The organism is Rhizobium mayense, from assembly GCF_030272705.1.
Classification (GTDB): Bacteria; Pseudomonadota; Alphaproteobacteria; order Rhizobiales; family Rhizobiaceae; genus Rhizobium; species Rhizobium mayense.
The window spans coordinates 1-57,447 of sequence record NZ_JARFYM010000029.1; the positions used below are offsets into that span (position 1 = coordinate 1).

General features: G+C 57.0%; 47 protein-coding genes and 11 pseudogenes. 21 read left to right on the forward strand and 37 right to left on the reverse strand.

Annotation, left to right across the window (positions count from 1 at the left end):
• Positions 1-162: 162 nt before the first annotated feature.
• Positions 163-888, reverse strand: coding sequence for a winged helix-turn-helix domain-containing protein (locus tag PY649_RS26060; RefSeq protein ID WP_285871765.1), 726 nt, complete (start codon positions 886-888; stop codon positions 163-165).
• Positions 889-1,015: 127 nt separating this feature from the next.
• A complete protein-coding gene (locus tag PY649_RS26065; RefSeq protein WP_285871766.1) occupies positions 1,016-1,336 on the reverse strand; it encodes a hypothetical protein in 321 nt (106 codons plus the stop codon).
• A gap of 374 nt (positions 1,337-1,710) precedes the next feature.
• Here PY649_RS26065 and PY649_RS26070 point away from each other — a divergent pair.
• The 3 genes and pseudogenes from PY649_RS26070 to PY649_RS26080 all read left to right on the forward strand — a co-directional run.
• Positions 1,711-2,021: pseudogene (locus PY649_RS26070) on the forward strand (transposase); the annotation flags it as partial.
• Positions 2,022-2,406: 385 nt separating this feature from the next.
• Positions 2,407-3,438, forward strand: coding sequence for an aspartate-semialdehyde dehydrogenase (locus PY649_RS26075; RefSeq protein WP_285871767.1), 1,032 nt, complete (start codon positions 2,407-2,409; stop codon positions 3,436-3,438).
• Entirely contained in the window at positions 3,435-4,601 is a 1,167-nt protein-coding gene (locus PY649_RS26080) for an aspartate kinase (protein ID WP_285871768.1), read from the forward strand. The genes PY649_RS26075 and PY649_RS26080 overlap by 4 nt, the downstream gene beginning before the upstream one ends.
• Positions 4,602-4,972: 371 nt before the next feature.
• On the opposite strand, the gene PY649_RS26085 is transcribed toward PY649_RS26080, so the two are convergent.
• Complete coding sequence (locus PY649_RS26085) at positions 4,973-5,098, reverse strand: transposase domain-containing protein (RefSeq protein WP_432761411.1); 126 nt, start codon at positions 5,096-5,098, stop codon at positions 4,973-4,975.
• A gap of 130 nt (positions 5,099-5,228) precedes the next feature.
• Here PY649_RS26085 and PY649_RS26090 point away from each other — a divergent pair, with 130 nt between their 5' ends.
• On the forward strand, positions 5,229-5,414 hold the full coding sequence (locus PY649_RS26090) for a hypothetical protein (protein WP_285871769.1): 186 nt from the start codon (positions 5,229-5,231) through the stop codon (positions 5,412-5,414).
• Positions 5,411-6,376: a transposase gene (locus PY649_RS35190; RefSeq protein ID WP_432761412.1), complete on the forward strand. Its 966-nt coding sequence runs from the start codon at positions 5,411-5,413 to the stop codon at positions 6,374-6,376. Before PY649_RS26090 ends, PY649_RS35190 begins: the two co-directional genes overlap by 4 nt.
• A 36-nt stretch (positions 6,377-6,412) precedes the next feature.
• Here the strand turns inward: PY649_RS35190 and PY649_RS26100 are convergent.
• Positions 6,413-6,966 (reverse strand): annotated as a pseudogene (locus PY649_RS26100) (IS701 family transposase); the annotation flags it as partial.
• 154 nt (positions 6,967-7,120) lie between these two features.
• Here PY649_RS26100 and PY649_RS26105 point away from each other — a divergent pair.
• Positions 7,121-8,149, forward strand: a complete 1,029-nt coding sequence (locus PY649_RS26105) for an IS110 family RNA-guided transposase (protein WP_285871831.1) — start codon at positions 7,121-7,123, stop codon at positions 8,147-8,149.
• A 771-nt stretch (positions 8,150-8,920) separates the two neighbouring features.
• Positions 8,921-9,124, forward strand: a pseudogene (locus tag PY649_RS26110) (helix-turn-helix domain-containing protein); the annotation flags it as partial.
• A gap of 251 nt (positions 9,125-9,375) precedes the next feature.
• Here PY649_RS26110 and PY649_RS26115 read toward each other — a convergent pair.
• A pseudogene (locus tag PY649_RS26115) lies at positions 9,376-9,548 on the reverse strand (IS5/IS1182 family transposase); the annotation flags it as partial.
• Positions 9,549-9,768: 220 nt separating this feature from the next.
• Between PY649_RS26115 and PY649_RS26120 the strand changes: the two are divergent.
• From PY649_RS26120 to PY649_RS26130, 3 genes and pseudogenes are all read left to right on the forward strand, one after another.
• A pseudogene (locus tag PY649_RS26120) lies at positions 9,769-10,602 on the forward strand (IS5 family transposase).
• Between the two features lie 164 nt (positions 10,603-10,766).
• On the forward strand, positions 10,767-11,006 hold the full coding sequence (locus PY649_RS26125; protein ID WP_285871770.1) for a transposase: 240 nt from the start codon (positions 10,767-10,769) through the stop codon (positions 11,004-11,006).
• An 88-nt stretch (positions 11,007-11,094) separates the two neighbouring features.
• Positions 11,095-11,244 (forward strand): IS66 family insertion sequence element accessory protein TnpB, encoded by a 150-nt coding sequence (locus PY649_RS26130; protein ID WP_285871771.1) that lies wholly within the window; start codon positions 11,095-11,097, stop codon positions 11,242-11,244.
• A gap of 52 nt (positions 11,245-11,296) precedes the next feature.
• On the opposite strand, the gene PY649_RS26135 is transcribed toward PY649_RS26130, so the two are convergent.
• The 5 genes and pseudogenes from PY649_RS26135 to PY649_RS26155 all read right to left on the reverse strand — a co-directional run.
• Positions 11,297-13,414 carry a recombinase family protein gene (locus tag PY649_RS26135; RefSeq protein ID WP_285871772.1) on the reverse strand — a complete coding sequence of 706 codons (2,118 nt, stop codon included), beginning with the start codon at positions 13,412-13,414 and terminating at the stop codon, positions 11,297-11,299.
• Positions 13,415-13,679: 265 nt separating this feature from the next.
• Positions 13,680-13,910 (reverse strand): annotated as a pseudogene (locus tag PY649_RS26140) (IS66 family transposase); the annotation flags it as partial.
• 54 nt (positions 13,911-13,964) lie between these two features.
• Positions 13,965-14,289, reverse strand: a pseudogene (tnpB, locus tag PY649_RS26145) (IS66 family insertion sequence element accessory protein TnpB).
• A complete protein-coding gene (gene tnpA / locus PY649_RS26150; RefSeq protein WP_285871773.1) occupies positions 14,270-14,719 on the reverse strand; it encodes an IS66-like element accessory protein TnpA in 450 nt (149 codons plus the stop codon). Before tnpA ends, tnpB begins: the two are co-directional and overlap by 20 nt.
• Before the next feature lie 180 nt (positions 14,720-14,899).
• Positions 14,900-15,360, reverse strand: a pseudogene (locus tag PY649_RS26155) (transposase); the annotation flags it as partial.
• 540 nt (positions 15,361-15,900) lie between these two features.
• Between PY649_RS26155 and ectB the strand changes: the two are divergent.
• Both ectB and PY649_RS26170 read left to right on the forward strand, forming a co-directional pair.
• A complete protein-coding gene (gene ectB, locus PY649_RS26165) occupies positions 15,901-17,172 on the forward strand; it encodes a diaminobutyrate--2-oxoglutarate transaminase (protein ID WP_285871774.1) in 1,272 nt (423 codons plus the stop codon).
• A gap of 428 nt (positions 17,173-17,600) precedes the next feature.
• Positions 17,601-18,560: a cupin-like domain-containing protein gene (locus PY649_RS26170; protein ID WP_285871775.1), complete on the forward strand. Its 960-nt coding sequence runs from the start codon at positions 17,601-17,603 to the stop codon at positions 18,558-18,560.
• A gap of 108 nt (positions 18,561-18,668) precedes the next feature.
• Here the strand turns inward: PY649_RS26170 and PY649_RS26175 are convergent.
• Positions 18,669-18,945 (reverse strand): annotated as a pseudogene (locus tag PY649_RS26175) (type IV secretory system conjugative DNA transfer family protein); the annotation flags it as partial.
• 64 nt (positions 18,946-19,009) lie between these two features.
• Here PY649_RS26175 and PY649_RS26180 point away from each other — a divergent pair.
• Together PY649_RS26180 and PY649_RS26185 are read left to right on the forward strand one after the other, a co-directional pair.
• A pseudogene (locus PY649_RS26180) lies at positions 19,010-20,105 on the forward strand (IS630 family transposase).
• 45 nt (positions 20,106-20,150) lie between these two features.
• Positions 20,151-21,248, forward strand: coding sequence for an IS630 family transposase (locus PY649_RS26185; RefSeq protein ID WP_285871776.1), 1,098 nt, complete (start codon positions 20,151-20,153; stop codon positions 21,246-21,248).
• A 61-nt stretch (positions 21,249-21,309) separates the two neighbouring features.
• Here PY649_RS26185 and PY649_RS26190 read toward each other — a convergent pair whose 3' ends face one another.
• The 12 genes from PY649_RS26190 to nodD2 form a co-directional block, all read right to left on the reverse strand.
• Positions 21,310-22,323, reverse strand: a complete 1,014-nt coding sequence (locus tag PY649_RS26190) for a 1-aminocyclopropane-1-carboxylate deaminase (RefSeq protein WP_285871777.1) — start codon at positions 22,321-22,323, stop codon at positions 21,310-21,312.
• A 371-nt stretch (positions 22,324-22,694) separates the two neighbouring features.
• Entirely contained in the window at positions 22,695-22,991 is a 297-nt protein-coding gene (locus PY649_RS26195; RefSeq protein WP_349644447.1) for an exopolysaccharide production repressor protein, read from the reverse strand.
• The gene (fdxB, locus tag PY649_RS26200; protein ID WP_285871778.1) at positions 22,976-23,305 is read right to left on the reverse strand and encodes a ferredoxin III, nif-specific; all 330 of its coding nucleotides are present in this window, start codon (positions 23,303-23,305) and stop codon (positions 22,976-22,978) included. The genes PY649_RS26195 and fdxB overlap by 16 nt, the downstream gene beginning before the upstream one ends.
• Complete coding sequence (locus PY649_RS26205; protein WP_285871779.1) at positions 23,302-23,505, reverse strand: CCE_0567 family metalloprotein; 204 nt, start codon at positions 23,503-23,505, stop codon at positions 23,302-23,304. The genes fdxB and PY649_RS26205 overlap by 4 nt, the downstream gene beginning before the upstream one ends.
• Positions 23,506-23,529: 24 nt before the next feature.
• Positions 23,530-24,018: a NifX-associated nitrogen fixation protein gene (locus tag PY649_RS26210; RefSeq protein ID WP_285871780.1), complete on the reverse strand. Its 489-nt coding sequence runs from the start codon at positions 24,016-24,018 to the stop codon at positions 23,530-23,532.
• Between the two features lie 12 nt (positions 24,019-24,030).
• Positions 24,031-24,528: a nitrogen fixation protein NifX gene (gene nifX / locus PY649_RS26215; protein WP_285871781.1), complete on the reverse strand. Its 498-nt coding sequence runs from the start codon at positions 24,526-24,528 to the stop codon at positions 24,031-24,033.
• The gene (gene nifN, locus PY649_RS26220) at positions 24,494-25,885 is read right to left on the reverse strand and encodes a nitrogenase iron-molybdenum cofactor biosynthesis protein NifN (RefSeq protein WP_285871782.1); all 1,392 of its coding nucleotides are present in this window, start codon (positions 25,883-25,885) and stop codon (positions 24,494-24,496) included. Before nifN ends, nifX begins: the two co-directional genes overlap by 35 nt.
• Positions 25,885-27,330: a nitrogenase iron-molybdenum cofactor biosynthesis protein NifE gene (nifE, locus tag PY649_RS26225; RefSeq protein WP_285871833.1), complete on the reverse strand. Its 1,446-nt coding sequence runs from the start codon at positions 27,328-27,330 to the stop codon at positions 25,885-25,887. The genes nifN and nifE overlap by 1 nt, the downstream gene beginning before the upstream one ends.
• A 112-nt stretch (positions 27,331-27,442) precedes the next feature.
• Entirely contained in the window at positions 27,443-28,984 is a 1,542-nt protein-coding gene (gene nifK / locus PY649_RS26230; RefSeq protein WP_285871834.1) for a nitrogenase molybdenum-iron protein subunit beta, read from the reverse strand.
• Positions 28,985-29,107: 123 nt separating this feature from the next.
• Positions 29,108-30,610 carry a nitrogenase molybdenum-iron protein alpha chain gene (nifD, locus tag PY649_RS26235; RefSeq protein ID WP_285871783.1) on the reverse strand — a complete coding sequence of 501 codons (1,503 nt, stop codon included), beginning with the start codon at positions 30,608-30,610 and terminating at the stop codon, positions 29,108-29,110.
• A gap of 106 nt (positions 30,611-30,716) precedes the next feature.
• Positions 30,717-31,610, reverse strand: coding sequence for a nitrogenase iron protein (gene nifH / locus PY649_RS26240; protein ID WP_120708977.1), 894 nt, complete (start codon positions 31,608-31,610; stop codon positions 30,717-30,719).
• A 474-nt stretch (positions 31,611-32,084) separates the two neighbouring features.
• Positions 32,085-33,059, reverse strand: coding sequence for a transcriptional regulator NodD2 (gene nodD2, locus PY649_RS26245; RefSeq protein WP_285871835.1), 975 nt, complete (start codon positions 33,057-33,059; stop codon positions 32,085-32,087).
• Positions 33,060-34,158: 1,099 nt separating this feature from the next.
• Here nodD2 and PY649_RS26250 point away from each other — a divergent pair.
• Positions 34,159-35,124 (forward strand): phytanoyl-CoA dioxygenase family protein, encoded by a 966-nt coding sequence (locus PY649_RS26250; protein WP_285871784.1) that lies wholly within the window; start codon positions 34,159-34,161, stop codon positions 35,122-35,124.
• Positions 35,125-35,469: 345 nt separating this feature from the next.
• Here PY649_RS26250 and PY649_RS26255 read toward each other — a convergent pair whose 3' ends face one another.
• Together PY649_RS26255 and PY649_RS26260 are read right to left on the reverse strand one after the other, a co-directional pair.
• Positions 35,470-35,742 (reverse strand): hypothetical protein, encoded by a 273-nt coding sequence (locus PY649_RS26255; protein ID WP_285871785.1) that lies wholly within the window; start codon positions 35,740-35,742, stop codon positions 35,470-35,472.
• 348 nt (positions 35,743-36,090) lie between these two features.
• Positions 36,091-38,166, reverse strand: coding sequence for a prolyl oligopeptidase family serine peptidase (locus PY649_RS26260; RefSeq protein WP_285871786.1), 2,076 nt, complete (start codon positions 38,164-38,166; stop codon positions 36,091-36,093).
• Between the two features lie 1,111 nt (positions 38,167-39,277).
• Between PY649_RS26260 and PY649_RS26265 the strand changes: the two genes are divergently transcribed.
• Positions 39,278-39,760: a hypothetical protein gene (locus tag PY649_RS26265; RefSeq protein ID WP_285871788.1), complete on the forward strand. Its 483-nt coding sequence runs from the start codon at positions 39,278-39,280 to the stop codon at positions 39,758-39,760.
• 183 nt (positions 39,761-39,943) lie between these two features.
• On the opposite strand, the gene PY649_RS26270 is transcribed toward PY649_RS26265, so the two are convergent.
• The 3 genes from PY649_RS26270 to PY649_RS26280 form a co-directional block, all read right to left on the reverse strand.
• Positions 39,944-41,008, reverse strand: a complete 1,065-nt coding sequence (locus tag PY649_RS26270; protein WP_285871789.1) for an LLM class flavin-dependent oxidoreductase — start codon at positions 41,006-41,008, stop codon at positions 39,944-39,946.
• Positions 41,009-41,269: 261 nt separating this feature from the next.
• Positions 41,270-42,778, reverse strand: coding sequence for an SDR family oxidoreductase (locus PY649_RS26275; RefSeq protein ID WP_285871790.1), 1,509 nt, complete (start codon positions 42,776-42,778; stop codon positions 41,270-41,272).
• A gap of 149 nt (positions 42,779-42,927) precedes the next feature.
• Positions 42,928-43,461: a nuclear transport factor 2 family protein gene (locus tag PY649_RS26280; RefSeq protein WP_285871836.1), complete on the reverse strand. Its 534-nt coding sequence runs from the start codon at positions 43,459-43,461 to the stop codon at positions 42,928-42,930.
• A gap of 1,045 nt (positions 43,462-44,506) precedes the next feature.
• Here PY649_RS26280 and PY649_RS26285 point away from each other — a divergent pair.
• Positions 44,507-45,217 carry an amino acid kinase family protein gene (locus PY649_RS26285; RefSeq protein ID WP_285871791.1) on the forward strand — a complete coding sequence of 237 codons (711 nt, stop codon included), beginning with the start codon at positions 44,507-44,509 and terminating at the stop codon, positions 45,215-45,217.
• Between the two features lie 107 nt (positions 45,218-45,324).
• On the opposite strand, the pseudogene PY649_RS26290 reads toward PY649_RS26285, so the two are convergent.
• Positions 45,325-46,042: pseudogene (locus PY649_RS26290) on the reverse strand (SOS response-associated peptidase).
• A gap of 772 nt (positions 46,043-46,814) precedes the next feature.
• On the opposite strand from PY649_RS26290, the gene aepX reads away from it, so the two are divergent.
• The 3 genes from aepX to PY649_RS26305 all read left to right on the forward strand — a co-directional run bounded on the left by aepX (position 46,815) and on the right by PY649_RS26305 (position 49,462).
• Positions 46,815-47,726 (forward strand): phosphoenolpyruvate mutase, encoded by a 912-nt coding sequence (gene aepX, locus PY649_RS26295; protein ID WP_285871792.1) that lies wholly within the window; start codon positions 46,815-46,817, stop codon positions 47,724-47,726.
• A gap of 161 nt (positions 47,727-47,887) precedes the next feature.
• A complete protein-coding gene (locus tag PY649_RS26300; RefSeq protein ID WP_285871793.1) occupies positions 47,888-48,694 on the forward strand; it encodes a phosphocholine cytidylyltransferase family protein in 807 nt (268 codons plus the stop codon).
• A 414-nt stretch (positions 48,695-49,108) separates the two neighbouring features.
• A complete protein-coding gene (locus tag PY649_RS26305) occupies positions 49,109-49,462 on the forward strand; it encodes a hypothetical protein (protein ID WP_285871794.1) in 354 nt (117 codons plus the stop codon).
• Positions 49,463-49,519: 57 nt separating this feature from the next.
• Here PY649_RS26305 and PY649_RS35195 read toward each other — a convergent pair whose 3' ends face one another.
• Positions 49,520-50,167: a transposase gene (locus PY649_RS35195; protein WP_432761413.1), complete on the reverse strand. Its 648-nt coding sequence runs from the start codon at positions 50,165-50,167 to the stop codon at positions 49,520-49,522.
• Here PY649_RS35195 and PY649_RS26310 point away from each other — a divergent pair.
• Complete coding sequence (locus tag PY649_RS26310; protein WP_285871795.1) at positions 50,128-52,035, forward strand: DUF4236 domain-containing protein; 1,908 nt, start codon at positions 50,128-50,130, stop codon at positions 52,033-52,035. The two genes, PY649_RS35195 and PY649_RS26310, sit on opposite strands and share 40 nt — an antisense overlap.
• Position 52,036: 1 nt before the next feature.
• Here the strand turns inward: PY649_RS26310 and PY649_RS26315 are convergent, their stop codons facing one another.
• From PY649_RS26315 to PY649_RS26345, 7 genes are all read right to left on the reverse strand, one after another.
• On the reverse strand, positions 52,037-53,197 hold the full coding sequence (locus PY649_RS26315) for a COG3904 family protein (protein ID WP_285871796.1): 1,161 nt from the start codon (positions 53,195-53,197) through the stop codon (positions 52,037-52,039).
• A 24-nt stretch (positions 53,198-53,221) separates the two neighbouring features.
• Positions 53,222-53,845, reverse strand: a complete 624-nt coding sequence (gene hxsA / locus PY649_RS26320) for a His-Xaa-Ser repeat protein HxsA (protein ID WP_285871797.1) — start codon at positions 53,843-53,845, stop codon at positions 53,222-53,224.
• Positions 53,842-54,924, reverse strand: coding sequence for a His-Xaa-Ser system radical SAM maturase HxsC (gene hxsC / locus PY649_RS26325; protein WP_285871798.1), 1,083 nt, complete (start codon positions 54,922-54,924; stop codon positions 53,842-53,844). Before hxsC ends, hxsA begins: the two co-directional genes overlap by 4 nt.
• Positions 54,921-56,327, reverse strand: a complete 1,407-nt coding sequence (gene hxsB / locus PY649_RS26330; RefSeq protein WP_285871799.1) for a His-Xaa-Ser system radical SAM maturase HxsB — start codon at positions 56,325-56,327, stop codon at positions 54,921-54,923. The genes hxsC and hxsB overlap by 4 nt, the downstream gene beginning before the upstream one ends.
• Positions 56,324-56,611, reverse strand: a complete 288-nt coding sequence (locus PY649_RS26335; protein ID WP_285871800.1) for a hypothetical protein — start codon at positions 56,609-56,611, stop codon at positions 56,324-56,326. Before PY649_RS26335 ends, hxsB begins: the two co-directional genes overlap by 4 nt.
• 171 nt (positions 56,612-56,782) lie before the next feature.
• Positions 56,783-56,986, reverse strand: coding sequence for a hypothetical protein (locus PY649_RS26340; protein ID WP_285871801.1), 204 nt, complete (start codon positions 56,984-56,986; stop codon positions 56,783-56,785).
• Positions 56,987-57,113: 127 nt separating this feature from the next.
• Positions 57,114-57,344: a hypothetical protein gene (locus tag PY649_RS26345; protein ID WP_285871802.1), complete on the reverse strand. Its 231-nt coding sequence runs from the start codon at positions 57,342-57,344 to the stop codon at positions 57,114-57,116.
• Positions 57,345-57,447 lie beyond the last annotated feature (103 nt).

Sequence of the window (57,447 nt, forward strand, 5' to 3'; positions counted from 1 at the left end):
AAGCCCTCGGTGAAATTGTCAGCCTCTTCTCGGTCGACGAATGCCTGAATTTCTTCAGAGCAGCCGGATATGAGGCTGAATAAGTGCGACACGCTTTAGTTTGATACCTAGTTTGAGAGCACGAGAGAGACGCTAGGTGCTGTCAAAATACCTGGCGCGTGCCTACTCGGAAAGCGCATAGCCGACAGACCGTACGGTCCGTATGAGATCCTCTCCGCCGGCCTTTTTGAGAGCCGCTCGCAAGCAGCCGATGTGAACATCGATGGTGCGGGGGCCAAGATGAACAGCGCGCGGCCAAGCTGCGTCCTGCAGTTCATCCCTGGAGTACACTTTGTGTGGGTTCTTCATGAGATGGTGCAGCAGGCGGAACTCGGTCGGAGTCAAATGAATCGTGCGACCGTTCCGCCGTACGCGATAACTGTTCACATCCAGTTCGAGATCGAGGAAAGTCAAGAGTTCTCGTGAGCTGAACGCGGGATCCCGATTTGCGTTGTGACAGTTCGCGCCAATACTTGTCATGAGTGTCTCGCGCGAGAATGGTCTGCTGAGATACTGATCGGCGCCAGTCTCGAGCATTGCTTGCTGACGTTCTTGCTCACCGCCGGCCGCGAGCGCGATAATCAACATCGACCGCGTCCGGTGGATCAGGAGGAGGCGTTCACATAGCGTCTGAGTCTCGACTGCGGATATACGTGATTCGAGAAGCAGCACACCCGGCGCCATTGCCTCAGGGCGCTTGGCCAGCGTCTCGCCATCGCTCACCCCCACAAGAACAAGGCCATTGCTTTTAATGGTATATTCCAAAAGCGACCGAAAGTTATCGTCTGCCGCAGCGATAAGCACAATCGGCGGCAGCGGGGAACCCGGGGTAGTTGCGTCATTCGACATCGCGTCAACCTTTCAGATGTGTATTCGAGCGGCCCCTAGATTTATGGTTCTGTCGCGGAATTTGAATCTGACGCGAGAACAGGTTTGCGGCTGATGGTGCGACGGAAATTTCAGTTAGCTCGAAATGCTAGACAAGGATTGTAGACGGGCTAGTTGCTGTCGGCTCCGCCTTCAAGCCAGCATGAATCGGATTGGACCACGGACTTTGATGTAGTCTCGTCAATATGCCAGTTTCCGGCAGCGGCACCGTTGAAACGCTCCAGCAGTTGAGTAGGAACACGAACACTGCAGCGGTTGATTGTTGGATGATCGACCCGCAGATGTCGCTCGGCAATCGTATGTTCCAGATCGCCCACCGGAAATCATTGGTCAGGGACCAGACCTTCGGCTGCTCGGCGGCTTGCGAGGCGATTCGGACGGCTACAGCATTGTCGATGGGTGTTACCATAGGACGATTCTCCCCGGTCCGGTGACGTGTTTTGCGGATTACGATGCAAGCGCCGTGCCGAGAGAAGAAATGTTTCGCAAAACAATAGGATGTCTCCGCTACGATTAATGCTGCATCTCCGACATCGGCCGACTTGGACAATGCGGGCGACATGACGCGTGAATGCCGCTCGAAGGAATCCCTTGTTTCGTACCGGGGGCGAGGTCGTAATTCCGCGGGATGGAAGTTCGTGGCAGGTGACTGCGAAACGCCGGAAACGATTGTGTCCCGTCAGGTGGTGGAGGTCCTGAGGATTAGGTGGCCATCAGTGTTTTTCCGGTAGAGGTCGGGTTGTTCAAGACCAACCTGATGGAAAGACCACCGATGCCGGCGAGATGATGAACGTGCGCTCGCTTGTTGAGAAGAGCGCCTACGCGGATTTGTTGCGCGAGATGATTGGCTTTGCGGCCGAGCGGCTGATGGAGCTGGAGATCGGCAGCGCGACCGGTGCTGGCTACGGCGAGAAGAACCCGATGCGGCTCGCCCAACGCAACGGCTACTGTGGCCGGGACTGGGAGACACGGTCTGGAACGGTCGAGCTTCGCATTCCGAAGCTGCGCAAAGGCAGCTATTTCCCGAGCTTCTGAAGCCGCGTCGCATGGCGGAGAAGGCTCTGACGTCTGTTATCCAGGAAGCTTACATCCATCCGTCGACGATCTCGTCAAGGCGATGGACCCCTCTCCGCTCGATGACGTGCACCGAAAAGGCGCGCGCTTGCCAACATACAGAACCGCATGTTTCTGCTGTGAGGAAGATGCGCGTACCCCATCTTCCCACCTCTTCTGGTAGTTTCTTAGAACTCTATCATCGCATAGCATCTTAGGCGCTCATCATCGACGGTACTTCATCGGAGCCTGATGCGATCTCTATTGAAGCAGTGTACGTGTCCGTCAACCAGCGAGTTGCCCAGAACTCCCGTCGGAGATTGAGTAATTGTTTCGGCATTGCCGAGAGGCTCCCGTGGAGTTCCGAACCGTTGCACGACTTCTAACGACGAAACTCGTTATCGCTGTTCCCTGATGATGGACCGCATGAGAGCCTTAGATATTACAATTGTTGGTGCCACCGGTGCTGTTGGAGCAGAACTGATAAAACTGCTCGAAACAAGTCAAATTCCGGTCTCTCAGTTGCGGCTGCTTGCGTCCCGCACTTCGGGTGGCCGTCGCTTGAGGTTCCGAGATGAAATCTGCATCGTAGAGCCACTCGACAATATCGTCGATACAAAAGCGGATATCGCATTCTTTTCCGCAGGAGGCGCGGTAAGCACCGAGTATGGACCTCTGTTTGCAGCGCAAGGCACCCTCGTCATTGATAATTCGAATGCCTTCCGAATGAACCCTGACGTACCACTCCTGGTACCGCAAGTTAATCCGAATGCGCTCGCTAGCCGTCCCCACTCGAGCATTGTGGCAAACCCAAATTGCTCCACAATTCAGCTGGTCCGAGCTCTGAGACCGCTGGTCACCACATTTGCTGTCCGTCAAATCATTTTGACCACCTATCAGCCCGCCTCGGGAAAAGGCCTGAAAGGGATTGACGAGCTGCTGCAAGGGGCGAGAAGCGCACTGCGTGGACGCGCGTCGCCAAGCGCCGAGCGTTTTCCTCTCCCCCTCGCGTTTAACGTAATACCGCAAGTCGGTAAGATCGCCTCGAACGGGATAACCCTCGAAGAAATCAAGCTGGTTAACGAGTCTCGAAAAATCTTTGGCTTGCCTCATCTGCGGCTAACCGCAACCTGCGTTCGAGTGCCCGTAATAAACGGACATTCAGCGGCGGTATATCTTGAATTCGAAGAGCCAGTTCGCCTCGAACGGGTTCATGAGTTGCTCGCGACAGAGCCAGGCGTTCGGCTCTATGCAAGCGGGATTCGGGAAGCATATCCAACGCCGCGCCTTCTCCAAGACCGGGCGGTCGTTCACGTCGGGCGCGTTAGAGTCAACTCCGAGAACCCGTGCGGGCTCTGGATCTGGGTCGTCGCGGATAATCTTCAAGTTGGGGCGGCGCTTAATGCACTCCTCATCGCGAAGCTTGCAATTGCCAATAACGTGATTTGTGGACCATGAACGTGACCGTTCTGAAATTCGGAGGCTCCAATTTTCTGAATCCTGAAGATTTTGGTCGCGTCGCTCGGCATCTAGCCGAGCGACTAGCGGCAGGCGAAAACAAAATCGTTGCCGTGGTCAGCGCGATGTCAGGAACTACCGACGAGCTCAAAGCAGTCATGCTCGACGTCAACAAGCAACCAAAACCATCGAACCTCGATGCGGCACTCGCAACCGGAGAGATGCTCAGTGCCTGCCTGTTGGAGGCGGCCGTCAGTGGGCTAGGAATTCGCGCTCTCTCTTTAAACGGTTATTCCCTTGGAATACGTTCGAATTCAGAGTTCGGCCGCGCTTCAGTAGAAAGCGTGGATGCGAGTCCAGTTATTGCAGCATTACAGGAGAATGACGTTGTCATTGCCGCTGGTGGCCAGGCGATTGACCAGTCCGGTAAGGTAACCTTTCTCGGCAGAAACAGCTCTGATCTGACTGCTATCGTAATTGCGTCCATGCTGGGGGAGCACGCTTGCGAAATATACTCCGATGTTCCTGGCGTCTATACGGCAGACCCTTATCTTGTTCCGGGAGCACGGCTGATCCCGGAGATTGCGTACACCACAATCGCACGGATGTCCCAACATGGCGCAAAAGTACTGCACCACAGGGCGGTGGCCTATGCCGAAAAGCACGCAATCACCATTGCTTGCAAATCGCTCACGAGCGAGGGAGCTGTTACGGGTACCATTGTCACAGGTCATGGAAATGCCAGTTCCGTGACAGTGGCCCGCGGTACAGCGGTGTTATCGTGCCGCAGCCTTGCCGAACGAAACAAGCTTCGCGCGCTTCTTGATCAGCACGACGTCAGTGCCATCTGTATTGAGGACAATTGCGGGGCCCGCATATGCATCTTGTGCGACGTCGATTTTGGCATTCGGCTTGTCGCGCTGAAGAGCATTCGCTTGGTCTCCATTGAATCAAGAACCGCGGTGACAGAGCTCGATTCTTCAGGATTGCGCGTTCACTTGGAATCCGATTATGAGCAGGCCATTTCCCGGGCGTGCCAGATCCATCAACGAATGTATCCTGCAACGGATGCCGAGATATCTGGGCGGAGAACAACGAAGCAGCGCTCCACTTATAGTTCGCTGCTCATCCGAGCAAATAAAGCGCCGGAAAATACGCAATGAGTTTATTGCCGGTGAATCACAGGAGGCTGCCCCTTCGCTCCGAGGCACCAAAAGCCCACCATATCGGGAAAATCGACGGGCGCACGCTCCGCCGTTCGTGCTACGGTTGAGGACGTGCTGCCATTATGCTTCACCCAGCGCTGGTCGGACGCCAGTCTGCTATGGATTTCGCCAATCGATCCCTTCCAGCAGATAGGACATCTGACCGGCGTCAGCGCGATTGCTCCACTATACCAAAGGCTGGCACTTAAATGATCGCGGCCGGGGCCCTCCTGCGCCAGCGGCGCCAGACCCTTCATGCCCTTGCCCATGTCGCAGTGACCGCTTGCGATCGGCGATGGGGCACTCGTCGATCAAGGAGGCGGACGCGGTTAGCTGACAGCGTCTGACCTGAAGTTCCAGCGCATGAGCAGCAACTCGATATCTTGAGCGGGCCATCGATTTGCGATGCGCGTTAGTGTCTGGGCTAGCCAAGCGAGCGGATCGACGTTTTTCATTTTGGCCGTTTATGCCCGTCGAACTATGCCGATTAAGCAAGTTTTTGCCAACGTTTTCGGTAGCATAGCGGTGGCCCAGTCGGCATAGCGTAGGGTCTCTCCGTCGCAATTGACGCGAAGGAGAGGACGCATGAACGCAAGTGACTATTTGAAGCGCAGCGCGCTGTATCGGACGCTGATCCACGGTCCGTATCGGGGATTTGCGCGGGTTTACGTCGCCAAAATGCCGAGCGAAGGCTTGGGTCGGCAATGCACCTGGCGCTCGCTGAGCATGTTTCGAGACCTGATGGACTGGCCACGTCGGCAACGGACATGATCCACAGGATTTCAGCGAAGTTCATGTCGACCGTTTTTTTGAGCATCGTTTTAAACATCGGAGTCCCGACTCGGGCGACCGATCGGCACTCCGACGCTTGCTTTCAGCGCTGGCAAGAGGGTTTTATACCGGACGCCCTGCCGGTTGAGCGCACGGAGCACGAACAGATTGTCGATGTATTCGCGACATATCTATCGAATGAGAGAGGGCTTGACGGTGGGAAGCCACAAGCTTCTGTCACATTGATTTCTGCTGGAGGTCTGCCTGCCGGCGCAGATGGATTTGCAGCGCTCACCCCGGAGATAGTCATGGGCTATGTCGAGCGACATGCGCTCGATGGCTCCGCCCACAGTGGCAAAGCGATGTGCGGAGTGGTGCGTGCCTTCCTGCGCTACTTGCATTTGAAGGGCTTTATTTCCACGGCGTTGGCCGATTGCGTGCCGGCAATTTCGGTTCCAACGCGGATATCGGGACTATGCGGTTCTGATGATCCTTGGCCAAGCTCTGTTTGCGCGCCAGCGAAGTTGCCACCCTCAATCTTGACGATATCGACTGGCGGTCGTGCACGGTCATGGCACACGCCTTCATCCCGGCAAACCGTTCGCCTCTTGACGGCTGATGTCGATACTCTCCCGCGGAACGAGCGCGCCTTTGTGAATGCCATTTCCTCGGCCTCACCGGACGTTGCTGCTGCCGCGGGTCTGGCACGACGCTTCCAGTCCATGATCTGCAATCGGGAAACCGCCGCGCTGAAGCCGAGGCTACATTATGCCGTAACCGGGCCGATGTCTTCGTTCGCGCGTGGGATTCGCCGCGACATAGATGCGGTTTACGCTGCATTGACGATGCCTTGGAGTACCGGCCCGGTTGAGGGAAAGATTAACAAGCTGAAGCTCATCAAGCGTTCCATGTACGGAAGAGCTGGGATGGGCCTCCTGCGTTCACGTATAATCGGAACCTAATTTGCACCGAAATTGCGGAAGAGCCCACTTCTGGGGAAAATTCACGCGGCATTGACACAGCCGATCGATCTCGGCGAGCGCGATCTCCGGTTTAGTGCGCGATAAGCGCATCTTCTCGGGAACGCCAGCCTTAGCCATCCGATCCTGATCGCTGGTCCAACGCTCGGGCAGGAATAGCCGTAAGCCCACTGGGACGGGAACCTCGTCGCGGGCCAGCGTCAACGACACCAGCGTCTGGCAATTGACGCGCGTGCCCAGCGGCGCGACCCCAACAGAATGGTCGCCCTTCTTCGGCAGGCCTGTGTCGTCGATCACCAGAAAAGCATCTGAGGCCCCGACAATTTTGTCGGACTGCACCGCCAGTTCCGCCTCAAGGGACCGGCATCCCAAATCCCATCCGGGATGAAATGATGCAGGCGGTCGTAGTGATCAAGCGCAAGCCGTTCCGCCATCGAGTCGATGCTCTTGCGATCTCCAGGTCCGATGAGGCCCGAAATATACACCGGGCACATCTGCCGCCGCTTCTTGTGACCAAGCTTCTCAATAAACGGCTTCAGCCAATCCGCCAGTGCAACATCCAACTCCGCCATCTCGCGCGCCCCTGTGAAAGCACACAAGATGGCCCATCATCGTAAATCGCCGGTTAGTCTGCCAAAGTAGATGGGATGGTTGCCGCCCTCCCCAAACGGCATCGCAATGTGCCAAAAAGGTGGTGTTGAGGCCACGAAACGGAGAGAGCGGCAAATGAAGGATACAATGATCGGCGTTGACTTGGCAAAGAATATCATCGTGCTTCATGGGACATCGATGACGGGCGAGCTGCGCTTTCGGAAGAAGCTGTCACGTCGCCAGTTCATGCAATTCATGCAATGCCAACCGGCCACGGTCGTTGTCCTGGAAGCCTGCGGCAGTGCTCACTATTGGGCACGCGAGTTGACGACCTATGGCCACGAGGTGAAGCTGATCGCGCCCCAATACGTCCGCCCGTTTGTGAAACGCCAGAAAAATGACATGGCCGATGCCGAAGCGATTGCGATTGCAGCGCGTCAGCCAGAAATGCGGTTTGTAGAACCCAAAACGCAGGATCAGCAAGCCAGAGCCGTGCTCTTCCGGGGACGGGAACGTCTTGTTCATCAGCGCACGGAACTGGTGAATGCGTTGCGAGCCGTGCTCTACGAATTTGGACAGATCATTCCGCAAGGTATCGCCCATATTAAGCGTATTGATGCAATCATCCGCGATGACGCGATAGACTTGCCGGATGTCGTGCGGGAGGAATGCCGGGATTTGCTCGCGCAGATCGACGAAAAGACGATCCGCATCAAGGAAAAGACGGTACAACTCACCAATGCCTCCAGGGATAGCGCCGCTGCGCAGCATCTTCAGACTATGCCCGGCGTCGGTCCAATGATCGCGCTGGCGATTGAGGCATTTGCACCGGCAATGACGGCATTCCGGTCCGGTCGCGATTTTGCAGCCTGGCTCGGACTTGTGCCACGGCAATTCTCTTCTGGCGGAAAGGAGCGGCTCGGCCGCGTGTCGAAGGCCGGGCAGGCTGACATACGCAGGCTTTTGATCATCGGCGCAATGTCGCATGTGAGAGTAGCAGACCGCAAGCCGGCCGCCCCAGGTTCATGGCTTGCCCGGATGCTGATGCGCAAGCCGAAAATGCTTGTGGCTGTCGCGCTGGCAAACAAGATGGCGCGGAGAATCTGGGCCATGCTGACGAAACAGGAAGATTACCGGGAACAAGTGTTATCGGCGGCGGCATGATCCCGCGCTGAATACGCTGATGCTGGTGAAAGAGGTGTGAGAAGTCGATGACCTGAATGGGCGTAATGATCGAACCGATCTGGATCAGGAAAACCAGTTAGCACTATGAGCTTCATAGCTCGGAAAGTAGATTTGGACCCGATCCGCAGATCACCATACCGGCCAGCGGTCTTTCGAAATGCCGCAACCAAAGGCCTGACAGAAGACCGCACTCGATCACACGTTCAGACAGACAAAAACTTCTTGCATTACGGGCGGCAACCACAGAAGTGCTAGGAGCATCAGACCCACCGCCAAGAAATGCAGTTGTCTGGCGTGGCCTCAGGAGGCCCGATATCCGCGTTGGAACCGAAATTGCCGGCACGCTCAGATGTGGGTAATCACAAGTCCCGACGGAAGGTTACCGACAACTGGACGTAGAAGGAACACCTACTGTCAGGTTTGTCGAGTCCGCGACGGTGAATGTTGACCTAGCTCCTGTCGCACCACAGACTAAGTCATTGATAAACATGTAAAACATGTTTGCTGAGGCTATTTGTTGACGTTGGCACGCCTTTTGAAGGTCTTTCATCGGCAACCGTCAGGAACTCCCGTCGGGCCAGGTCCGATCAGATCTGCAGTGATAGCGCTTTAGCGATCCCGTCGTGCCGACAAAGGGACGCACAGCCGCGTCTCCTACAGCCGAAGCCTTGTGCACCCGTGGCAACGCGTGGCTCACTTGAGGAGAGAGGACCGGTGATGGGCAAATTCGAAACTTCGAGGGGACCTGATAAAATTACTGACCTTTCTCTACGAGAAAAGGAGTGTCTTCTGTGGGTCGCGAGAGGCAAATCTTCGTGGGATATAGGCGTTATTCTTGGAATATCTGAAAATACTGTCAATTTCCATATAAAAAATGTATTGCGAAAGTTGGATGTTACTAGCCGAACGGTGGCTGCAATGAAAGCAGTTAAGTTCGGTATAATTGAATTGTAAGGAACTGCATTTACAAATTACGCACTTCCCGCAAATCTGACCAATAAATCTGTCACCTACAGGATTGGAGCTTGCAAGAACAAGAACCAAAGCGGCCGTCGAGAGAAATCGCCGCTAAAGCGCCGAAATATCCTGCAGGGTACTGCCGCGCCGCGATAGGTTTCGATCTCTGTGCCGGCCGTGAGTCACGGAGGACTGTCCACCCAGGCAAGTAGATTCGTTTGAAATTGCCGGGCGTCGACTCATAAACTTTAACACCATGTCCTCGCGGCGACGAGCTTTACGGCGGCGAGGTAGTTTCCGGGTGCTTATCCTGTCGGGACCTGTCGGGTTGCCGTGTCTCGGAACTGTTTGATCCTGTTGAAGAACCGCTCCACGAGGTCCGCCGCCGATAGACCCATCGCGAGAAAACGAACGAACCCTTCCCAACAGCTACCACCGAATGCTTCGACATCTTCTCGCCATTCCCCGGCAATAGGAAGATCCATGTCGAACGAGACAGTTCCGAAGACAGAAATGTTGCGGCAAGATTGGTTTGGATGGCGGTCGCCGGGAATAGGTCTTAGAGGCTGCCTCAAAAAGATGTGAGTGATTTCAGTCAGTTGTGATTCCTTCGGATTTGCGAAGATTCGATGGAGAGCACGATGGCCTGGACTGAAACCACCCGGCTAAGTTGTGTCCGTCGGACGCTGCGATATGCAAGCGACGTTACGGATCGCGAATGGGAATTTGTTGCGGCGTCATGCCCGCGCCACGGCGTTTGGGTCGGCCGCGCAAGACCGATTTGCGGGAGATTGTGAACGCCCTTCTCTATATCGCCTCGACAGGTTGCCAGTGGCCGGATGCTGCCCAAGGACTTTCCGCCCTGTTCGACGGTTCAGCGGTATTTCTATGAATGGCGGGCCATGTGCCTTTGGTCACGCATCAACCATCACCTCGTCATGGAGGCGCGGGAACTGGAGGGGAAAGAAGCCTCACCGACGGCCGGTGCCATCGATAGCCAAAGCGTCAAAACAACCGAAAGCGGTGGTATCCGGGGCTTTGATGCGGGCAAGAAAATTAAGGGCCGCAAGCGCCACATCATCGTCGATACACTCGGGCTGATGGTCGGCCTCATGGTGCACGGTGCCGATATTCAGGATCGCGACGGCGCCCCCGATCTCCTGAAATCCATCAGGAACCGATGGCCATGGCTGCTTCATGTCTTCGCCGATGGCGGCTATGCGGGCGACAAGCTGAAAAAGCGGCTGCAGAAAATCGGGAAATGGACACTCGAAATCATCAAACGTTCCGACAAGGCCAAGGGTTTTGAAATCCTGCCGCGCCGCTGGGTCGTCGAGCGGACCTTCGCATGGCTTGGTCGATGCCGCAGGTTGGCCAAGGACTTCGAAAAATCCGTCGCTTCAGCAGAAGCGTGGATCACAATCGCCCACATCCGCATGCTCACAAGACGCCTCGCAGGATATGGATATCGTTGAACCCTTTTCGAGTCCGACTCTTAAGCATCGCAGTCTCTTCAGATTAAGTGGTTGGTAGTGCGAGCACTCATTCTGGAAAAACGGCGGCCGTCATACAGCCCTTGGGATCTATGAGCGACAGTGTGTATCATCATCGAACATTCGAGATTTTGACAGCGGAGCCGATGCAGTCTCGACGCAAGCCGCGTCATTGGTCGGATGAAGAGAAGGCATGGATTGTCGTGGAGGCGCTCTCGCTGGGGGCCAATGTATCGGCGATTGCGCGGTCTCAGGGACTGGACCCGTCGCAGCTCTATGCGTGCCGTCGTAAGGCGCTTTCGTCGGGAATGGTCGCCTCATTGACGGAGGGAGCAAGGCGCCAGTCAAGGTCACGCACTTTGAAGCGGTGGGCAGTTCCATGGTAGAAATCGTCGTGGGCGATGTCGTGGTGTGCGCCGGCGCCGATGTCAATCCCGATCGCCTGGCCAATAATCTCCGGGTGGTCCGCAAGGCATGATCGCTTCCGGAGTTGTGGTCTACGTGTCGTGCCAGCCGGTCGACGTCCGCAAGGGAGCCGCGTCTTTGATGGCGCTGGTGAGGGATGGCGGCCTCGATCCGTTCAATGGTTCGGCGTTTTCGGTCGAAGCGAGCGGACAGAATTAAGATCGCCTGGCGGGACGGCAGCGGGGTTTGCCTCTATTCGAACGATCGGCGTTCACACTACACCTCTTTCCGTGTCAGTTGATGTTCTTAGCTCGGTTTGCATTTGTCGGTGCGCAGCAGCGCGATCTTCGAGTTGGTTCCAACGGCTGCATTGCTTCAGCGGCAGGTCTCCATCGGGCATTTCGTATAGGCTGTAGTGCCCGTTGTAGGCATGTCTGGTGATGAGGCCATACTTGGCCCATCTGGCGACGGTTTGCTCGCTGATCTTGAGGTGCACTGCCACTTCCTGTCTTGTCAGCATTCCCCGCTGTCGCAGTCGATCATATCGTGATCGCAGCTTATATTCGTGGATGAGATAGGCGACTTTGAGAGGTGTAAAGCGGGCATTATGGCAGCCGCGACGTGCCGTTCCACCTGGGCGAAGACCCTGCTCGTTCAGAATCTCGGCGATCTCGGGATAAATGTAATCATCGAGAAGCTTATCGATCAATTCAACGATACTGGGTTTTGTCTTGACCTGCTGAGCGGAGGATTTTGGGTTCATGATGGTGAGCGTCTGGATTTTGCCGCCCTTGAAGCGAACGTGAAGCTTGGTGGTTCCTTCCGCCGGCAGCTTTAAGAGAGTGACGTCCTCGATGATGTGGGCCATCAATCGCTTGCGTTCACGGCTTGGGGTATCCGGATCTTTCCAGAGCTTGTTGAAGTCGGTCGTCATTGCGACCAACAGCTGGTGGACGGCTTTATCGAGGATGAATCGATCGTGCTCTCGGCCACGTTCGCGCTCTTCGCGGGCACTGACCAGTGTGCGAAGCTTCTCGTTCCATTCACCTTCGAGCGTGTCGGCGACGAGGCGGTTACTAGGATCGACAAGCATGAAACGGCGCTGAGCGAGCTCGGCTTCCGTTTGGGCGCGTTCGATTGCGCGACAGCGTAGCCGGTCTGCTTCTTCATGCCGGGCTTGGATCTCCTTGCGGACTTCGAGAGCGAGTTCGACGGCCGCCGGCGTCATCTGCTCAGCAATCAGCATACCGATGGCTCCATCGACGGGAGGCCCGGCGATCGACTGACACATAGGCTCCCCACGATAAATGCGGGCACGATTACAAATGTACCAGGCTTCCTGCCGGCCACGCCGGGCTGCATAGCGAACCCTAAGATGGCTGCCGCATTGCCCACACACGGCCCGGCCTTGCAGCAGTGCCGGTCCCTCCCTTGGGATTGAAGCTCGTGCCGCTTCAAATCCACGGCCATTCGCCTTGAGGATCTTCAGATTCTCCTGATGTCGCTCCCAGCTGATATAGCCGGGATGAGCATCGGGAATGCAGGCCTGCCAGTCATCAATGTCGCGCGCACGCAAAGTCCTCTTGCCGTCGATGGTGCGTCGAAACTGTCGTCGGCCATAGGTATAGGCGCCAGCGTAGCGAGGATTGTTCAGGACACGCATCGCCGTCGACGCGGTGAGCGGCCGAAACAGCGTGTCGCCGTTGTGTAGGCGCGACGGAAACAATAGGCCTTCATTGCGAAAGACCTTGACGGTCTGGGAGGCGGACCCGAGGCGAGAGAACATCTCAAAGAAATGAATGATCGTTTCTCTGACTTGCATGTCTGGATCAAGAGTCACATTGCCTAAATGGTCATAGACCAGCCCGGTCGGCAGGAGGCAACGAAACTCGCCGCGCCGCACTTTATTGAGAATGCCGCCGCGTAGCCGGGCTTTGATCACATGCAGCTCGGCCTCACTCATCGTTCCCTTCAGGCCGAGCAGGAGCCGGTCGTTGAAACTTGCCGGATCATAGACGCCGTCCTCGTCGAGGATCAGGGTGTCGGCAAGGGCGCAGATCTCCAGCAGACGCTGCCAGTCGGCATTGTTGCGCGCCAGACGGGAGACCTCCAGGCCCATGACGATCCCGGCATGCCCCATGCCGACATCGCTGACCAGCCGCTGAAACCCCTCGCGCCACGCCACCGATGCACCGGACTCTCCTTGATCGTTGTCGATGACGATAATCTGCTCGTCGCGCCAGTCGAGGGCGACAGCGCGTCCCCGAAGCGCATATTGCCGCCGGGCGCTCTCGACGTTCTCAACGACTTGTCGCATGGAAGACTGGCGGATGTAGAGGTAGGCGCCGCGTTCGAGGTGATGAGGCTGGACTTTGAGATGTACATTCATAGTGACCTCCGATCGTTGGTGCTCATGGCGATTGTCGCAAGGACGTGAACGACGGCGCTGTGTCCGCCATGCAGCGGACAAGCAATTGACGATGGGTAATTCTGCTCTCGCGGGATGGTTGCTGTTGCGGTCAGCGCCTGAACCCATCCCCACATGCCCTGGCGCAGAAAGAGCATCAGGCCGCTACGGGCCATAAGCGGCGGCGCTGCGCCGAGGGCAGCCTTGCGCAATACCTCGTACTGGGACGCGATGGTCGACGGTCACCTTCGGCTTCATCCTCAAGGGCAACCTGTTCAGCTTCATTGAAGACGCGATCAACGTGCTTCTCACTGCGCGGCGCAAAACGATGCAACTGCGCCAGCGCCAGCTCTTCCTCGAGCTTGAAGACGCGCTGCGCAAGGATATCCTTCTCGGCCTTCAGCGCGGCGATTTCGGCAGCATTCGCCGCCAAAAGCGCCATCAATTCTTCAACAGTCGGGGTGCCGGGTCGAGTCATCAGATTCTTGAATCTGAACCGTCCGGTCGCGTCAACTGCTCAATTCGAGTACCATCAGCCAGCGATCTGATATTGCCTTACCGGATGGCGGACCATCGCATCGATATCGATGCCGTCGAGGATCCAATGTAGTTGCTCGGTCGTCAGCGTGACCACTGGCACCTCACGGCGGGGCCAGCGGAACTTGTCCTCTGTGAACCGCTTCAGAACAAGCACGAAGCCCGAGCGATCGAAGAACAGCAGATGCAAAAATCGCCGGGGCAAATGGATCGAGCGCCATCGTTTCCTGGACCAAGGCCGCAAGCCTGTTGATGCCAGCCCGGAAGTCGATCGGTTCGCGATGCAGATAGACTTGAAGATCAGCGCCCAGCTTGAACATGACCCAGGGCTCCGATTATCGCCGTCAACGTGTCCACATCGCCGCATTCCAACGTCAACCTCACACCATTCGGCAGTGACGCGCTCACCTTCGCTGGAGAGGACATCGGCCTGACCCTCTCTGCCTTCTCCAGCAGCTCTTCATCACTCGTGGCAGGCATTTCAAAGTCAAACTTGTTGCTCGCCGCAGTGATCTGAGCCGGAATAAATGCCGATCTCAAAGGCGGCGGAAATGGAGGAGCCCGGGTGTGTTTCCTTATCCATTTCCAAACGAGGTTCGCGTTAACCCCGTGTTCGCGCGCAAGTCTCGACACTGATGCGCCCGGTTCAAGGCAGGCCGCAACAAGGCGGTCTTTCGAGACTTGATCGAAACGGCGGCGTCCATTCCGACCAACCAGCCGCACGGCAAGTTTTTGACGTTCTTCAATCATTTGGTGTCCACCAATTTTTTAGGTGGACACTTTGTGCCAAAACTAAGTCAATTACAGAAGGCGCGGGGAAATTCGCGCTTACGATGAATCATGCGGCTGTAATGGTTGGGACAGCGGCTGTTTTTGTGCTCTATTACCTCCCATGGTTTTGCCCGCTTCCGACTGCCAGACGACGTCGATACGTTGTTTGGTCTTCAGCCGAATGTTGGTCCAGGCCTTTCGCTGGATGGCCTCGGCCGGATCGCATTGCTTTCGTCACCCTTGCCGGCCAGTAGGATGTCTCCCTCGCCGAGTTCGTCCGTCTGCGCGTTGGCCTCGGTGCAGTCGGCGATCCGCCCGCCGGTCAGACGGAGGTTGATGGGGCGACCTTCGGCGTCGACGAGCGCGTGGATTTTACTCGTAAGCCCGCCGCGGAAACGTCCTTTGCAGCCAGCGGACGAGCGGTTGTAGCAGGTGGTCGGAGGACCGTAGCGCTCCGGGGCTTCCGCCTAGACTAGGGCGAGCCCGTCCGGAACCGCCAGAGGATGCCATTCAAGACCCGCCCCATCATCGACGCAGGGCACGCCACGGGGCGTGTGGGGCAACAGCGGCGACAGGATTGACCATTCGTGGTCGGCACCGCTAAGACAAGGAACGAGCAATGCGATGCTTACGCACCTGTCGCTCTAGGGATTCCCGCTCCGCCTCGCTCAAAACCAATGGTGCCGTTGGTCGCCCAGTCGCATTTGCCATCATTCAAACCTCCCATGAAGAGGCCGTGCGTACAATGTAATGAACTTAGGTTTCAGATGACTAGTCGGCCGTATATGGGAATCTGTGGTCAACGTTATGCCACACTACCTGCAGCCTTGGGACCTTCGTGGCTACCGCTGGCAGATGTTGGCTGAACTGCGACCACGCCTTTCGCGCGTCTGTGAGAGTGGGCGGTTCGTGCGCACCGGTCACGAGGTGCAACTATCTTGTTCGACGCCTCATCGAAACAAGGCGAAACACCAAAGAACGTTGCTATCGATACTACCATCCCATGTAGGCGCACTGGCCCAGATTGCCGGCTAAGATAGCGACGTCACCGCTAGGGATTCCGCTTAGGGAAACTGCTTTTTACAAACTTCGAGCTCGCATCGTCAGTTCAAGAGAATACGCGAGGCGCCGTGGTGCCATCGCTCTTATGGAGGAAGGTTATGCTTCAAGAGAATAGGTCCAATTCGCTATCTGCCTTCGAAACCCTCGAGTCCAACGTACGATCATATTCGCGTTTTTTTCCTGTTGTGTTCAAGAAGGCCGCAGGAGCCATACTCGAGGACGAGACTGGTCGTGAGTTTATCGATTTTCTCTCTGGCGCCGCCGTCCTTAACTACGGGCACAACGATCCCTATTTCCTCAGTGAGGCGATAGATTACTTGCAAACAAAAGGCATCATCCACGCGTTGGACATGGCCACGTCAGCCAAAAGAGAGTTTATAGAGTACTTTGTTGCAACGATATTGCGCCCACGGGGTCTGACATACAAATTTCAGTTTTGCGGTCCAACCGGCGCCAATGCCGTGGAAGCCGCTTTGAAACTCGCGCGGAAAGCTACTGGACGGCACAGTATAATTTCCTTCACCAACGGGTATCATGGAGTGAGCTTGGGTGCGCTTGCGGTAACCGGCAATCGACACTACCGAGGTGCAGCAGGTTTTCCTCCGACCGGTGGGGTCTTCATGCCCTACGACGGGTACTCGGGAGCCGATAATGACACTTCGGACTATCTGGCCCGAGTACTTGCTGACTCGAGCAGTGGTGTTGACCTCCCGGCAGCCATCATTCTCGAAACTATACAAGGCGAGGGAGGCATCAATCTCGCGAGCAAAGAGTGGCTGCAGTCGCTCGAGCGGCTTTGCAGAAAGAACGACATCCTCCTGATTGTTGATGATATTCAGGCAGGCTGCGGACGAACGGGCAGTTTTTTCAGTTTTGAATTCGCGGGTATATCTCCAGACATTGTCCTCTTGTCGAAGTCTCTCAGTGGTTGCGGGCTGCCGCTGTCCCTTGTGCTGCTCAAACCCGAATTCGACGTTTGGCAACCCGGCGACCATAGTGGTACTTTCAGAGGCAACAGTCTTGCGCTCGTTACGGCGACTGCTGCATTGAGAAAATACTGGACGGATGAAAAGCTGTCGGCGCGTGTTACAGAGACAGGACGCGTCATGAACGAGCGCCTTTGGAAGATCGCCCAAAACAACCGAGACAGCTTGTCCGTACGCGGAAGGGGCATGATGTGGGGGCTCGATTGCGGCACAGGTGGAGTAGCCGAGAATATTGCCCACAAGGCCTTTGAAGATGGGCTCGTGATCGAGCGATGCGGTGCGGAAGACCACGTTATCAAACTTCTGCCTCCCTTAACCATTGATGAGCAGACGCTTCAACGTGGTCTGGACATTCTGGACAAGGCCGTGCACGCAAGCGGCTAAACCGGATCGACTGCCCTGCAAGCGCGATAATCTCTGGCGAGGACCGTCTTATGGTCCGCTCGCGAATTGTTCACTGTGTAAATTCCACCGTCCCCGGTGAATCAAGGTGCGATTCGTTCGAGCTGTGGCGCAACCGTTCCCCGACGAACGGCCTTTTGAAGGGCCTACAAAGACTGATAGTTACCAACCCGACGACTTTCCCATATCCTGCCTGCTGCAAATATCAGGACATCGACAAGCACGAGAGTTCTCTCGCAGAAGTTAAGTTCTTGCAAGGTGGCCGGAGCACAATGCATTCGATAGACCGCTCGGCCGTGCGCATAAGCACTTGCACAGTGGTAAAAGTGTAGCATTGAAGCGCCTTAGCGCAGCGATGCGATCGTCGGAGTCTGGAAATCTGAATACATAACTTGAGAAGGACATGAGAAATGACCGAACTCAAATTCGCAACATCGACACAAGCGCCACACGATTGCTCATTGTCGTCTCTAGAAGACTCGGGTTGGTCATCAGTTCCTACTGTAACAGAGCTCTCGGACGGCGAATTTGCGACTAACTACCGGGATGCAATGCGGCCGGTGCTCCTACGTAACGGCTGTGCGGCTTGGAGCGCTTGCCGGCGCTGGTCACCCCAGTATTTTAGTGAGATTGCCGGAGAACTCACGATACCGGTGAAGACGCTTGATCACGGCGACATTAGGCTCACTTCTTGGAAGCTCTCGGAGTACACGCGGTTCCTCACAGAGCAGTTGCCGAGCGACGATGGAGCGCCGTTGAACCCAAGAGCAGTTCCGTACTGCCACGATATCCCACTGCTGGGCCTGGTGGAAAGCCTGGCACAGGACTGCCAGCCCTTTCCTGGAGAATACCTCTCTGCCTGGTACCGTCGGCATTGGTGGCGCTATTCGCAGTTCTTCATGGGCCCGGCGGGCACCGTCACTCCGCTCCACTTCGACACCCTGCTTAGTCACAACCTGTTCTTCCAGATTTACGGCGAGAAGCAGTTCACCATTCTCCCACCTAGCCAAGCTACGTGCTGTGGGCGCCGCGGGTGGAGGTGGTTTGATGTGGACCCCGAACAACCGGACTACATGCGTTTTCCGGAGTACGAGCAAGCGACACCCATCGTCATCACCGTAAGCGCCGGCGACATGCTGTATATGCCACCGGGAACCCTCCACCACGTTCGCAGCTTATCAACTTCGATTTCCTTCAACATCGATTTTCACACGAGACGGAGTGTGTTGGATGCCTTGACACAGGCGAACAAAGGAATGCCGATAGAAGTTATCTGCTACAATGCGATCACGGCGTTGGGAGTAACCGCCGAAATCCCTGAACGCATTACGTTTCCGTTGTACCGCCCATACTTGAGCTATGTGAGTTGACGGGAATCGTCGTAGAGAGCTGGAAGATAAAGGATTGGCATGAAGCCCCCGAATTTATACGTCGGCAGCGAAACCTCGTGGTGCGTGGAGCGGTTCTTCAACCGGCTCGATCTGATTAAGGCTCTGCGCGCTCAGAAACGCCTTCATACCATAGTCATGAAGGCCAGCGCGTTTCAAATAAGTCGAGGCAGCCGAGAGCAGGGAACTCATCGACCATCATCAGCATGCTGACGACCGTCGCTCGCGTGAAGATCCTGCGTCTCGGAGAGCCGCACAGCGTCGCCGGCTTTACCCCAACGATATCGGCGATCCGCCTGTCGCATCGGCGGGTGACGGTCGCCACGACGGGATCGCGATAGTGTCCCAGGAAGGACATGCTAGTGGATTGATCGAAACAAAAGAATCCGATTTGAGATTCCTTTTCGACCTGCTGTATGCGACGATAGCGCATGCCCACCGGTATCACATTCGAGGTTTCGGCCGCCGACCGTTATCGGCTTGAGGCTATTATTTCGGCAAGAAGCTCGCCGCAGAAGCACGTGTGGCGGGCGAAGGTCATTTTGATGAGCGGTGATGGTCTTGGGACGGTGGCCATCATGCAGGCGACAAGCAAATCCAAGACCTGCGTGTGGCGCTGGCAGGAGCGCTTCATGGCCGAGGGGGTGGATGGTCTTTTGCGCGACAAGAGCCGACCGCCTGGCATTGCACCGCTCGATAGCGAATTGGTTGATCGGGTGGTCACGTTAACGTTGGAAGCACCGAAGCAGGAAGCCACGCACTGGACCGTTACCGTTCGTGCGATGGCAAAGGCGGTTGGGATCGCGGCGTCGTCGGTCGTCAGGATCTGGCACGAGCACGGTCTTGCGCCCCACCGCTGGCGCAGCTTCAAACTATCGAATGACAAAGCTTTTGCCGAGAAACTACACGACGTCGTCGGACTATATGTTTCGCCGCCAGCCCAGGCCGTCGTCCTGTCCGTCGATGAAAAGAGCCAGATCCAGGCACTTGATCGGACACAGCCTGGCCTGCCCATCAAGAAAAAGCGCGGCGGCACGATGACCCATGACAACAAGCGCCATGGCACCACCACGCTATTTGCCGCTCTCAACATCCTCGACGGTTCGGTGATCGGCCACAACATGCAGCGTCATCGCCATCAGGAGTTCATCCGCTTTCTCAACGCCATCGAGGCTGAACTGCCGAAGGACAAGGCCGTCCACGTCATTCTCGACAACTATGCCGCCCATAGTAGCCAAATGTCCGCGCTTGGCTGGCAAGGCATTCGCGATGGAGACCTTTCACTTCGTGCCAACATCCTGCTCATGGCTCAACGCCGTCGAGGGCTTCTTTGCAAAGCTCACACGCCGACGTTTGAAGCACGGCGTCTTTCATTCCGTCGTCGATCTTCGAGCAGCCATCAATCCCTTCATCAAGGAGCACAACCAAGAGCCACAACCGTTCGTGTGGAAAGCCGATCCAGACGAAATCATCGCCGGGGGCACCAAGCGTTGGAATCAATCCACTAGTCACCTGGAACCAAAGTAAGCTTCATTTTGTTCGGCTTCAGTCACAAGAGCAGGAGTTTGATCGATGGTTGGCAGGCAGGCGGACCTCGTCGTTCTGAGCGACGCGGACAGAAATTTCCTCGAATCGCAGGTGCGCCGGCATAAAGCGGCACGCTCCTTGTCGGATCGATGCCGGATGGTCTTGCTGTGCGCGCAGGGTTTGCAAAGCAAGGACGTTGCCGAACGCCTGGGTGTTCACGAGCACACGGTTGGCAAGTGGCGCCGCAGGTTCGTACAGGATGGTATTGAAGGGCTGACAGGTGAAATTCGTGCCGGCCGACCGCGAACTGTCTGCGATGCCCAGGTTGCTCAGGTCGTCGAGCGTACGTTGAACGCCACTCCCAAGGATGCCACGCACTGGTCCATCCGTTCGATGGCAGCCGACAGCGGCCTTTCGCATACCACCATCCGTCGGATCTGGACCGCGTTTGGCCTGCAGCCGCATCGTGCCGAGACATTCAAGCTTTCCTCAGATCCGCTCTTCGTCGATAAGGTGCAGGACATCGTCGGCCTTTATATGTCGCCACCGGACCGGGCGATCGTGCTATGCGTGGATGAGAAATCGCAAATCCAGGCATTGGATCGTGAGCAGCCGGTTCTGCCTATGGCACCGGGCGTCGCCGAACGGCGCACCCATACCTATGTCCGCAACGGCACGACTTCTCCGTTCGCCGCGCTCGACATTGCCACTGGTGCGGTGATCGGTCATTGCTACAAGCGTCACCGGGCCACTGAATTCCTCGACTTCCTGAAGCGGATCGACGCTGAAATGCCCAGTGGGCCGGACGTGCATCTGGTGATGGACAACTATGCGACCCACAAGACGCCGAGAATCAAGGCCTGGCTCGCGCGCCGCCCACACTGGCATGTTCACTTCACGCCAACGTCGGCATCCTGGATCAATCAGGTCGAGCGGTGGTTTGCAGAGCTGACGCGAAAGCAGTTGCAGCGCGGCGTACACCATTCAACCGCAGAACTGGAAGCCGACATCGACGCCTTCATCGAAACCAACAACGAGAACCCCACCCCATACAAGTGGGTCAAATCCGCCGACCAAATCCTTGCGTCGGTCAAGCGCTTCTGCCAGAAGACAATGAACCGAACTTCAGATTCACGTGACTAGCTCGTGTTGGCAGTTTAATACCGCGAGCCCACAGGCAGGACGGCCCAACGGTTATCTCACCTCAACCGTTGCGAAATGTATAGCTGTAACCGTTGATCGCAGGCGCGCCGCCGAGATGCACGTAGAGGACCTTCGACCCCTCCGCAAATAAGCCTTTCTCGATGAGGTCTATCAGCGCTTGCATCGATTTTCCCTCGTAGACAGGATCCGTAATCATGCCCTCTAGCCCCGCGCAGAGACGGATAGCCTTTTTTGTTTCATCAGACGGAATTCCATAACAGGGGTACGCGTACTCCTCGAGCAAGACCACATCATCGTCGACGATTTCAAAGCCGAGGTCGACGAGCTTCGCTATATCCCGGGCAATTTGTGATACCTGCGCCCTTGTTTCAGCGGGGGTCGCGGAAGCATCAATACCAATGACGTTTCGCTGTCGCCCGTCTTTTGCGAACCCCACGACCATGCCGGCCTGCGTCGACCCCGTCACCGTGCAAACCACAATGTAATCGAAGGCAAATCCAAGCTGCTTCTCCTGCGCGCGCACTTCTTCGGCAAAGCCGACATAGCCGAGACCGCCAAATTTGTGAACAGATGCCCCGGCTGGAATCGCATAGGGTCTGCCGCCCCTTTGCTTGACCTCGTCGAGCGCCTGTTCCCAACTGCGGCGAATGCCAATGTCAAAGCCGTCATCGACCAGGCGTACCTCTGCACCCATGATCCGGCTCAGGAGAATGTTGCCGACCCGGTCGTAAACGGCATCTTCATGTGGTACCCAGCTCTCCTGTACCAGGAGGCATTTCATGCCGATCTTGGCGGCTACCGCGGCGACCATGCGCGTGTGGTTGGATTGAATGCCGCCGATCGACACGAGCGTATCGGCTTTCGACGCGATCGCGTCCGGGACAATGTATTCAAGTTTTCGGAGCTTGTTGCCACCGAACGCAAGACCTGAATTGCAGTCCTCGCGCTTGGCATAGATTTCCACCTTTCCCCCTAGATACTCGCTGAGACGGTCGAGCTTCTCGATAGGTGTCGGGCCAAAGGTAAGGGAATATCGCTCGAAATTTTTCAGCATGTTCTCTCCAGTGATATGCGGCTGGAATCGAATTGTGCCCGACGCGCGGGCTGACAAGCTCGGCGATGATCGCCGAGCTTGTCAGCGATCCCATTGTCCCACCGCGTTCGTTGATCATTGAGACGACGCAACGCAGGCCGGCGGGCTGCGCTTCGGCCAGTACCGTCTATGAAACTGAACAGCATTAGCCCCTTAACGGTGGGACAATTTGGGAGCGTTCGCCGCCGATCATGCTACGCAGTGTACTCATACAGCGCTCAGCTCCATGGTCGTTGTCTTCCAAGCAACGTGAGCTTCAACACTGATCGAATCTCGGCCTCTTACGGAGAGTAATCCGCACCGTTGAGCCAAGTTGGAGGACATCCGCGTAGTCAATCTTCATCCCGGCAATGCTCTTGTGGCTGGCAGGGCACTTTCTGAAAATTGCCGAAACGCTCGGCCCTCTGGCCTACCTTCGGAGCGCAGCTCGACCGCCAAACTAAAAATAGCACGCTTGCGAAATAGGCCACCTGAAGAAGCAGCCAAATACCAAGCGTCGCGACCATTGCTCTGCGGATGGATTGTGAAACGACGTAAGTGCCCAGAAGGCTAGCGCACATGGCCAGATGCAGGAGGCGACAGAAGGTAGCAAAAGGCATCGCGGTTCTCCGGGTTATGCGCCAGCACATGCAGCGAGCTTCTCAGCCGCAACATGAATCTGACAGTTCTTGGGGCAAACGCGTGCGCAGGCGCCGCAGCCGATGCAGCTTCCGGCGTGGTCTACGACCATGATCATACGATTGAGCTCGCCATCGAAGTCGTCATCCTCGTCGTCGCAGACACCAAGGATTTCACCCGATTCGTCGACGCCATAAAGGTTCATGACCTCGCGCGAGCAGACTTTGAAACAGCGACCGCAGCCGATGCAGGTTTTGCCATCGATAGCGGTTAGATACTCCGGCACCCAGCTGGAACCGTCGCGCGTGACGAAAGACCCGGTCATCGCGCTTCCTCCAATGCTGCAAGCTCTTTTCTTGCGGCATCCAGCTCGGCGAATGCGTCGAACGTTTTCTGTGCGATCGTCTTGATTTTAGGCCAGTTGACCGGGAGGTCCTCGGCAAAGTCATGCAACTCCATTTTCGCAGTTGCTGCACGTGATTGCAGTTGGCGGACCTTCTTAAGCTGCTCCACAATGTCTGACATGATCTCTTTCCTCGAAAACCGATTTCATGACGCCCGCGCCACGTCGGGATGAGCTTCGATGGTGGCGATCGCATTATCGACCAGTTTCGCACCGGCATCAGCCAGGTTGCGAAGCGTCTCGAAGCCGAAGCGGTGCACGTCTCGAAGGGTCTTCGACAAAAGGACCAAACGCCCTGTCGTGAGAACCAGACGTCCGAAGCCCTCATGGTTCATCATCATGATCGAGGATGCGATCAGGCCGGAGCGCTCCTCGATTCCTAGTCCCACGCATGTGTAAAAAATTTGGAGCCTCCATATCACGTCCGGATCCGGATCACCGATGATCGGCATCTCGTGGCGCTGCTCCTTCGTCACGATGAAATCGGCAAGCAGGTCAGTGTTCGATTTTCCTTCCCACGCCCCATGAGTATCCTGCGCCCTCACCAGGCGAATAAGGCATTTCATGAACGGGGTTGCCATAACGTTGCTATCACCATCGGCGACTGTGTTTTCGAGAGCGGTGGGCGAGGTCATCGGCGATCTCCTCTAATCTTCGTCGTCGAAGAAAGGTTTGGGGACGCCCATGCCGGCATCTGCCAGCACCTTGCGCAGCCATGGCGGCGGAGCAGTTTTCAGCATGGTTTGGGTACGGGTCAGTACCTCCTCGATGGAGGATGGCTGCGGCACCTTGATCGGATGAATTTTTGCCGAGACGACCTTCGCGGCAGAGGGGCCGCCGATCGCCAGGCAGAACAGCAGATGACAGCCCTTCAGCGCCTCGACCCTCATCGTGATGCGATCAGTACCGTCGTTCGTGTGCTGACCGCTTTCGTCGGTTACCTCACCAAAATCGACAGCTTCGACGATTTCCCAACCGGCCGGCGTGACATCGTAGACTGCAAAAAGCTTGGCAGATCCGAAATGGGCGTTCAGTCTCTTCAGGTCCTGTGTCGCGATCGCGACGCGCAGCACTCCCTTCGGGCGCTCTGGGACAGGTGCCGGTCCCTCGTCAGTGACGAGTGAAAGACGTCGCACAGCGGTCATTTGTTGCCTCCATGTCTTGCAAGGGATTGAGCGCTTCGGGGCTCGGCTGGCGGCAGTTCGACTGGAAAATGTTGGCGACCTCGAATAGGAAGTTCCGGGCGCCCTCATAGAGAATGGTTTTCTTATGCGGGCTGCCCAGGCGGTCGAAGATCGGAAAACCAACCCTCATCAATGGCATGCCCAGCCGCTCGGCCGCCTGACGGCCATGGGAGTGGGTTACAATCAAGTCGCCGCCTGCGTGACGCGTCATGGTCTCGAGATCGGAAAGATCGCCGACCTGCACGGCGTCTGCCGGCACCTTCTGCAGGATAGAGCTGGTGCCGGTGGTCGTCACGGCGGCGACTATTTGAGCGCCCATGCCCTTGAAGAACGTCGCAAGTTGAAAAAGATGGTCTGGCTCCGCGGCAATCGCGATACGCTTGCCGCCAAAATGAAAATGGCCGTCGAGGAGTGCGTCTTGCAACTGCGCGCGGCGGCGGCGCACCGCGGCCGGTATAGGATTGCCGGCGATCATCGCCAACATGGTCATGAAACGGTCGATCGCCTTCATGCCAACGAGCTGCTCGAAGAGAACATAAGGCACGCCGGTCTTGGCCTGCAGCGCCGCGGCGGCCCCGCGCATATGCTCGCCAATCGCAACCGCCTGGAAGCAGGTGCCGAGTTCCCGGATTTCCTCGATCTTCGTGCCGCCATAGGTGGTTGGCACCCAACGGTCATCTGGCACCGTACCGTCGAGCGAGCCGGAAATGTCCGGCAGGATTACCGGCTTCAAGCCAAAGTTCTCGACCGTTTCGCGCAGATGCTCGATATCGGCGACCGTTAAGTGCCAACCGGGGAGGATCGCAATCTTCTTCAGGTCACGGGACCGCCCGCCCGGGGTCGTGATGCCTTCGATCAGGGAGGTGACGGCCTTGGCCCAGCCCTCCTCGATCGCCCCGTCGAAATCCGGTGTGCTCGCCAGCACGACCTCGGTACCTGCAAGCTCTTGCGCACGCTCCGTCTTGATGTTGGCAAGATCGCCCGCAAAATTTTCGCCGCGGGTTTCCACCAGCGCCGTCGTGCAGATGCCAATCAGCTTCGGTTTTGCGCGCGTCTTGAGATTAAGGAGCGCCTCTTCCAGATTGCCGGCGCCGCCTAAGATCGTCGCCACTCCGTCCATCGCCGTTGTCTGCAGGGGAATGGCTTCCTTGAAATGGCGCACAAAGAGTACGAGCGCGAAGCTGGTGCAGCCTTGGCTGCCGTGAAACAGCGGTATCGCACCATCGACGCCGAGAAACGCCATGGCTGCGCCTAGCGGCTGCGACGATTTCAGCGGATTGACGGCCACCGACTTGGTCTGCGGAAGAATGCATGCCATCAGCTTTCCCCAATACTTGCGGAAGCCACCGGCGATAGTGCCGACGACGGTCTTGAGAGCTGGAAGGCTTCCGTGTCACTGTGCGCGCTTGGCACTCCTTCCTCGATTGCAGGCTGGCATTCCCAGGGCGCCGGCTCCCGCACCGCACTCCAGATCGGATTGTGAAGAGCAAGATCGATCTGACGCACGAGCTCCACCATTCCGTCATAGCCGGCATAGGGGTGGTGGCGTTCCTGGTTGATATCGAGCCAAGGCGTTTTGGCCTTCAGCGCGACGAATTGCGTGCGTCCGCCCGACAACATGATGTCGGCCTTGCGTTCCGCGAGAAAGTCATAAAGGTCGCTCGGCCGCATCGATTCGAATATATGGTTGTCGTCCTTCAGGATCTGTTTGATGCGCTCCTTGTCTTCGGCCGTCGATTTCTTGGTCGAGGTGCCGACAATTTCGACGCCGATCTCCATCAGCGCATGGGCGACGGACCAGGCCTTCACGCCGCCTGTGTTGAGCAGCACGCGCTTGCCTTGAAGCCTCGGCCGGTATGCCGCGAGCTTCTTCCACGCAATCGCCTCCTGCTCTGCGATCAGCGCCTCGGTGCGCTGAAGAATTTCGGGATCGGCGCCCTTCTTCACGAGCAGCTCAGCGACCTGCCGCAGGGATTGCGAAGTGTCGGTGATGCCGTAGAAGGAACCTTCGAAGAACGGAATATCCCAGAGTTCCTCCATCTTGCGGGCAAGATTGATGAGTGCGGTCGAGCACACCATCATGGCTGCCCGTGCACGATGGGCGGAGGCAATGTCACGATAGCGCGCATCACCGGGAATGCAGGCGCGCACGCGGATGCCGAGTCGGTCAAGGAGCGGCTTTACCAGCCAGAACTCACCGGAGAGGTTGAATTCGCCGAGGATATTAATGTCGTAGGGGCCGGCATCGTCGGGCTCCGCCGTGCCGATGACATGATCGAGCAGCGCCTCGCCGGCGAGCTTGTTGCCGAGGTTCTTGGAGCCGGCGAAGCCCGGCGCATTGACCGGCACCACCGGCAAGCCGAATTTTTCCGCAGCGCGTCTGCAGACGGCTTCGATATCGTCGCCGATCAGTGCCGTGACGCAGGTCGAATAGACGAAGATCGCCGGCGGCGCATAGGTCTCCTTGATCTCGCGGATCGCCTTGAACAGTTTCCGCTCGCCGTGGCCCATCACCACGTCGAGTTCCGTAAGATCGGTGGTGAAGCTCGTGCGCCACAGCGTTGGACCAGACGAAGCCGTGCCGCGGTTGTCCCAGGAATTGCCTTCGCAGGCGAGCGGCGCATGGATCAGATGTGCGACGTCGGTGATCGGCTGCAGCACGATCTTGGCGCCATCGAAAGCGCAGCCGCCGGCTGCCGCGCCGGGAGTGAGCGGCTTCGAACAGCCCTTCTTGCGCACGCTGTCGTCTTTGCCGCGGTTCATCTCGCAGGCGGGCTCGTCGAAGACCTCTTGGATCTTGGCATCGAGCGAGCGCCTTGCGCCGGTTTGAGAGGCCGATCGCAAGACGTCGGGGGTGCCAAGCGGGTCTTTGCTGTTAGCGCGTGAGGTCATAGGAATAATCCGTGACACCTATTTTGCTCGTCTCGCGGTCAAGCTTGTCGAAGATCGTGTCGAGGATCGTCGTTAAGACACGCAGCCCCCCCTGGTAGCCCATCAGCGGAAAGCGATGATGATGGTGCCGGTCGAAAATCGGAAACGTCAGGCGGATCAGCGGCGTGCCGGTGTCGCGCTCCAGATATTTGCCATAGGAATTGCCGATCAGCAGGTCCACCGGTTCGGTGAAGAGCAGCGAGCGCAGCGCCCAGAGGTCCTTACCCGCCCAGACCTTGGCATCCTTTCCGAAAGGCGAAGATGCGAACAATTCCTTCATCTCGCGTTCCCAAGCGGATGTGCCGTTGGTGGCCAGGCAATGGATCGGCTCGCCGCCGGTCTCCATGACGAACCGGGCTACCGCATAGACGAAATCGGGATCGCCGTAGATCGCGTATTTCTTACCGTGCAGCCAGGCCTGGCTGTCCGCCATGGCGTCGACAAGCCGGCCGCGCTCCAAGCCGATAGTCGAAGGGATTTCCTTGCCGGAAATCTCCGAGATTTTCATCAGCAATTCGTCGGTCGCGTTGACGCCAAGCGGATAGTGGAAGGAGGCCGTCGTCTGCCCGAGCTCATTGCAATATTCCAACGTCTTACGGGTATTGTAGTGCTGCAGCGACAGCGTCGCTTCGGCATCGAGCGCGTCCTTGACGTGTTCGATGGTCGTGCCGCCGTCATACATGCGGTACATGCCGTCCGACGGGGTATCGAACTGATCGGAGGCGTCCTGAATGAGCGTATACGACACGTCCATGAGGTCGAGCAGGCGCTTGAGCTCGCGGTTGTTGCCGACACAGAAGCCGTCGAATCCTGGAACGATGTTGATGGTTCCATTGAATTCCTTTCGCTCCCTGCCCTTCCAGAAATGCTCCAGAATGCCCTTGACCATCCCGTCATAACCATCGACGTGGCTGCCGACGAAGGCGGGGGTGTGGGCGAACGGAACATCCAGGTTCGCGGGGACCGAGCCTTCGCTCTTGGCGTTTTCGATGAAGCCATGCAAATCGTCGCCGATCACCTCCGCCATGCAGGTGGTCGAGACGGCAATCATCGTCGGATCGTAGAGCGCGTAGGTATTGGCAAGCCCATCGACCATGTTCTTCAGTCCGCCGAATACCGCCGCGTCCTCGGTCATCGAGGACGAAACCGCCGACGCGGGCTCCTTGAAATGTCGCGATAGGTGCGACCGGTAATAGGCAACGCAGCCCTGGCTGCCATGGACGAAGGACATGGTCCGCTCGAAGCCCGCGGCCGCGAATACGGCGCCGAGCGGCTGGCAGGCTTTGGCGGGGTTCACAACGAGGGCTTCGCGGGCCAGATTTTTTTCCCTGTATTCCCAGGTCTTGGTGAACTCGCTTTGATCGGCAACGATCTCGTCCGGGTGCGGGCATTCGAAATTCAGCTTCTTTTCGGCGAGCATCCGTCTGTATTCCGGCTCGCGGAACAGGGGCGCGTGGTCGAGAATTTTTTCGGCCGACTGCGGCATGGTAATCACCTTTCTTTTCATCGTGCCGCACCGGTGGCGGCAAAGGGACGTCATCTTTCAGGTGTGCGGATCAAGTCCGACAGGAGAGCCTGGCCTGCCCCTGCTCCAAGACAGGCCAGGCCCTCATTCGGCCGCAACCGCCTCAGCCGGCGCGGCCTTTTTTTTCCAGGGGGCGTCGTAGAGATCCCAGACTGGATTATTGATGGCGAGATCCATGTCCTTGGCGAAGATCGCAAAGCCGTCGTAGCCATGATACGGGCCGGAGTAATCCCACGAATGCATCTGTCGGAACGGGATGCCCATCTTCTGCACCGGGTACTTTTCTTTGATACCGGAGCCAACGAGATCGGGACGAATTCCCTCGATGAACTTTTCCAGTTCGTAACCGCTCACGTCGTCATAGATGAGCGTGCCTTTTTTTACGTAGTGGCCGGTGCGCTGATAGTCGTCGTTATGGCCGAACTCGTAGCCTGTGCCGACGATCTCCATGCCGAGATCCTCGTAGGCCGTGACCACGTGACGAGGGCGCAAACCGCCGATGTAGAGCATCACCGTCTTGCCTTCGAGGCGCGGCCGGTATTTGGCGATGACGGCATCGACCAAAGGCCGGTACTTGGCGATGACTCTTTCGGTCTTTTCCTCGATTTCCGGCCCGAAATGCTTGGCAATCTTGCGCAGGGAGGCTTCGATCTGCGAGGGACCAAAGAAATTATATTCCATCCACGGGATGCCGTATTTTTCCTCCATGTGCCGGCAGATGTAGTTCATCGACCGATAGCAGTGGATGAGGTTGAGCTTGGCCTTGGGCGCACGCTCCACTTCGGCAAGCGTGGCATCTCCCGACCAGTTGCCGACCACGCGCAACCCCATCTCCTCCAGGAGGATGCGCGTGGCCCAGGCGTCGCCGCCGATATTGTAATCACCGACAACATTGATGTCGTAGGGACCCGCCTCGAACTCGACATCCGTCTTCTCAAAAACCCAGTCGCGGATGGAATCGTTGGCGATATGATGGCCAAGGGATTGCGATACGCCGCGGAAGCCCTCGCAGCGCACCGGTACGATCGTCTTTTCGTATTCGCTCGCCTTCTTGCGCGACACCGCCTCGATGTCGTCGCCAATCAGACCGATCGGGCATTCGGACTGGACGGTGACGCCTTTGTTCAGCGGAAATAATTCCTGGATCTCGTCAATGATCTTTTCCAGCCGCTTGTCGCCGCCAAAAACGATGTCTTTTTCCTGGAAGTCGGAGGTGAACTGCATCGTCACGAAGGTGTCGATCCCCGTCGTGCCGACGTAGTAATTGCGACGCTGCGACCAGGAATATTGGCCGCAACCGACGGGCCCATGTGAGATATGGACCATATCCTTGATCGGACCCCACACGACACCTTTGGATCCGGCATAGGCGCAGCCGCGGATCGTCATGACGCCCGGAATGGATTTGATGTTCGATTTGACGCTGCATTCGGAAATGACGTTGTCCTCCTCGTCGGCCCCGTCTCTCCCCGTTGCAACACTGAGGTGCTTGTTGCGGCGCTTGGCCGCTTTGTCCGGATACTGCGACAGCACGTCCGCGATGAGCTTTTCATGCAAAGCGCCGTCATTCTCGTAGTCGAGGCTCATTGGGCCTGCCCTCTTTTAAGGTTCGGTTGATGCCGCGCGCAAAGGCGCGTTCTCGGGGAAGGACGCGCCGGGTTGGGGCGCCGGCGCGTCCTGTCGAAAGCGGCAGTTAGTGGGCGGCCGCCACCTTCGATTCCTTGGCCTGAAGTTCGGCAAGCATCTGCTCGTCGGTCTTCATGATGCCGAAGTCGAGCAGCATGTCCTCGAGCTCTTCCATGGTGATCGGGGTCGGGACGGTCCCTTGACCCGAATTGGCGTGAATCTTCTCAGCCAGTGTGCGATATTCTCCGGCCTGTTTGGACTCCGGCGCATACTGGATGACTGTCATTTTCCTGAGTTCGGCGTGCTGGACGATGTTGTCGCGCGGCACGAAGTGAATGAGCTTGGAATTGAGCCTGGAAGCCAGCGCCTCGGCGAGGTCGACTTCGCGGTCCGTCTGACGCTCGTTGCAGATCAGACCGCCGAGCCGCACGCCGCCTGCATGGGCATATTTCAAGATGCCCTTGGCAATGTTGTTTGCCGCATAAAGCGCCATCATTTCGCCGGACATGACGATGTAGATTTCCTGGGCCTTGTTCTCGCGGATCGGCATGGCAAAGCCGCCGCACACCACGTCGCCGAGCACGTCATAGGAGACATAGTCGACATTGTCGTAGGCGCCGTTTTCCTCGAGGAAGTTGATGGAGGTGATGACGCCACGACCGGCGCAACCAACGCCCGGCTCCGGGCCGCCGGACTCCACGCACTTGATGCCTTTATATCCGATTTTGAGCACGTCCTCGAGTTCGAGGTCTTCCACCGAACCTTCCTCTGCCGCCAGATGCAGGACGGTGTCCTGCGCCTTCGAGTTCAGGATCAGCCGGGTGGAGTCGGCTTTGGGATCGCAGCCGACGATGAGGATCTGCTGCCCGAGATCGACGAGGGCCGCGAGCGTATTTTGGGAGGTGGTGGACTTGCCGATGCCCCCCTTGCCGTAGAATGCGATTTGACGCAAAGCTGACATGTTGCCTTCCTTCTTTCGTTCCATCCATCGCGGAATAGGTCGGCAGCTCGCGCCGCCCGCAGGCAAGTGTTTCAAAACTCGTGCCAATGTGGCGGTCGATTGGAAGGAAAACTCTCTTGGTTGTTTTTCAGCTATTTAGTCTGAAGCAAATAAGAGATCGGAGTGGACAAGCCTGTGTCGCGGGTCCGACAAATCGGACGCAAGGTGTCGGAGGCCTTACCTGAGACCGATAAAGGCTGGCGATCGGGGAGTGCCACAGGTTGGCAGCGACCAGCAGCAGAATCAGCCAGCTTCGCGTTCCTCATGGAAGACGAGGCGTAGCGTGCGATCTCCATTCGTATCACGTGGAGCGGCAAAACGCGGACATCTGCATGAGCACGGCAATCGTCTTGCCGGCCGTCGAGTGCAGGCTGAGACACCAGCACTATTCGCCGGCTTTGCGCACGTCGCAGCTGCGTGAAACGAGCAATGCTTTTACCCGGCTGAGACTTTGAAACGACCGGGCTTAGTTCTCGGAGCGCTTTGATGTTCCGTGGCGCGCGGCGAAACCATGCGAGCCCCCTCCTGCATTAACGTCTCCCGCATCCAGAGGCTTGCCGGATCGGTGTTGTGAAGCGCGGGCCATTGGACGGCCTCTGTCAATGCGGGGATCGGCAGCGGGAGCTCGACGATCCGCAGGGGCGTCGTTTTTGCACAATATTGCGCCAGCCGCAGAGGCATGGTCCCAATGCGGTTGGTACCCGACAACATGGGTGGGATCATGCTGAAGGACTGTACGACGACCTCAACACGTCTCTTGAAACCGTGCTCGTGCAAATACCACTCGTCGATGGCCGGCTTGCGCGTATTTCCGAACTTGACCGCAACATGGCCCATCGACATGTATTGCTCGAATGTAAATGGCTCGGACAGCTGTTTGTTCGTCCCGCAGGTTACGCACACGAATATATCGTCAAACAGTGCGGCATGCGGATGTTTCGACATGAACACTTCCGGCATAATCAGAAAGTCGACATCGCCGCGCCGGAGGAGCTCCTCGAAATCGTCGGAAACTGGCAGAAATTCGAAGCTGACGCCGGGAGCCTCCCGCGCCACGCGCTCAACGACCATTTCAAAAAACACAAGCGTGACGTAGTCGGAGAGGATGATCCTGAAGCAACGATCAGATTGAGCGGGATCAAACGGCTCCCAGGAAATAATGGAGAGCTGGATATATAACAAAGCCTCGCGGACTGGCGAGGCGAGCCTTTCCGCCCGCGGCGTTGGGACAAGTTCACGGCCAGCCATCGTAAAGAGCTCGTCGCGGAAATATGTCCGCAGCCGGGCGACGGCCGCGCTCATTGCCGGCTGGCTGAGATTGATGCTGCGTGCGGCTGCCGTGAGGTTACGCTCGGTCATGAGCGCGTCAAGCACGACGAGGAGATTTAGATCAAGGCCTTTAAAACGCATGTTTTCCTTCATCCATAGCGTGGACGCATGCCATCCATGCTATCGATCATCATGCCCATTGAAAGAATATAAATTGGCCGAAATCAAGTAGATCGAGTGCACATTTGCGTGGGGGTTCGGCCGAAACGATCGGATGCCGGTCTGCGAGTTTGTATCAGGTCTGCCTCGTTGGGCCTTTCGAGAGGTCGCTTATCAAGGCACGGCTCCGGACATTGCGAGGTGGGGCTAAAATTTCGAACCAAGCCAGAACCTTGACATTAAAGGTCTCCGGCCCCACGCGATTGCCGGAAAACATTCGCTTCGTTACGCCAAGAATGCCGGCGAGATCGTGACAAACCGGCGCGGGAGAACATACCAACTGCCGCTTCAGCAAAACGGTTCCCCAAAGGGGTTGATCACCGAGAGCGCGTTCAGGGAAAATCTAGGACCCGCTCTATCCACCGCTCCTAAACGCCTGGGCTATCTGATATTCGGCGGGGATCTTCAACAAGAAAATGCCATGCCCAAACGCCGGTGTCGCTTGGCATCACGCGTAGATAGCAGTCCGCGGTAACCTTCCAATCGTGGAGCTATGTCTAGATTTATCCATGTCGTGAATGAGCTCCATCCAAACAATCCATTTGCCAAGCCTGTGGGGCATTGGAGTAACAAAAGCAAGCCGCCAATCGATGGGCGGCTTAAAACAACGCGGTAATGAGGGGTGGGCCCCAATGCCTGCGACTTTGATCGCATTCGCGCATTTGGCACGAATAACATGAGGAGAAATATTGTTGAGACATGGAATCAAAGTCGATGCCCCGGACTTTCGTTCATTGATCTAGGTCTAACTGACTTTGATATCAAATCTGGTTTCGATGAGAGGAGCAACGACGCATTCCCTTGAACGAATCCTACCCTGGAAGAGAACAACAAAGGCGGCGTGCGAGAGCATGCCGCGTTTGAATATTCCGTCGCCCGGTCGATTGCAAAAACGGCCCGTTGATTTCGCGGGTTTTTCGAAGCATCGAACAGGAACACTTAAGTTTGCCGAGGACAACACCATTCGCGCGGAGGTTCTTGCCGGCACGGGAAAATTCTATCATCCATGAAAGGCCATCGAATGCTCAGTTCCGCAAACTCCAATCCGAAGGACCTCGAAACGATCGCGCGCAACGGCGGCGTATTTCGCCGCATCGCGTCCCGAATTCCAACCTATCTGACGGATATGCGAGAGAACCCGGCCTGGCTCCCAATGTTCCTGCTGGCGCGCACGATGCCGTTGCGCAAGGCGCATTGGCTGACCGCAAGACCAGTGCCGCGGCCGGAAAGCCGCAAGCCCTCGATGTTTGGCGATCTCAGCGCAAAGACGATCGCAGCCGAACTGAGACAAACGGGCATATTTGCCGGCTTGACCCTACCGGCCGCAATTCACGAGGAAATTGCACGTTTTGGACATGAGACGCCCTGCTTCGGCAATTTCGACCGCCGGCTTGATTTTCTGGCCGGTGACCATACCGAAACCGAGCAATGGCTCGGTCGCACGATACTAAGCGGCCACCATTACGAACGGGTTTTACGATGTGACGCCGTCGTTGCCGTTCAGCAAGATCCGCTGCTTCTGGACGTGGCAAGGCATTACCTCGGTGGCAATGCAAGATTGATCACCACGCGGACGTGGTGGAGCTTTCCAACAAAAAAAGCCTCGGATGCGGATCTGAGCCGCGCTTCCTTCAAGTTTCACTTCGATCTTGATGATTGGCGAATGCTGAAGTTTTTCTTTTATCTTTCCGACGTCGATGCCGATTCCGGCCCGCATGTCTATGTGCGCGGCAGCCACAACCGTCGGCGTTTGAAGCATCAATTGACGCTGCTCGTCGGCCATCCGGCGCATGAGGTTCTGGATTTCTATGGCGAAGAAAATGCCATCACTTTGACCGGCAAAGCGGGTTCTGGCTTCGTCGAGGATCCCTTCGGATTTCATATGGGCACCTTGGCAAAACAGAGGCCGCGGTTGATGATGGAGGTCGGATTTGGCGTCTCGAAACCATCAAAGCGCCGCTTCCATGGAGAACCGGTTCTTCGCTAGACCAGCAGCCGTTCAGGCGCCGATCCAGTTCTGATCGACCCAATGTCGGACAGCTTAACTGGAATGCACTGCGACCGTCATATCTGGCGGTCGAGGCCTTGCAATCCCCCTCCCCGGCCGCGCATTCGCTGTGTCTTAGGTCGGGGCGGAGTTGAAGGAAACGTCTAAGGGCCCACTCCGGCTGCTTCTGAGCGTATTGTCTCACTTTCAAAAGCGAAATTGACGTGTCGCCGCGTGTTACCAACTCCGGCGCGGGCGAAAATGTCCGAGTAAGGGATGTCGGGCGATCATGCGACAAGGCGCCTTCGAGGGAAGTGATGCAATTAAGTGCAGACGCCTGCTTCATTACGGTCTGGTCTTGCAACTTTTGCAGCACACCGTCATGACGGCGCCGAAAATTGCCCACGCGGTCGCGGCCACGACATGCGCGTAACAATCGATCGGGCATGGCATGACGAAGCGTCCTGCTGCGTCGAGGACGTGGGCGCCTGGCGGCGCGTTTACTGGCTCTCCGACTTCGACAATACGTCCATCCGCCAGCAGAGCATCGACCGGATGCGCAGCGCGGTCCGCGCTCCCATCCATGATGGCAGCATTGGGAATAATGATTGGCGGCATTGCACGTCCCCATGGTTTTGACGCTGAAAGGACCGATCGCGTCCAGAACGCCAGGCACTTTCCTGAGGAAGCATGCTTGAGCATAGCCTATTCAGATCGGATACACGGAGAAAGGGGCCTCGCCTTACTTAAGGATCTCTCAAACCTCAGCCGCCGGCGCGGGCACATCGCAGAGAAGACAGGACAATTGACGGCGATGCCAATTTCGTTGAACCATGCTGCAATCCAGGAAGCCGGTCTCGTTCACAGACTTGTAAAGCGCCGTTATCTTGGCCGAACGGCCGACTACATCGCTCATGACCAAGGCACTTGCCTCCGATTTAGGTCGATCGTTCCTCGAAGCGGACGCTATAGAAAACCGATTGCATCGCGAAGGAAACTATAACCCAGGGCAATGAAGGCCGCCCGCTCGCGATTGTTCGGGCCGGGGGCATGACCGCCGACCTCAGCTTCGTAGAAGTAGGCAGGGCAGCCGAGTGCCTGCAGCTTTGCAGCCATCTTACGTGCGTGCCCCGGATGGACGCGGTCGTCCCGTCTCCTGGTGGCGAGCAGGATGGGCGGGTAGGATCGCTCTGCTTCGGCTGTGTGATAGGCAGACATTTGACTGAGAAAGGCCCAATCCTCCGGCTTGTCGGGATCACCCTTTTCGTCGATCCAGCTCGCACCGGCGAGGAGCTTCGTGTAACGACGCAGGTCGAGAACTGGAACGGTGCAGGAGAGCGCGCCGAAACGCTCGGGATATCGGGTCAGCATGTTGGCGATCAGGAGGCCGCCATTTGAACCGCCCTGGGCGGCGATCCGCTCTGGGCGTGTGACACCCCGGCGCACCAGGTCGGCAGCCACGGCGGCGAAATCGTCATGGGCAAGACGCCTGCCGGCCCTTCGTCCAGCCTCGTGCCAGCGTGTACCGAACTCGCCGCCGCCGCGGATGTTGGCCACCACGCTCGTGCCGCCGGGTTCGAGCCACAGCTTGCCTATCGCGGAGTTGTAGTCGGGCAGAACCGATTTGCCGTATCCGCCATATGCGGTGAGGTGAACCGGCGCCTCTCCATTTGCGTTCTCCGGGCCGACCTGTGTATAGGGAATCATCTCACCATCCGTCGAAACCGCCTCGTGACGCGTGACCACCAGGCCGGATGCGTCGAAATTCTCTGGATCGCGTTTCAGGACCACGGGCGCGCCGAGACTCGCCGCCCCGTTGATATTGAACAAGAGAAGCTGCGCTGGCGTCACCGGATCTTCGGCCGAAACGAGGACTTCTCCATTACGCTCGTGAACTTCCGCATCGAACGGCCAGGCTCGAACGGTCGTCGCTTCGGGCATGGTGTCCAAGGTTCGACGCGTCCAGTCCCGTCGTCCGGGCGTGAACATATCGAAGCGCGGGATGAGATTGTCGAGGAGAGATACGACGAGCTTTGCGTCATTCCAGAAGAAGGACTGCAGGGCGCACCCGCTGCCAGGTTCAAAGAGCGTGGTAAAGCTGCGCGCGCCAGCGATGAACGAGGATAGGGAGATGCCGATCAGCGCGTCAGCTGCGTGGGTCGTTCCTGCGACCGTCCATGCGTTACGCAACTTCACCGCAAGCCAATCACCGAAGACGTCCCAGCTAGCATCTCGAGGAAGATCGATCTGTGTCTTCGGACCGCTCCTGTCGCCGATCCAGCCGATTGCATCGAAAAAGGCGCGTCGCTCGGTGAACCAAACGCGTTCGCTCGCCGCGGTGCGATCCAGATGGCCGAATACGAGCATGGAATCGGAACTCGCCTCGAAGATAACCGGCGCGGTGAGCGGATCTGCGCCACGCCTCCATAATCGCACGGTGCGCGCATAGCCGGAGCGCGTGGCCATGCCATCGCCAAGAGCACTGGAAAGCAGAAGAGTGTCGCGATCGAGCCAGGCGATGTGGCCTTTGGCCTCCGGCAGATTGAAGCCGTCGGGGACGAGGCTTCGTGCGGTTAGATCGTACTCGCGATGCACGACCGCATCGCCGCCACCGAGCGACAGGCGAATGACGGCTCTTTCACGTCTTCCGGGTTCGACCGAGGCGCCGCCCCAAATCCAGTCCTTTCCTTCGGTCTTGGCAAGGGCATCCACGTCGAGAACGATCTCCCACTCCGGCTTTGCCGTTAAGTAGGCGGCAAGCGTTGTTCTGCGCCACAAACCTCCCGGGTTTTCGGCATCTCGCCAGAAATTGTAGAGATATTTGTCGCGGCGCACGACCCAGGCAATCCTGTCAGGACGGTCGAAAATTCCTGTGAGCACGTCGCGGTCTCCTTCGAACCGCGGCCCGCCAAAGCGTGCCAGCGTTCGCGCCGATTGCTCGGTGACCCAAATCAAGGCCTTCTCGCCATCGATGTCTTCCAGCCAGAGATAAGGGTCGTCATCGGGAGCATTCAGCGTCGGGCGAGGATCGATAACAGTCATATGCGAACAACTCCAAATCGAGAAGAATTTCGTGGTGCGAGGAAGCGGTAAACTTGTGATGGCGGGCACCCGCCAGACGATCTGTCCGGGGATGGTCTTGTCTCCGCTTGCTTTTGCGTTGCTGAGCCTCCCGCGTTGAGAACGTGGTGGCAAACAAGCGGCTGTTTTTGGCCCACCGAATGAATTTCGCCCTGCCGGAAATCGTTATCACTAGATGGCCGCTAGGCGATGATCCTGGCGAACCATACATTCGCCGGATCGCCTTAGCCTGGGCTCCCGGAAAGCCCGCACGGAACTTGCCCCTCCCCTCGCCTCCTCCAAGGAGAAGGCCCGGCTAGCGGCAGCGGAGAAAGGCGCGGCCTGCAAGTTGACCTGTGAAGGGCTGGTTGCCGCCGTCGAATCTTGTCCAGCGAACGCGAACGTACGGCAAGCACATGTTCATCGAAATTCAACCTGAGGCCCATTAGCGGCCGGCGCCAAGCGGTTGTGAGAATTGTCGCCAACTTGAGCAATTGAGCGTTCCGATGCCAGGCGCTACCTGCCTTTCCGGCCGAATGCGGATCTGCGCCAGACTTGGCATGATGGCTTTCCTCTCCGTTCTGTGGCATCGATGTCGTCACAGGTCGGCCGTTCCTACCACCTCCCGACAGAGGAACTTCAAAAGCCGTGCCAGCTCGGCAAAGAGCGTGGATGACCTGATAATCAAAGGCTTAGGCGTGGCTGCGCCAGCTCGCCGAACAAGTCCGTGTCGCGGACGGAACAAACCCGACGTCCGCTTCCCTGGACCAAACAACAACCATCACGAAGTCTTGCGGCTTCAGGCGAGGCAAACCGGTTTCATTAGAGTCTGGTAATCCCATCGACCAACTAGGAAGTGGTAAGACCGTGGAGCAGCTGTCACGGCCGCGGGAGGCCGTGTCCTGGTTGGTGTGCTGGTTGGCATGCTGTTTGCTGGTTGAGCCTGAGGCAGCGAATGCGGCATATCCTGGTCGGCTGCTAATGGCGCATTGGATTTTATAAAAAGAGCCGACGTGAGGAGCAGCCGCGGATGACATGTATTGTCGGTTTAGTCAGCGACGCATCCGTTCATATCGGGGGCGATAGCGCTGGCGTGGCCGGCTATTCGCTTACCGTCCGAGCCGATCGCAAGGTGTTCCGCAAGCAGGACTTTCTCTTCGGATTTACCTCTTCGTTTAGAATGGGCCAGCTATTGGCACATTCCTTCAAGCCACCCAAAAGACACCCCGAAACGGATGTGTACGCCTTTATGGTGACGGAGTTCGTCAACGCGCTCCGCCAATGCCTGAAAGATGGTGGCTACGCACGGCGGCAGAACGATGCCGAGCTCGGCGGCACCTTCCTCGTCGGCTATGCCGGAAGGCTTTTCAGGATCGATGACGATTATCAGGTTGGCGAGGCGATCGATGGCTTTGACGCCTGCGGATGCGGTCAGCAAATTGCACTGGGCGCGCTCTTTGCATCGTCAAGCTCTCCGCCCCGCGATAGGTTGGAAATGGCTCTCAACGCGGCTGAGCGTTTTTCCGCTGGGGTGCGCGGCCCGTTTCACTTCGAGACTCTGGGGCTGGCTGACTGAGGTCGACACCGCGGTCCAAGTTGCAACAATTTATCGTGGCGAATTCGCCAAAGTCTAGCTTGCGGTCTCCCGAGGCCAGAACCAGGTATCGTCAACGAGGCCCGCTCGCGCGGCGTAGGGTCGATTTCAGTCATGGTCCGAACGACCCATCATCAGAAATTACAGCCTAATCTCGGGAAGCGTCTATTCCGTCATCCCGGGCGCGTGACCGAGCGATTTGTTGACCGCCGGAATGATTTTGTCTCCCCAGAGCTCTATTTGCCGCAGCATCGTCTGATGATCGAAATCGCCCAATTGGCAATGCACTGCGATCTGGGATGGCTTCAGCACACTGATCTCTTCCAGCAGGCGATCGATCACCCGATCCACACTGCCGACCGGCAGATTGTCGCGCATAGTCTGAAACGACAGATCCTGTTGCGTTGGGGTTTCCTGCAGCAGATAGCCGTCCTCGCTCTGCTGGCGGCGCTGATGAAGCGCTTCGGATAGCCGGCGCTGGAAACGGGCGTTATCGAGATAGCTGTTGATCTCCGTCTCGTTGTCGCTGGCATAACAACAACGCAACAGCGATATCTTGGCGTCCGTAACGTCCTTATTTTTTGAGAGCGCTGCTTTCTCGATGCTTTCGCGCAACGTGCTCAAAGCATCCAAGCCGTCGTGGAATGCTGTGACGAAGAGATTGTGTCCCTCGCGATAAGCCCGGCCCATGCTGTATCCGGACGCCGCAGCGATCCAGATCGGAGGGGTCGGCTTCTGGACGGTCCGCACCGAAATCGCCGTGGGAGGTATCTTTATATATTGGCCGTCGTGCTCAAAGATCTTTTGCTTGAGGCCCTTAAGAAGGACGTCCAGGTATTCCGAACAAACAGCGGGCGCCGCATCGATATCGACACCGAAGCGCTCGAACTCGAACTGCTGATATCCGGAGCCGACGCCAAGCTCAAGGCGACCGCTCGAAACGATATCGGCGAAGCCGATCTCGGAAAGCAGACGCTGCGGTTGATAGAGCGGCAGGACGCAGACACCGGTGCCGAGGCGGATGGAGTTCGTCCGGCCGGCGCAATGCGCTACCATCATCAAGGGCGATGGAACCAGGCTATAGTTGTTGAAGTGGTGCTCGGCAAACCACGCGGTGTTGAAGCCAGCCTGTTCCGAAAGGACCGCCTGTTCGATTGAGTTGCGGATGACACTCTCGGACGATTGATGATAGCCACGCTGGGAGGCAAGGATGAATGTCGCAAATTCCATAGCGTTTCCTCATTGAGGTTGGGCCCGTCAGGGAATGGCCGGCGGGCGCGCGAATTGTCCTTGGCCTTGATGCCGATTCCCTTTTTTCGGTATTCGAGGTTTCGAGGGAAATTTGCTTGCCATTCGCCAGTCGCCGGCGCTCCTTAAAACTGTCGTCTTCGATGACCCTCCGCACGCTGTCTGGCGCACGGTGGATCTTCATTTTTCGATCTCCTTGAATGTTCCTGATCGCGAGAGAATCCCATATCGTCAAAACGAGGTTCAACTGCTGCCCACGTAGAGTGTCGAACCGTTGACGTATGAAGCATCTGGCGAAGCCAGGAAGAATGCTGCGTTAGCCACGCCTTCGGACTGTGCCACCATCTCGCCGATCGGGTCGCGGCGGCTGATCGCATCCTGTGCAACATCAGGTGTGTGAATAAAGCCAAGTGCGATCGTGGCTGTCCGAATGCCAACCGGTCCGAGTTCGGCAGCCATGCAGCGGGTCAGCATTTCTAACCCCGCTTTTGATGCACCATATGCATGGCGTTGGGCAATCGTCAGGGAGCGGTCGATTGACCCGATATTCAGGATCACCCCGCCGGGCCGCATCATCTTGATTGCCTCACGCGCGCAGGCGAAGGCACCGGTGAGATTGACATCAATGACGTGTGCGATCTCGGCAGGCGTTTGCTCAACTCCCGACGCGCAACTAGCGGGCCAAGCTGCGCCGTTGATGAGGACCTCCAGCCGCCCGAACCGCTCGCGCAGATCGTCGAAGAGCGCAACCACCTCCGCTTCGATGGTGACGTCCACGGATTTGCCCATGTGCTCGCCACCGAGAGAGTTTGCGAACTGCGCCGCGGCGTCCCCGTTTTTGTCGGCAATTACGATGGTATCGCCGTTTGCTCTAAAGCGGCGAATGATGGCTGCACCTATGCTGGTTGCTCCGCCTGTGACGAGGACGATCCGCCTGTCGCTCTGTTCTGGCGGACGCAAGAGTTCGGCTCGTGGTGTGCCGCTGACGCGCGGGTGTGCGCGGCCGGGCTGGTTGAAGGACATCCAACCCCCATCAATTGTCAGCACCGTGCCGTTGATAGAATGCGCGTCCGCACTGGCGAGAAACAGCACGACTCGGGCAATTTCCTCCGGACGCGCCATGCGCCCCATCGGCACGCGGCTGCGAACCGCCGCTAAGTTCGTCTGGCCCGCGCATTCCAATTGTGCGACCATCGGCGTGCGTACATATCCCGGCGCCACTGCCGTCACGCGGATGCCAAGAGAAGCCAACTCGCAGGCGAGCGATTTCGTAATCGAGATAAGGCCCGCTTTCGAAGCTGCATAGGCGTTGCGTTTCGGATTGCCAAGCATGCCCGCCATCGAGGCAACATTGATGATAGATGCACCTGGCCGCATCCGCCGCGCGGCTTCGCGAGCCATGACGAAAGGCCCGATGAGATTTACCGCCAATGCACGTCGGAAGGCGTCGATGCCGGTGTCGGCAGTCGCAGCCATACTGGGTCCTATCCCCGCATTGTTGACGAGAACGTCGATCTGGTCGAACTGCGCGTCGATCCTCTCATAAAGGGCAAGGATGTCTTCTTCCCGCGAGACATCGAATTCAAGTCCAATATGCACTGGATCGAGAGCCCGAACCAGTTCAAGCACGCCGCTGCCCGGGAGATCCGCGGCAACGACAATGTCTCCTGCAGCGACATGGGCATCGACCAAGGCGCGGCCGATCCCGCCTGCGGCGCCTGTAATGATGACGACGCGTCCTTGCCGTTTCATGAGAATTCTCCTGACCTTTTACCGGTCCATGTGTGCCGGACAATCACCCACGACATGGCAGTAGACAGAATGGTCACGTGATTTCCGTCCCGTCGCCGACCAAGATCTGCCCCCCAACACAAGGCATTTGAGCCATATGGATCACACCTTCATGTTTCTGAACGACGTTTCCCGAGCGCATAGACCGGATCGGTCGGATAGGATGCTCCGATCGGCTGCCGGAGACCGAAGCGCTCCACCTCGGAGGTCGCCGGCGCGGTCTGCTCCTCGACCCAATCGTAGACAACGGTCCGCCCGGCAATGCGCCACTCCCCGTCCCGTTTCTGAAACAGGTCGCAATAGCGGCCGCACAAGAGGACCTGACGTTCCGTCCTCGCGCCGTCCGGTCCGCGTTGCAGCGCAGTGAAGTAACTTTCGACGGCAGTCGTAGCCGGATCGATGAACTCGATCAGGACATTGGTGATCTGGTGAAAATTGCGCGGTTCGGTCTTAAAGACGCTCAGTGCGAACTCGATGAAACCCTCGGCCGAGCCGGAATAGGCTCCGTGATGATCATGCGCATCGGGCCAGTAGGCACTCCGCAGCGCCGCCTCATCGGCCCGATCTATCCCGCGGCAGTATCGGTACAGGCAGTCGCGGATCGCCTCGCGATCAAGTAATTCGGTAATTTGTTCGTGGAACATCGCTTTGTCGCAAATTCTAAGGTTGGAAGAGGCGTTTTCGCGCATCGAGTAACGCGGCAATGATTCCAGGATGTTCGCGGCCGGTGGACGATCGAAGACGCACCGCATCTTGACCCTCAATCGCGGCGAGGTGGTACGATAACACGTTTCCCGACCATCAGGCCCTCGTCCGGCTAGAAGTCCTGTGGCGGCGATCGGCCGACGTTGACCGTTATACGGGTGGCGGCACGACAGACCGATCGGTCCTCTGGTTTCCATTGATTTTCTTCTTCGACAAAATGCAATCTGACGATTTGATACGGCGCCTACCTCCTCCCAACTGACGGTCATCCAATAAACGATCGCCGGCCAGCAGCTTTCGCCGTTACAACGCTGAACAGCATCAAAAACCGTGCCAACTCGACCAGCGTAGCCGAAGAGACGATTTCCGTGTGTGGTTTCAAGCCATTAAGGGAATGCAAACTAGATTGACTTAACAAAGCCTCTGTCGCCTATCCGACAAATTGGACAATGCTTGCGCGTTTAATCTGCGTGACGCGCTTTTATCGGCTTCTGCGACCTTTCGCTGCCTGCGGCTTTAACTCATGGAGAAACACGGAGAAAATCCTTGCGAACTCGTCCTGCATAGTTGGCACGGTTTTTGATGCTGTTCAATCGCGACGCAAAGTATGCTGCCGACACATGTTCCTGTTGCTGGATGTCCAGTTAACGAAGCGCAGGGATGTTGGAAGTCAACAACTAAATGGACAGGCATGGTCGCTTGAGCTTCCTAGCAAATATGAAAGGTCGTCGCCACGTCGAGATTTCTCCAGCAGCGTTCAGTGGAAATCTGCGTGGAACATGATGGAAGAGCGACTTTTTGAGCGTGACGAAGCTTCTCGGCATAATGATCAACGCGACCGGGTTTGTTCCGCAAAGTGACATGGAAATGAAGCAATCGAACGCTGCCTCTTTCCAGAAAATCTCAGATGCGCGTCGGAATCTGTCTTCGGAAATCCCCGCAGATGTCGATATGGCTTAAGCAGCGGGAGGGGAGCTTCAGAACATGTTCGCCGAAAGTTTTCCCTCACACGACTTTTCGATCGTTGTCGAATTCGGCGGAAGCCTGATGCATGATCTGTCGGTATGTAGGGCGGCTGTCGCGGAGCTCGAGCGCTTGGTCCAGCGTGGCGATCGAATTTTGGTGGTCCCTGGCAGAGGCTTTCAGGACAAAGCCATTGAGGCTGCTGACACAGCATATGCTCCGGCGCCGTTTGCGGCCCCTCACGCCTGCGCTCTCGCTCAAGATCAGACGGGATATTTGCTGGCGCATCGTGCTTTCTCTCCTAATCTTGTTCCATCCGCGACGTTGGGCGAATGCCGGAGCCTGGCAAAGGTTGGCAAAATTCCAGTTCTGCTTCCGTCACACATGCTCTTCGCGATGGATCCGGCTATTTGGAGTTGGGACATTACGTCCGATGCTGTTGCCGCATGGATTGCTTGGGTAACGAACGCTCCTCTATTGGCAATGCTGACCGATGTGGACGGTATCTATCGCGACGCGGCAACTCATGATCCCGAAGCGCTCATAAAAGAGATTGATGCCCATGATCTAGCTGAGCTTGGTCATACGTCAATCGATGCTTGTGCGGCCCATTTCATGTCGTTGCGAGGTGCCTCGGGGATCATTATCAACGGTGCGCATCCAAACCGGCTCCGTGATTGGACCGACGGAAAGCATGTGAGAGCAACCCACATCACCACATTTCGCCGCTAAGAAAGACCGCATCAAATTCGGTTAACGACATTGCCGAATTCAAATCGCATTACCCTAATCATTGTAGCTGCCCCTTGCAGAGCGTTCTTTGATGGTAACGTCATCAATCACAGCAATGGAGGCTCCGGATCCTCGATTGGATCGATGATGTCGGGCCTATCGTTTTTCGGCGAACCTACGTCCTTGCCGATTGGCCACATTGTCATCAGCTCGCTCGGGAACGGTCTCATCAAGTCGTAGGGATCGGGCTCCGGCGACAGCCAACGCTCGTAGTCTTGCCGATGCAATATGACCGGCATGCGGTCATGAATGGCCGCCATCATCTCATTTGCCTCACAGGTGATGATGGCGAAGGTCTTTCGATCAAGACCGATGTCGGGATCGCGTCGGCTCGACCAGATCCCGGCAAGGGCAAATGGCTCGCCCGACTTCATGGCGATGGCATAGGGTTTTTTGTTCTTGCCGGTTCCGAAGATGTCCTTCCATTCGAAGAATCCGTTGATCGGCACGAGACAGCGCTTCGATTTATACGATTGCTTGAACATGCCACTGGTCGATATGCCTTCGGACCTGGATCATCGGCCGAATCGTGCCGTCATCCTTCGCCCAAGCTGGAATAAAGCCCCATCGGGCAGTGGCAAACACCGGCCCCATAACATCGGGTTCCTGCACGATCTCGCGAATGATGATTGGATAATTTTGCTGCGGGGCCCCGTTGTAACGCGGGAAACTGTTAGACAGCGGCTCAACATCTCCGGGATCTGCGAAGGCGAAGTTGGCGAGTAGTTCGCGTAGTGACGATCGGATGTATACGCGTCCGCACATGATTAGGCTGCCGTCCTTCCGTTCAGTCGCATGATCGCTTCATAGCATTTTTCTGCGCGACAGGCTGTCTCTCTGGCACTCCACTCCCATCCTGCCGATGGACATCCGCAATCGGGTCGCTCAAGCGGTACAGTTCCACAAGCCAAAACCATTTCGCGGACTGCGGTATAGTCGAGCCGGAATACGCACCCGAGACATGTGGCACAGTCGTAGCCCACAATATCGTCACCTTTTTCTCCCGCCCAGGTGTGCCGCCATTTGTAGCGTGGCTTCTCATCCCCCTTTATGCATTCGCGCGCCGTCCAGCCGTTGGTCTCTGTGGCCCGCGGCGGCTCCTCCCGCTCGATTTCTGTCACTGTATAAGCGTCCAGAATCGCATCTCGGGCTTGAATAGCGATTTCATCCTTCAAAGTTTCGCGTTCTTCCGTGGCGATTTGACTCAGCCAGCTTAGGCTTGAACGCCTGGTCCACGATCCAACGCACCTCATATTCGGACCAGGACAAACAGTCCTGGTCACCTGACTTGATTAAATCAAGCATATATTGCATAGGAGTGCGCCCTCTGCTCAAAGCAATCGTCCGCATCGAGATCATTATCAATATATTTCTCGATATATTCCTTATTTGATCTTTCTAGTTCCTTGTTTTTACGGTGACGTACCGGTTGCCATGTTGTTATTACGGAATATACGAAAAATATAATTCAATCATCCATTGCCTTTCTTCAAAGAAGCGTTCAGCTTTAGCTCTAGCTTCATGAAGGAGGAGTGACATGAATCAGGCAGCTCTAATAGCTGGGCCGATCGGTCCGATCGAGAACCCAACGACGATGCTCCGTGATCTCGTTTGCTCCGCCAAGCTGTCGTTCCTTATGGAAGCTCATGACGGACTTTCTGCGGCGATCGTCAAGCAGGCTGGCTTTAAGGGACTTTGGGCATCCGGATTTTCGATCTCTTCGGCATTAGGCTATCGCGATGCCAACGAGGCGAGTTGGACCGAGGTTGTCGACGTGGTGGAGCGGATGGCCGACGCCAGTGGACTGCCGATCCTGGTTGACGGCGAGTCTGGATTCGGCAATTTCAACAACGCCCGTCTATTGGCGATAAAGCTCTTGCAGCACGGCGCCGCCGGCGTCTGCCTTGAAGACAAGCTTTTCCCGAAGAGAAACAGTTTCGTTGGAGACCGTCACCCGCTCGTAGATATCGATGAGTTTTGCGGCCGCCTTAGAGCAGTCAAGGACACCACCGGGAACGACCTCGTGCTCGTCGCTCGCATCGAAGCGCTAATCGCCGGCTACGGTCTAGGTGAGGCGTTGAGGCGCGCGGAGGCCTATGCCGAAGCCGGCGCCGACGCGATCCTGATCCATTCGCGCAAAAGCCATGCGAACGAGATTTTCGCTTTTGCGAAACAGTGGCAGAAGCTTCCGATCGTGATCGTGCCGACGAAGTACTACCGTACTCCAGCCTCGGCATATCGGGATGCGGGCATCTCGACGGTGATATGGGCAAACCATGCAATGCGGGCTGCAGTTGCAGGGATGCGCGCGGTGTGCGGCCGTATCGCCACCGAAGAGAGCGTTGCCGGAATTGAGCCGGAAGTCGCCACACTCGAGGAGGTCTTTGACCTCATGGGCTATGAGGAACTGGTATCGGCCGAAGAACGCTATCTGCCGAAGCATCTATAGCCTGGGGTTTCCAGCACTGGATTCGGTAGCCAGCCAGGCTTCGCCTCTCCTATGGGGTATCGACTGATAAACTGGAGACAGGCCTCACCCGGCTCTTTACGGTTCTGAGCGCCTGGCAATGACGAGATCATGGTACAGGCAGACGGAAGGGAACTACGACGATGAAAAGTGCTCCCAAGAACGCAGTCATACTTGCCGCAGGTCGTGGATCTCGCCTGCGACCCTTGACAGAACTGACGCCGAAGCCACTCGTCAAAGTCAACGGTACGCCCATTATTCACAATGCGCTTCGCAACCTGGAAGCGGCGGGCGTACAGGAAGTCACCATCGTCGTTGGCTACCGCATGGATGCGATCCAGTGCTCCTGCGACAATCGCTTCGGCAATCTTGAAATTAACTACGTCGAGTCCTCGGTCTTCGACAAGACGGGCACTGCGTATTCCCTCTGGTTGGCACGCGAGAGACTGCTGGCCGGGGACATCTATCTCCTGGAAGGGGATGTCTTTTTCGAGTTGGAAGCCCTCCGCTATATCGAAATGGGAGAAGCCGAAAACGTTGCTGCGGTCGCACCTTTCGGCTGGTCGATGGAAGGCTCCGCTGTCGTCCTGGCCGAAAACGGCTATATCACCGAGGTGCGGATGAAACAAACGGGCGCCAATTTGAGCGACGGCTCGCCGGCGCTATTCAAGACGATGAATCTGATCCGCTTTTCTTGCAACGATCTGCGCGAGACGATCGTCCCTTATCTCGACGACCTCATCGCCGGCGGCGCCGTAAAGTCCTACACTGAAGAGCTGTTGTCTGATCTGATACGGAACAAGGATCTGCAGATCGCCGCTGCCAGATGTGATGACGTCAGGTGGTGTGAGATCGACAATGAGGACGATCTGCGCATTGCTGAGGCAATATTCCTATCCGGAGTTCCGTCAAGGTCGCAATCTTGTCCGCAGATGCCCACGCATCCCTAAAGCCGCTCCATTCCCGAGATATCGGTAGCAATTCTAGGAACCCGTCAGCGCTGACGACAGAGAGATCATACGTGCCCGCTGACGCAGGAGCACCAACATGGTGGATTTCGTCAGGCTTGCCGCAATAGTCGGTGAAGAATACCTTCAAGACTTCTTGCTTGGACAGGACGCCGTTGTGAGTTCTCGTGAGCTTCTGAGAAGGACGGAACAGTTCCTCAGGCAACCAGATAGTATGCTGGACCGGCAAGACGAGCCGCAGCTACCAGAAACTGACCTAGCCGACGAGCTTCAAAGGCAAGCGCGCTCCAGCCGGTCACAATGATCTTTGTTGACGTTGCGGCGCAGTTTTTCGGAATTAGGTAGCAGGACCCACCAGACTCCATCCCACTGAAGGAATAGAAACGGTACGATCCCGTGGAGCAGTTGAGCATGGCAGTTGTCACAGACGAACTGAAAAGAAAGCGGGCCGAAATCGGCGTTCCTATCGAAGATCTGCGAAAGCAGATTGCGATTCTTGAGCAGCAGCAGGCTGCGTTCGAGATCGTCGTCCGATCCTACGAGCCGGATTACTCGCCGGAGGCTGTCAACAGCAAGAACTTCGAGCGCCGCGGTTTCGTGTTCCGTATGCTCCGCCAAGCCGGACGACCAATCACAGCGGCAGATTTTGCTACAGCCTTTGCCCGCGAGAAAGGCCTTGGCGAATACGCCATAGCTCGGTCTTATCGGCAACCGCTTATTGCAGATGCTAGATCGGCTCGCCAAGGCTGACCGTGTCCGCCGCGTGAGCAAGGTCGACGGGCAGCGACATCTCTTTGAGCTCGCGGCCTAGCTGTCCGGACTTCGGCATTCTCCCAGACTAGGTCGGGCGGATGATTGCCCTGCCAGTAGCCGCATAGTTCCCCGAAGTCGGCCTCGACAGCGCCTTATGGGGCATACCCATAGCTGCAGGCCTTTGTCGACGCGACGGTTGTCCTCACACCAGGCGTTCTCGGCCGCGTACCAGTCGAAGTAGCGCACCGAGAAACGATGGTGGATGCCGAAATAGGCCCCTTGGATGCGGCTGAAGAAGCTTTCGACATGGTTCGTGTTGACACCGCCCTCGGTCTGGTATTCCTCGTTGCCGTTGAGCAGGCGCCGTTCCTGCAGACTTCTAGGTCGTCGTAGCTCAAGTGTTCGTCCGCATGCAGAGGCGAATCCTTGCGTATATGCTGGCGCACCATGTGCCTGGCTCGTCGGGATCCTCGGTGCTCGCGCTCCCGATCGACCGTCGAATTTAATTCTCGCCATGCCGCTTCGACGTGTTTGGCGCCAAGCTTTAGGCCGATCTGCAGGAAGCGCTCCGCCTGAAAATCGAGATCGTCGATCACAAAGCCATTCGTTGCAGCGAAAAACTCCTGTAGCATCCATCCGTTGCAAGGGAACGGGGGCGTCGGGTGCCATTCTACATTCGCAAGTCGGTAAAGGCGGGACCATTCCGGTTTAATTTTTCCAAAGGCGGTGTCGGCGTCTCGGTCGGCGTAAAGGGCTTGCGGATCGGTGCCGGACCTCGAGGCCACTATATCCATGTCGGACGAGGCGGGCTGTATTATCGAGCGTCACTTCGCAGTGCTGGCAAAGGTCGACATCGGGCGAATAACGGGCCACTTCCGGCCCAGGTCACTTTCGAAGAACCTGGCGTCAACATGATCGAGATCGAGTCCGGCGACGTCTTGTTGATGCGTGACGAGAACTTCGGCGAGTTGCTGGACGAAATCAACGCGAAGGCCAATCAATGGCGGCTGTCGGCTCTTTTTGGATTGCTCGCGGCTCTCCTCGGTGTTTTTCTGCTGATGAAAGCAGCACCGGTGGGGATTTGGGTGCTGATCGCCGCCCTTCCCGCCTGGGCGATCGGGTCGTGGCTCGACTCCTACCGTCGGTCGGCAGTACTCTTTTACGATATCGATGGCCCGATCGAACAAGCCTACAGGGAGATGATCGCGGCTTTCGATGGCTTAAGCTCCTGCGCCGGGAAATGGCATATCGAGGCTGGCAGTCCGATCAGCGATCTGACGACCTGGAAAAGAAATGCAGGCGCCTCCTACCTCGTCAAGCGAACCGCCACAAAGGTCGCCTACGCTCTGCCGAAGGTCATCAAGAGCAACATCACGCCACCCTCGATACATGCTGGCAAGCAGATCATCTATTTCATGCCCGACGTTATTTTGGTCGCCCACAATTCGCGCTTCGGGGCGGTGTCGTATTCCGATCTCCGCGTTCATTGGCAAGAGTCACGATTCATCGAAGATGGGCGTCCCCCTCGTGACGCGAAGGTCGTCGACCGTACATGGCAGCACCCGAATAAGAATGGCGGGCCTGATCGGCGTTTTCGCAACAACCGACAACTGCATGTTTGTCTCTATGACACCCTTCATCTGCAAAGCGACAGCGGCCTCAATGAGGTGCTGGAGTTTTCACAAGCAGGAAAACTTGCTGGCTTTGTCGCTGGTTGCCAAGCTTTGGCGAGGGCAAAGACCGAGGCCTCACAAACACCGAGAGCTATCGCAGCGACCGCGACGTCAGCGTCACCAGCAGTGACACCAAGTTCGCCTCTGCCGACCGAACAGGAACCAAAGAGCCTTGTGCCTGCCATAGCGTTCATCATTGGCGGCATCTTTGCACTTCCTATTGCGATCGCCGCGTTCCAAAACGCCGGACGATCGACCAGGCCCGTCACAACGCAAGCTGCTGCCGCCACCGGTTCGGGGCAAGTCGCGTCGTCATCGTCCACGCAGGTGAAGTCCGCCGGCTCTGCCACCGGTTCAGAGCAGGTCGCATCGTCCCCGTCCACGCTGTTGCCGTCCGCCGCCTCCGCCTCGGCTACAAGTCCGCTCGTACACCCCAGCCAGGCGCAGAACGTGGAGGTTCCGGAACCCGCAGGCAACCAGAAAACTTCGACAGCTGATCTCATTCAAGCTGATCAGGAGCCAACGCCCGATCCCGCTTCCTTCGAAACACTTGCGGCGGCGGCAACCGCATCCGACGCCTCTCCGGTAGCTGCTGCATCCGAGCCTCCCGGCACGCCTTATATCGCCCCACCGGAGCTGAAGTTCGCCTACCTCAGGCAATCCTTTCAGCTGAGGGATGGACCCGGCGCAAATTACATCCCGGTCGCAGCAGTCGGGCAGAACGCATTGCTGGCCTTACTTGAGACGGAAGGTGGATGGGTCCATGTCTCTGGTGGTGCGTCAGCGGTGGGATGGGTGCCAAAGGAATTGCTCGGTCAACGTCCGGTCTCGCCTCAACCCACCGCACCCAAGGGGCAAAATACGTTCACGCGCACGCCTCGGCAAGGTGGTCGATAACTCATTGAAGGGTACATGGGCCCCAGGTCGCATCGAGTTTTCGGCACCAGCCGCTATTGCTCAGTTCTGTAAGAAGCACAGCCTGTGAATTGCAGGCGTCCTGCGCGTACGACAGCGAGCATGCAAAACTCTCGGTCACCCACCGACGAATAATCCGATCCGGTCCAGCTACTGATTTGTCATTGGTCGTAATCTTGCCGTTCTCGGCCAGAATTTTGTGGGTCGTGGGGTCCCATGTCATTACCGCGTTCACCACGCCAGAGGACGATTTTTTGCGTGCGGGGCTATAGGCGTACCAGTCGACCACCGCGAAGATGGTGCAGACGTCAAAACACGCTGCATGCGCTGTACCGGATCGAACGGCATAGATACGCACGGGCCAGCGGATCGCGAACTGCTGCTTCTCCTGCAGGACATCTGCCTTTAAGCGCTGGGAGCCATAATAGAGAACCGAATCCCCGTAGTTGTTCGCAAGGAACGACATTCCTTCGTTCGTGGTCCAAGTTCGCTGCATTTCCTGAAAGAACTGAAGCGCAGCCTCGTTCAATGCTGCCGAGGGAACCTCGTCCGATACGGCCGTCTCTTCCGCCGTCGGCGCGACATAAGGCGTGGGCTGCCCGGTCACGAGACCGAAGCCAGCCATATCGATGAGCGACAGCACCCGTCGATCGCCGTCAGCAAGGCCGGTGACGAATGTAAGGAAGGTGGGATCGAGACCCATCTCTGCGAAGTAGGCTTTGTATTTATCGGTGCCGGTTTGCTGCCCGGAGATTCCCGACGAGAGAAGCGTGCGATCAACAACTACCGAGGCGTCTTCCGCAAAGCGCTGTGTCCCACCGACAAAAGCGAATAAACATGAACCTTCGCATTTTGAGCCCGAGACCTGCAATGTCGCAAGTTTCAGTCGACGAATGGCTCGTCCATACCCGATCGCTGCATCTGCATCACCTCCGGGCGAATTGAATGCGATGAATTTCGGAACGCTGCTCTTTATTTCGGCTTCGAGCTTGTCGGGAAGATCGCTGGGCTCGAACGTTCCTTGAAGCAGCAAGATGTCGTTGTTTGCTGCTTTCACATGGGCAAACCTGATAGCCGCTTGACCGGGGCTGGCGATCAGCGCTGCCAATGAAATGAGGGCAGAAATGAAGACAGACGAGCGCATCGCTCCCTCCCCGATCCCATCGGGTCAGTTCGTTGATATTCCAAAGGCTGTTAAGACCTGAGGCGTGATCGTTCCGGTCACCTTGAGACCATAGGCATCCTGCATTTTGCTAAGCCCGCCCCTCGTTGCGGCATCGACCTGCCCTGTTATCGGGCCGCCGAAATAACCAAAGGCAATCAGCGCCGTCTGGACCTGTATGACGATACGGCGAAATTTGTCCGAGTTGCCTGGCAGCGACTTCAGCGGCACTGGCTGCGCGCTCGTCGAGGAGGACTGCGTCGAATAGGTGCCAGTTGAAGTCGTCGCCGGTGTATTGGGAATGGTCGGGAGACTTCTGATGACCGGCCCTGGGTTGGGCGAATAGCGCGGTGTCGGGTCGGGCGATGGATAAGCGGTGTCATAGTCGCCCCGTGGGATGTAGCCGCCTCCAGCTGAAGATGCGTGGCTAGCGTGACTGGCATGACTTGCGTGGCTCGAATGCGAGCTATGGCCCGCAAGGGTGTAGACCTGCTTGACCCGCAGCCGTTCGAACAGGGTGGTTGCCGGCTTCTTTTCGGTAAGGCCGGTGATCGGCGCCGCATCACTTTTCGATGGCATGAAACCCGCCGCGATCAACGACGGCACCAGGTAGATCTTGCGCTTCTTCATTGTGGTGAGAGTCCCCCAAACCCCTGATCGGCTTTATACCATTCAAAAAATCCACCACAAGTAGAGCGAAGCGCACAATCGCCGCATCCTTCCAGGAATTTGTTCTTCCAGTCTGAAATCGTGCCTGGTGCCAGGTGCCGGTACTGGGAAGGAACCGTGCAAAGAGGGAAATTATAAAGAAGAGTTTGGATACCGCGTCCAATCGCAAGATTGATGGCACTGCGCAGTTGGCCGAAGTCCAGCGACGTATCCTTGAACGAATGGGCCCAGTTCATTCTGGCGTAACCGATATTCTCCAGCTGCATGATTGCCCAAACATCGATGAACGGCAGCCTGGTCGAGACATAGTTCGCAAGCTCAGGCAACGCGGACCAGTTCTGCTGAAGGACAACTGTGCGAAGTTCGACCGCCGCCCCCACCCTCATCAGCGTCGCCAAGTTCAGCGACAGCATTTCAAAGGCGCCGGACTTTCCAACGATGCTGTCGTGAAGTTCGGCGTAAGGGGCGTACAGCGGAATGCCCCACAGCACGCGATCTCGTCCGATCTCATCTATCATCGCGCCGTCGTCTGCTTCGAAAAACTGGCCGTTGGTCAGAACATGAAATGAGATATCCGGCCGGGCATTCGCTGCGGCGACGAGAAATTGAAACAGTCTTCGTTTGTGTAAGAGTGGCTCGCCGCCAGATATCGTGATCCGGGCGCTTTCCGGGGCTAAGGTGGCAGCAACCGTGAACTGGTCGAAGAGGTCGGCGTGATATTTCTTTGGAGGCTGCGAGCACATGACGCAGAGCTGGTCACATTGCTCGGTGACCAGGAAGGTGTTGTGCCTCGACCGTGATCGCACCAATCGATGCGCTGACGTTCGCCCAGGAACTAGAAGCAGAACGTCACCGTCAAGATCGGTTTCGGGACCGCAGTGGACGCGAAGCGAGTAGCCTGCGAGATCGAAGGTTTGACTTTCCTGATCCCTGTCGATCAGGAGGGCATCATGCTCACTATCCACCGCGTCCGTGCGCAAGCGTACGATGCTTGGATGATCGATTGGAACGTCATCGATCTTGAGCCGCAAATCGATCATGTGTATACCGGAGCCAGTGACGGATCGAACTGCGGAATTCCAGCCCAAACCGCGAGGCTCTTTTGGACTTTCTTGTCATCCGAATAGAGCAGCTCGAAAATCTTGTCGAAGATTGCAGTGTGACGGCGACAGAAAGCTGTGTCGCGTTTCGGCAAATCGATGCGCCCGTAACGGGACAGGTCGTCAACAACGTCCACACCGCAGGCGGCTTGGTACGGACAGTGAAGGCAATCGGGATGGAATGAATTGGAGGATTCTTCGTTCAGCATATCTAATTTGGGCTGATCGATGCCATCCCAAAGATTGCCGACGCTGAGATCGATCTGTCCTATCCTCGTGACCATCCTGGCTTCATCCGTCGGATAGAAAGTACCGTCGTAGTCGATAACGATGTAGTCTCGGCCGAGAATATTCGGATTGCGTAGGTCAACGTGCTGGTTGTGGCCACCACGCAGAACACGGCGCAAGCAGTGAGTGAAGTAGAACTCTTCGACCGGCTGAGCGGCGGTCCAATTGTGCTCGATCAGCGCGTCGATAAAATCGGCATGGTAGGCATTCCATTTGTCTTCGAGACCGGAGGTCTGAAATCGTTTTCGAGCAAAGCCTTGGTGATTTACGGGTCGAAGGAAAATGGAGCGAAAACCGAATCGACCGAACGTATCGATTATCTCGGAAGCAACCGGCAACTTGTTGATGTCTAGCGTCGGGAGCGCCGAGACCTTTCCCTGGCCCAAGCGCTCGATGGCATAGCTGAGGTTCGATACAAATTGCTGCGTGTCGTTGGAATTTGCGGTTCGTTGCCGCTCATGCGTCGAGAGGTTGCCGTCGAGCGACGTGCTTACGAAGACGTCCGGGGCGTCCAGAAAATCCCAAGCTTCTTCCGACACGGACTGCAAATTGGTGCATACCGTGAAGGAAACTTCTTGGAACTTGCGACGAGCGAAATCTCGAACCTTTTCCAATAAGTCCAACCGCAGCAGCGGCTCGCCACCCTGGAATTCGATTTTGGCGCTCGCGGAATCCATGCCATCGAGAAATCGGATAACGCGTCCAAGCGTCTCATCCGTCCAATCAAAGCCCGGAGTGCTCTCGTTCACGCGAGACACCTGGCAATATGCACATGCCAAATTGCAGCGTAGGGTCGGAACGAGAATGACATAATTCAGCGCGTGAGGACGATGTAATCGTCGAGCCCATCGATAAGCAAATCCCAAATAGGCCGGGTCGTCGATCTCATTGAACGCATGACCATTCGCTTCAAGAAAACCCTTATCCATTGCCGTCAGCCTTCCGGTCGCATAGCGATCGAGAAACTGGGCGTCAGCTTTGAAGTAGCCGCCCGCGTCATCGGCAAAGAAATAGCCGGAGCCGAACGGTTTGAACTTAAGGGGGAATACGGTCATCGCCCGAGGACACCGTCGACCAGCGCACGCCTGAGCGGAAGCGTCTCGGCATAAATTTTCTCCCGATACAGACAGTGGCGGAACTCTTGGACCAACAGATCGACCGAGGCTATGCCATCGTCCAACAGGCTGACCGTTTGAGATACTTCGATTTCTATACCTGCATGCAACGCAGTGAATCGAACAATCGCAGCGGCGAGATATGGACGTAGTGTCGGATCGAGTTCGATCGCATTGCGGCGAATCTTCGCTGGGATCGGAGTGTGAGAGTTTTGCGGTTTCACGTCAGTGCAGCGTCACCCATTTTGTATGAGTGAGATTGTAGCAATGCCAACATTCGAACACCAGGGGGTTGCACGGAACTTTCTCTTCGGATTCCTGGTGAACCACCGCCCCTTGCTGTGTTCAAGGCCAATTTGGCACCGGGGAAGCGGCGCGTGACCCGCGCCGCCGCGTTACAGGCTTTCGACGCGCAACAGAGCCGTCTCGAGCCCGTAATCGGCGATCAACGCCCCGGCGCTGGCGAAAAGCACAAGGTCGCTTCCTGTGGCGTCCTTAATCGCCTTCAGGCGGCCGGAGAACTTCTCGATATCGTCCAGCGAAGACGATCGCCGACAGAGGAATTCATTTCGGGAAGCCCTTATCGTCAATACCCACACCAGAGGCTCCATGTTGCAAGAGCTTTGCTGCCATCAACTGCGCATTATTGATGTTCCGCGAAGCCGGAGTCACCATCAGCTAGGATCAGCAATCCGCTGGCGTCCGTCATTCGTTCCTCCACCTCAATCAATTTGTCCAACGTGTCTCATTGACTTCGCGGTAGCCGAGGGTCTCCGAAATGGACAGGTCGGACGCCCAAATGGCCTTGAAGCTCGCCTGCATGCAACCGCAACAGGAAAGCCCATCATGCGCGTCCATCAGATACGTCAGGTCCGGGGAGGAAATCAGATACTCGAAGCGTTCTCGTCGGATCCTCAATCGCCCGATGCTCTTGGGAACGAAAACAGTTTGATCCATGGTCATGCTCCTTCGGAAATCTGGCAGTGCCGTGTGCCGGAAAAGCCGTCAAAGCAAGTTGACTGCCGGATGGGCGCACCGCAGGACTTGCGGCCCGGGCCTG

What these genes read in the sequence shown, in the direction of transcription:
- PY649_RS26060 (WP_285871765.1), bottom strand. Translation starts at nt 888, where the DNA reads ATGTCGAATGACGCAACTACCCCGGGTTCCCCGCTGCCGCCGATTGTG.
- PY649_RS26065 (WP_285871766.1), bottom strand. Translation starts at nt 1,336, where the DNA reads ATGGTAACACCCATCGACAATGCTGTAGCCGTCCGAATCGCCTCGCAA.
- PY649_RS26075 (WP_285871767.1), top strand. Translation starts at nt 2,407, where the DNA reads ATGAGAGCCTTAGATATTACAATTGTTGGTGCCACCGGTGCTGTTGGA.
- PY649_RS26080 (WP_285871768.1), top strand. Translation starts at nt 3,435, where the DNA reads ATGAACGTGACCGTTCTGAAATTCGGAGGCTCCAATTTTCTGAATCCT.
- PY649_RS26085 (WP_432761411.1), bottom strand. Translation starts at nt 5,098, where the DNA reads ATGAAAAACGTCGATCCGCTCGCTTGGCTAGCCCAGACACTAACGCGC.
- PY649_RS26090 (WP_285871769.1), top strand. Translation starts at nt 5,229, where the DNA reads ATGAACGCAAGTGACTATTTGAAGCGCAGCGCGCTGTATCGGACGCTG.
- PY649_RS35190 (WP_432761412.1), top strand. Translation starts at nt 5,411, where the DNA reads ATGATCCACAGGATTTCAGCGAAGTTCATGTCGACCGTTTTTTTGAGC.
- PY649_RS26105 (WP_285871831.1), top strand. Translation starts at nt 7,121, where the DNA reads ATGAAGGATACAATGATCGGCGTTGACTTGGCAAAGAATATCATCGTG.
- PY649_RS26125 (WP_285871770.1), top strand. Translation starts at nt 10,767, where the DNA reads ATGCAGTCTCGACGCAAGCCGCGTCATTGGTCGGATGAAGAGAAGGCA.
- PY649_RS26130 (WP_285871771.1), top strand. Translation starts at nt 11,095, where the DNA reads ATGATCGCTTCCGGAGTTGTGGTCTACGTGTCGTGCCAGCCGGTCGAC.
- PY649_RS26135 (WP_285871772.1), bottom strand. Translation starts at nt 13,414, where the DNA reads ATGAATGTACATCTCAAAGTCCAGCCTCATCACCTCGAACGCGGCGCC.
- tnpA (WP_285871773.1), bottom strand. Translation starts at nt 14,719, where the DNA reads ATGATTGAAGAACGTCAAAAACTTGCCGTGCGGCTGGTTGGTCGGAAT.
- ectB (WP_285871774.1), top strand. Translation starts at nt 15,901, where the DNA reads ATGCTTCAAGAGAATAGGTCCAATTCGCTATCTGCCTTCGAAACCCTC.
- PY649_RS26170 (WP_285871775.1), top strand. Translation starts at nt 17,601, where the DNA reads ATGACCGAACTCAAATTCGCAACATCGACACAAGCGCCACACGATTGC.
- PY649_RS26185 (WP_285871776.1), top strand. Translation starts at nt 20,151, where the DNA reads ATGGTTGGCAGGCAGGCGGACCTCGTCGTTCTGAGCGACGCGGACAGA.
- PY649_RS26190 (WP_285871777.1), bottom strand. Translation starts at nt 22,323, where the DNA reads ATGCTGAAAAATTTCGAGCGATATTCCCTTACCTTTGGCCCGACACCT.
- PY649_RS26195 (WP_349644447.1), bottom strand. Translation starts at nt 22,991, where the DNA reads ATGTGCTGGCGCATAACCCGGAGAACCGCGATGCCTTTTGCTACCTTC.
- fdxB (WP_285871778.1), bottom strand. Translation starts at nt 23,305, where the DNA reads ATGACCGGGTCTTTCGTCACGCGCGACGGTTCCAGCTGGGTGCCGGAG.
- PY649_RS26205 (WP_285871779.1), bottom strand. Translation starts at nt 23,505, where the DNA reads ATGTCAGACATTGTGGAGCAGCTTAAGAAGGTCCGCCAACTGCAATCA.
- PY649_RS26210 (WP_285871780.1), bottom strand. Translation starts at nt 24,018, where the DNA reads ATGACCTCGCCCACCGCTCTCGAAAACACAGTCGCCGATGGTGATAGC.
- nifX (WP_285871781.1), bottom strand. Translation starts at nt 24,528, where the DNA reads ATGACCGCTGTGCGACGTCTTTCACTCGTCACTGACGAGGGACCGGCA.
- nifN (WP_285871782.1), bottom strand. Translation starts at nt 25,885, where the DNA reads ATGGCATGCATTCTTCCGCAGACCAAGTCGGTGGCCGTCAATCCGCTG.
- nifE (WP_285871833.1), bottom strand. Translation starts at nt 27,330, where the DNA reads ATGAACCGCGGCAAAGACGACAGCGTGCGCAAGAAGGGCTGTTCGAAG.
- nifK (WP_285871834.1), bottom strand. Translation starts at nt 28,984, where the DNA reads ATGCCGCAGTCGGCCGAAAAAATTCTCGACCACGCGCCCCTGTTCCGC.
- nifD (WP_285871783.1), bottom strand. Translation starts at nt 30,610, where the DNA reads ATGAGCCTCGACTACGAGAATGACGGCGCTTTGCATGAAAAGCTCATC.
- nifH (WP_120708977.1), bottom strand. Translation starts at nt 31,610, where the DNA reads ATGTCAGCTTTGCGTCAAATCGCATTCTACGGCAAGGGGGGCATCGGC.
- nodD2 (WP_285871835.1), bottom strand. Translation starts at nt 33,059, where the DNA reads ATGCGTTTTAAAGGCCTTGATCTAAATCTCCTCGTCGTGCTTGACGCG.
- PY649_RS26250 (WP_285871784.1), top strand. Translation starts at nt 34,159, where the DNA reads ATGCTCAGTTCCGCAAACTCCAATCCGAAGGACCTCGAAACGATCGCG.
- PY649_RS26255 (WP_285871785.1), bottom strand. Translation starts at nt 35,742, where the DNA reads ATGCCGCCAATCATTATTCCCAATGCTGCCATCATGGATGGGAGCGCG.
- PY649_RS26260 (WP_285871786.1), bottom strand. Translation starts at nt 38,166, where the DNA reads ATGACTGTTATCGATCCTCGCCCGACGCTGAATGCTCCCGATGACGAC.
- PY649_RS26270 (WP_285871789.1), bottom strand. Translation starts at nt 41,008, where the DNA reads ATGGAATTTGCGACATTCATCCTTGCCTCCCAGCGTGGCTATCATCAA.
- PY649_RS26275 (WP_285871790.1), bottom strand. Translation starts at nt 42,778, where the DNA reads ATGAAACGGCAAGGACGCGTCGTCATCATTACAGGCGCCGCAGGCGGG.
- PY649_RS26280 (WP_285871836.1), bottom strand. Translation starts at nt 43,461, where the DNA reads ATGTTCCACGAACAAATTACCGAATTACTTGATCGCGAGGCGATCCGC.
- PY649_RS26285 (WP_285871791.1), top strand. Translation starts at nt 44,507, where the DNA reads ATGTTCGCCGAAAGTTTTCCCTCACACGACTTTTCGATCGTTGTCGAA.
- aepX (WP_285871792.1), top strand. Translation starts at nt 46,815, where the DNA reads ATGAATCAGGCAGCTCTAATAGCTGGGCCGATCGGTCCGATCGAGAAC.
- PY649_RS26300 (WP_285871793.1), top strand. Translation starts at nt 47,888, where the DNA reads ATGAAAAGTGCTCCCAAGAACGCAGTCATACTTGCCGCAGGTCGTGGA.
- PY649_RS35195 (WP_432761413.1), bottom strand. Translation starts at nt 50,167, where the DNA reads ATGGTCCCGCCTTTACCGACTTGCGAATGTAGAATGGCACCCGACGCC.
- PY649_RS26315 (WP_285871796.1), bottom strand. Translation starts at nt 53,197, where the DNA reads ATGCGCTCGTCTGTCTTCATTTCTGCCCTCATTTCATTGGCAGCGCTG.
- hxsA (WP_285871797.1), bottom strand. Translation starts at nt 53,845, where the DNA reads ATGAAGAAGCGCAAGATCTACCTGGTGCCGTCGTTGATCGCGGCGGGT.
- hxsC (WP_285871798.1), bottom strand. Translation starts at nt 54,924, where the DNA reads ATGATCGATTTGCGGCTCAAGATCGATGACGTTCCAATCGATCATCCA.
- hxsB (WP_285871799.1), bottom strand. Translation starts at nt 56,327, where the DNA reads ATGACCGTATTCCCCCTTAAGTTCAAACCGTTCGGCTCCGGCTATTTC.
- PY649_RS26345 (WP_285871802.1), bottom strand. Translation starts at nt 57,344, where the DNA reads ATGGATCAAACTGTTTTCGTTCCCAAGAGCATCGGGCGATTGAGGATC.